The organism is Mesorhizobium sp. M0514 (assembly GCF_040321145.1).
GTDB lineage: Bacteria > Pseudomonadota > Alphaproteobacteria > Rhizobiales > Rhizobiaceae > Mesorhizobium.
On the sequence record NZ_JAMYQZ010000003.1, the window covers coordinates 1 to 57303 of the forward strand.

General features: G+C 63.5%; 51 protein-coding genes (1 of these 51 only partly in view). 29 read left to right on the top strand and 22 right to left on the bottom strand.

Annotated elements, in window-relative coordinates:
• Window positions 1-47: 47 nt before the first annotated feature.
• From NKI61_RS01780 to NKI61_RS01855, 16 genes are all read right to left on the bottom strand, one after another.
• Window positions 48-932, bottom strand: a complete 885-nt coding sequence (locus NKI61_RS01780) for a flagellin N-terminal helical domain-containing protein (protein ID WP_023683302.1) — start codon at window positions 930-932, stop codon at window positions 48-50.
• A 281-nt stretch (window positions 933-1213) separates the two neighbouring features.
• Window positions 1214-2098 carry a flagellin N-terminal helical domain-containing protein gene (locus NKI61_RS01785; protein ID WP_023683303.1) on the bottom strand — a complete coding sequence of 295 codons (885 nt, stop codon included), beginning with the start codon at window positions 2096-2098 and terminating at the stop codon, window positions 1214-1216.
• A 210-nt stretch (window positions 2099-2308) separates the two neighbouring features.
• Window positions 2309-3040: a flagellar type III secretion system pore protein FliP gene (gene fliP / locus NKI61_RS01790; RefSeq protein WP_023686348.1), complete on the bottom strand. Its 732-nt coding sequence runs from the start codon at window positions 3038-3040 to the stop codon at window positions 2309-2311.
• Window positions 3037-3537 (bottom strand): flagellar basal body-associated FliL family protein, encoded by a 501-nt coding sequence (locus NKI61_RS01795; protein WP_023673655.1) that lies wholly within the window; start codon window positions 3535-3537, stop codon window positions 3037-3039. Before NKI61_RS01795 ends, fliP begins: the two co-directional genes overlap by 4 nt.
• A gap of 17 nt (window positions 3538-3554) precedes the next feature.
• Entirely contained in the window at window positions 3555-4259 is a 705-nt protein-coding gene (gene flgH / locus NKI61_RS01800) for a flagellar basal body L-ring protein FlgH (protein WP_023673654.1), read from the bottom strand.
• The gene (locus NKI61_RS01805) at window positions 4256-4831 is read right to left on the bottom strand and encodes a MotE family protein (protein ID WP_023710974.1); all 576 of its coding nucleotides are present in this window, start codon (window positions 4829-4831) and stop codon (window positions 4256-4258) included. Before NKI61_RS01805 ends, flgH begins: the two co-directional genes overlap by 4 nt.
• Window positions 4832-4840: 9 nt before the next feature.
• Window positions 4841-6082: a flagellar basal body P-ring protein FlgI gene (locus NKI61_RS01810; RefSeq protein WP_352838742.1), complete on the bottom strand. Its 1242-nt coding sequence runs from the start codon at window positions 6080-6082 to the stop codon at window positions 4841-4843.
• Entirely contained in the window at window positions 6079-6606 is a 528-nt protein-coding gene (gene flgA / locus NKI61_RS01815) for a flagellar basal body P-ring formation chaperone FlgA (RefSeq protein WP_352838743.1), read from the bottom strand. The genes NKI61_RS01810 and flgA overlap by 4 nt, the downstream gene beginning before the upstream one ends.
• Window positions 6607-6612: 6 nt before the next feature.
• On the bottom strand, window positions 6613-7401 hold the full coding sequence (gene flgG / locus NKI61_RS01820; protein WP_023673650.1) for a flagellar basal-body rod protein FlgG: 789 nt from the start codon (window positions 7399-7401) through the stop codon (window positions 6613-6615).
• Window positions 7402-7413: 12 nt separating this feature from the next.
• Complete coding sequence (gene fliE, locus NKI61_RS01825; protein WP_023673649.1) at window positions 7414-7749, bottom strand: flagellar hook-basal body complex protein FliE; 336 nt, start codon at window positions 7747-7749, stop codon at window positions 7414-7416.
• A complete protein-coding gene (flgC, locus tag NKI61_RS01830; protein ID WP_023686341.1) occupies window positions 7749-8165 on the bottom strand; it encodes a flagellar basal body rod protein FlgC in 417 nt (138 codons plus the stop codon). Before flgC ends, fliE begins: the two co-directional genes overlap by 1 nt.
• A 2-nt stretch (window positions 8166-8167) precedes the next feature.
• Window positions 8168-8548, bottom strand: a complete 381-nt coding sequence (gene flgB / locus NKI61_RS01835) for a flagellar basal body rod protein FlgB (RefSeq protein ID WP_023683310.1) — start codon at window positions 8546-8548, stop codon at window positions 8168-8170.
• Between the two features lie 85 nt (window positions 8549-8633).
• Window positions 8634-9500: a hypothetical protein gene (locus tag NKI61_RS01840; RefSeq protein ID WP_031195436.1), complete on the bottom strand. Its 867-nt coding sequence runs from the start codon at window positions 9498-9500 to the stop codon at window positions 8634-8636.
• Window positions 9487-10908 carry a flagellar protein export ATPase FliI gene (gene fliI, locus NKI61_RS01845; RefSeq protein WP_352838744.1) on the bottom strand — a complete coding sequence of 474 codons (1422 nt, stop codon included), beginning with the start codon at window positions 10906-10908 and terminating at the stop codon, window positions 9487-9489. Before fliI ends, NKI61_RS01840 begins: the two co-directional genes overlap by 14 nt.
• 4 nt (window positions 10909-10912) lie before the next feature.
• Window positions 10913-11638 (bottom strand): flagellar basal-body rod protein FlgF, encoded by a 726-nt coding sequence (flgF, locus tag NKI61_RS01850; RefSeq protein ID WP_023671749.1) that lies wholly within the window; start codon window positions 11636-11638, stop codon window positions 10913-10915.
• Window positions 11639-11645: 7 nt separating this feature from the next.
• Window positions 11646-13457: a DUF1217 domain-containing protein gene (locus NKI61_RS01855; protein ID WP_352838745.1), complete on the bottom strand. Its 1812-nt coding sequence runs from the start codon at window positions 13455-13457 to the stop codon at window positions 11646-11648.
• Window positions 13458-13601: 144 nt separating this feature from the next.
• Between NKI61_RS01855 and motA the strand changes: the two genes are divergently transcribed.
• Genes motA through NKI61_RS01885 form a run of 6 tightly spaced genes read left to right on the top strand, consistent with a single transcriptional unit; the run spans window position 13602 to window position 18471 of the window.
• A complete protein-coding gene (gene motA, locus NKI61_RS01860; protein ID WP_023671751.1) occupies window positions 13602-14477 on the top strand; it encodes a flagellar motor stator protein MotA in 876 nt (291 codons plus the stop codon).
• 35 nt (window positions 14478-14512) lie between these two features.
• Window positions 14513-15445, top strand: coding sequence for a FliM/FliN family flagellar motor switch protein (locus NKI61_RS01865; RefSeq protein WP_352838746.1), 933 nt, complete (start codon window positions 14513-14515; stop codon window positions 15443-15445).
• A gap of 33 nt (window positions 15446-15478) precedes the next feature.
• Window positions 15479-15868: a flagellar motor switch protein FliN gene (gene fliN, locus NKI61_RS01870; protein ID WP_023671753.1), complete on the top strand. Its 390-nt coding sequence runs from the start codon at window positions 15479-15481 to the stop codon at window positions 15866-15868.
• Window positions 15869-15912: 44 nt separating this feature from the next.
• Window positions 15913-16929 (top strand): flagellar motor switch protein FliG, encoded by a 1017-nt coding sequence (locus NKI61_RS01875; RefSeq protein WP_023740996.1) that lies wholly within the window; start codon window positions 15913-15915, stop codon window positions 16927-16929.
• A 21-nt stretch (window positions 16930-16950) separates the two neighbouring features.
• Window positions 16951-18018 (top strand): flagellar biosynthesis protein FlhB, encoded by a 1068-nt coding sequence (gene flhB, locus NKI61_RS01880; RefSeq protein WP_031245956.1) that lies wholly within the window; start codon window positions 16951-16953, stop codon window positions 18016-18018.
• A 15-nt stretch (window positions 18019-18033) separates the two neighbouring features.
• Complete coding sequence (locus NKI61_RS01885) at window positions 18034-18471, top strand: BspJ family T4SS effector nucleomodulin (protein ID WP_023671756.1); 438 nt, start codon at window positions 18034-18036, stop codon at window positions 18469-18471.
• A gap of 37 nt (window positions 18472-18508) precedes the next feature.
• Here NKI61_RS01885 and NKI61_RS01890 read toward each other — a convergent pair whose 3' ends face one another.
• The gene (locus NKI61_RS01890) at window positions 18509-19279 is read right to left on the bottom strand and encodes a helix-turn-helix transcriptional regulator (protein ID WP_023740997.1); all 771 of its coding nucleotides are present in this window, start codon (window positions 19277-19279) and stop codon (window positions 18509-18511) included.
• Complete coding sequence (locus tag NKI61_RS01895; RefSeq protein ID WP_023671758.1) at window positions 19276-19986, bottom strand: helix-turn-helix transcriptional regulator; 711 nt, start codon at window positions 19984-19986, stop codon at window positions 19276-19278. The genes NKI61_RS01890 and NKI61_RS01895 overlap by 4 nt, the downstream gene beginning before the upstream one ends.
• A gap of 507 nt (window positions 19987-20493) precedes the next feature.
• Between NKI61_RS01895 and NKI61_RS01900 the strand changes: the two genes are divergently transcribed.
• Window positions 20494-23400, top strand: coding sequence for a M16 family metallopeptidase (locus NKI61_RS01900; RefSeq protein ID WP_352838747.1), 2907 nt, complete (start codon window positions 20494-20496; stop codon window positions 23398-23400).
• A gap of 64 nt (window positions 23401-23464) precedes the next feature.
• Entirely contained in the window at window positions 23465-24658 is a 1194-nt protein-coding gene (locus NKI61_RS01905) for a TMEM43 family protein (RefSeq protein ID WP_352838748.1), read from the top strand.
• Between the two features lie 86 nt (window positions 24659-24744).
• On the opposite strand, the gene NKI61_RS01910 is transcribed toward NKI61_RS01905, so the two are convergent.
• Window positions 24745-25776, bottom strand: a complete 1032-nt coding sequence (locus NKI61_RS01910; protein ID WP_023747172.1) for a histone deacetylase family protein — start codon at window positions 25774-25776, stop codon at window positions 24745-24747.
• A 24-nt stretch (window positions 25777-25800) separates the two neighbouring features.
• The gene (locus tag NKI61_RS01915) at window positions 25801-26454 is read right to left on the bottom strand and encodes a TetR/AcrR family transcriptional regulator (RefSeq protein WP_023686329.1); all 654 of its coding nucleotides are present in this window, start codon (window positions 26452-26454) and stop codon (window positions 25801-25803) included.
• Window positions 26455-26731: 277 nt separating this feature from the next.
• On the opposite strand from NKI61_RS01915, the gene NKI61_RS01920 reads away from it, so the two are divergent.
• The 9 genes from NKI61_RS01920 (at window position 26732) to NKI61_RS01960 (ending at window position 37600) form a co-directional block, all read left to right on the top strand.
• Window positions 26732-28411, top strand: a complete 1680-nt coding sequence (locus tag NKI61_RS01920) for an amidohydrolase (protein WP_023683468.1) — start codon at window positions 26732-26734, stop codon at window positions 28409-28411.
• A gap of 156 nt (window positions 28412-28567) precedes the next feature.
• Window positions 28568-29668, top strand: a complete 1101-nt coding sequence (locus NKI61_RS01925) for an ABC transporter ATP-binding protein (protein ID WP_023691713.1) — start codon at window positions 28568-28570, stop codon at window positions 29666-29668.
• 2 nt (window positions 29669-29670) lie between these two features.
• Complete coding sequence (locus tag NKI61_RS01930) at window positions 29671-30591, top strand: ABC transporter permease (protein ID WP_023828190.1); 921 nt, start codon at window positions 29671-29673, stop codon at window positions 30589-30591.
• Window positions 30584-31384, top strand: a complete 801-nt coding sequence (locus NKI61_RS01935; protein WP_023733423.1) for an ABC transporter permease — start codon at window positions 30584-30586, stop codon at window positions 31382-31384. The genes NKI61_RS01930 and NKI61_RS01935 overlap by 8 nt, the downstream gene beginning before the upstream one ends.
• 23 nt (window positions 31385-31407) lie before the next feature.
• The gene (locus NKI61_RS01940) at window positions 31408-32442 is read left to right on the top strand and encodes an ABC transporter substrate-binding protein (RefSeq protein WP_023733422.1); all 1035 of its coding nucleotides are present in this window, start codon (window positions 31408-31410) and stop codon (window positions 32440-32442) included.
• 62 nt (window positions 32443-32504) lie between these two features.
• A complete protein-coding gene (locus tag NKI61_RS01945) occupies window positions 32505-33701 on the top strand; it encodes a serine hydrolase domain-containing protein (RefSeq protein WP_023733421.1) in 1197 nt (398 codons plus the stop codon).
• Window positions 33702-33734: 33 nt separating this feature from the next.
• Window positions 33735-34916, top strand: a complete 1182-nt coding sequence (locus tag NKI61_RS01950) for a serine hydrolase domain-containing protein (protein ID WP_352838749.1) — start codon at window positions 33735-33737, stop codon at window positions 34914-34916.
• Between the two features lie 114 nt (window positions 34917-35030).
• Window positions 35031-37352, top strand: a complete 2322-nt coding sequence (locus NKI61_RS01955) for a Tex family protein (RefSeq protein ID WP_352838750.1) — start codon at window positions 35031-35033, stop codon at window positions 37350-37352.
• Between the two features lie 65 nt (window positions 37353-37417).
• Complete coding sequence (locus NKI61_RS01960; protein ID WP_023671771.1) at window positions 37418-37600, top strand: hypothetical protein; 183 nt, start codon at window positions 37418-37420, stop codon at window positions 37598-37600.
• An 11-nt stretch (window positions 37601-37611) separates the two neighbouring features.
• Here the strand turns inward: NKI61_RS01960 and NKI61_RS01965 are convergent, their stop codons facing one another.
• A complete protein-coding gene (locus tag NKI61_RS01965) occupies window positions 37612-38523 on the bottom strand; it encodes a LysR family transcriptional regulator (protein ID WP_023733418.1) in 912 nt (303 codons plus the stop codon).
• 106 nt (window positions 38524-38629) lie between these two features.
• On the opposite strand from NKI61_RS01965, the gene NKI61_RS01970 reads away from it, so the two are divergent.
• From NKI61_RS01970 to amaB, 8 genes are all read left to right on the top strand, one after another.
• The gene (locus tag NKI61_RS01970) at window positions 38630-39826 is read left to right on the top strand and encodes an acyl-CoA dehydrogenase (protein WP_023699743.1); all 1197 of its coding nucleotides are present in this window, start codon (window positions 38630-38632) and stop codon (window positions 39824-39826) included.
• A gap of 250 nt (window positions 39827-40076) precedes the next feature.
• Complete coding sequence (locus NKI61_RS01975) at window positions 40077-43436, top strand: transglutaminase family protein (RefSeq protein WP_352838751.1); 3360 nt, start codon at window positions 40077-40079, stop codon at window positions 43434-43436.
• A gap of 6 nt (window positions 43437-43442) precedes the next feature.
• Window positions 43443-45854, top strand: a complete 2412-nt coding sequence (locus NKI61_RS01980; protein ID WP_352838752.1) for a circularly permuted type 2 ATP-grasp protein — start codon at window positions 43443-43445, stop codon at window positions 45852-45854.
• Window position 45855: 1 nt separating this feature from the next.
• The gene (locus NKI61_RS01985; RefSeq protein ID WP_023683456.1) at window positions 45856-46740 is read left to right on the top strand and encodes a transglutaminase family protein; all 885 of its coding nucleotides are present in this window, start codon (window positions 45856-45858) and stop codon (window positions 46738-46740) included.
• A 58-nt stretch (window positions 46741-46798) separates the two neighbouring features.
• Window positions 46799-47899 carry a DNA topoisomerase IB gene (locus NKI61_RS01990; protein WP_023686314.1) on the top strand — a complete coding sequence of 367 codons (1101 nt, stop codon included), beginning with the start codon at window positions 46799-46801 and terminating at the stop codon, window positions 47897-47899.
• Between the two features lie 82 nt (window positions 47900-47981).
• The gene (locus tag NKI61_RS01995) at window positions 47982-48356 is read left to right on the top strand and encodes a YciI family protein (protein ID WP_023671781.1); all 375 of its coding nucleotides are present in this window, start codon (window positions 47982-47984) and stop codon (window positions 48354-48356) included.
• Window positions 48353-49627 (top strand): RNA polymerase sigma factor, encoded by a 1275-nt coding sequence (locus NKI61_RS02000; RefSeq protein ID WP_023707663.1) that lies wholly within the window; start codon window positions 48353-48355, stop codon window positions 49625-49627. The genes NKI61_RS01995 and NKI61_RS02000 overlap by 4 nt, the downstream gene beginning before the upstream one ends.
• A gap of 175 nt (window positions 49628-49802) precedes the next feature.
• Window positions 49803-51317, top strand: a complete 1515-nt coding sequence (gene amaB / locus NKI61_RS02005) for an L-piperidine-6-carboxylate dehydrogenase (RefSeq protein WP_352560397.1) — start codon at window positions 49803-49805, stop codon at window positions 51315-51317.
• Between the two features lie 207 nt (window positions 51318-51524).
• Here the strand turns inward: amaB and NKI61_RS02010 are convergent, their stop codons facing one another.
• Window positions 51525-52394, bottom strand: a complete 870-nt coding sequence (locus NKI61_RS02010; RefSeq protein ID WP_023737698.1) for a hypothetical protein — start codon at window positions 52392-52394, stop codon at window positions 51525-51527.
• A gap of 297 nt (window positions 52395-52691) precedes the next feature.
• On the opposite strand from NKI61_RS02010, the gene asnB reads away from it, so the two are divergent.
• The 4 genes in view from asnB to nadE are tightly spaced (at most 24 nt apart) and all read left to right on the top strand, a layout consistent with a single transcriptional unit that may run on beyond the window.
• Window positions 52692-54629, top strand: a complete 1938-nt coding sequence (gene asnB, locus NKI61_RS02015) for an asparagine synthase (glutamine-hydrolyzing) (RefSeq protein ID WP_023737699.1) — start codon at window positions 52692-52694, stop codon at window positions 54627-54629.
• Between the two features lie 24 nt (window positions 54630-54653).
• Window positions 54654-54914, top strand: coding sequence for an acyl carrier protein (locus NKI61_RS02020; RefSeq protein ID WP_023686311.1), 261 nt, complete (start codon window positions 54654-54656; stop codon window positions 54912-54914).
• Between the two features lie 23 nt (window positions 54915-54937).
• Window positions 54938-56485 carry a class I adenylate-forming enzyme family protein gene (locus NKI61_RS02025; protein WP_023686310.1) on the top strand — a complete coding sequence of 516 codons (1548 nt, stop codon included), beginning with the start codon at window positions 54938-54940 and terminating at the stop codon, window positions 56483-56485.
• Window positions 56482-57303 carry the 5' portion of an NAD(+) synthase gene (gene nadE, locus NKI61_RS02030; RefSeq protein ID WP_352560399.1) on the top strand. 183 nt of this gene lie beyond the right edge of the window, so 822 of the gene's 1005 nt are visible here — the first part of the coding sequence; the start codon lies at window positions 56482-56484; the stop codon falls past the right edge of the window. The genes NKI61_RS02025 and nadE overlap by 4 nt, the downstream gene beginning before the upstream one ends.

Here is a 57303-nt window from a genome sequence, read left to right on the forward strand (position 1 = left end):
CTGTCGGCGCGGCCCTTCAATTCAAGAAGGAGAAAGCCGGGTCAGGCTTACTGCTTGAACAGCGCCAGGATCGACTGCGAGTTGCCGTTGGCGATCGACAGCGACTGGATGCCGAGCTGCTGCTGGACCTGTAGGGCCTGCAGCCGCGTCGATTCCTTGTTCATGTCGGCGTCGACCAGCGCGCCGACGCCCTTGTCGATCGAGTCCGACAGGTTCGACAGGAAGCTCTTCTGGGTATCGATGCGCGACTTGGCGGCGCCGAGATAGGCAGCGCCCGTGGACAGCTTGGCAAGCGCCGTTTCAACGGCGCCAAGTGCGGTGTCGATGGCTGCCGGAAGGACCTGGGTTGTGCTGGGATCGAAGAAGGTCGTCGCCAGCAGAGCGCCGACGATGCCGCCGGTGCCGGGAAGATCGAGGACCTGCGTGTCGGCCGCCTTGACGTCGATGGTGTCGATGGCGACGGTCGTGCCGGTGCGGTTATAGGACGCGACGATCTTCAGGTCGGAGGTCGCGGCAGCGTCGTTCTGCAGCAGGTTCGAGCCGGCATAGGAGGCGTTGGTGACCGACGACTTGATCTGGTCCTGGATAGCCTTGATCTCAGTGGCGATCTTCTGCTGGTCGTCCTTGCTGGCGCTGCGTGCAGTGACCAGCTTGGCCTTGATCAGGTCGACCTGGTCCTTGATGTCGGTGATGGCGGTGTAGGCGGTGTCGACCTTGCCGGCGCCGAGGCCAAGCGCGTCCTGAACGGCCGAAAGCGCCTTGTTGTCGGACTTCATCGTGGTGGCGATCGACCAGTAGGCGGCGTTGTCGCTGGCGGTGGCGACGCGGTAGCCGGTCGAAATGCGCGACTGAGTGGTTTCAAGCTGCTTGTTGGTGTTGTTCAGGCTCTGCAGCGCGGTCAGAGCCGAAGCGTTCGTCATGATGCTAGCCAAGATATTTACCCCTTTTCAAACACTGGCGTGTCCCGCACACGCCGGATCAACTTCATCAAGGGGGTAGGCATAAGCCCATCGACCGTATGGTCTGCCCGCCATGGAATGGTTAACCATGACTACCGGGATATGGTTAATGGCCTGTTAAACCAAGCCATTCAGGGCGCTGGCCAGAAGCAAAAATCGGCCGCCATTTAGGAAGAAAATCAACAGCCGCAAAAAGAATCGGGCCGCGCTGTTGGCGCGGCCCGACGGATGGTGTCAGTCGTAAAGTCGAGAGATCAGCCGCGGAAGAGCGACAGGATCGACTGCGAGTTGCCGTTGGCGATCGACAGCGCCTGGATGCCGAGCTGCTGCTGGACCTGGAGGGCCTGCAGACGGGTCGATTCCTTGTTCATGTCTGCGTCGACCAGAGCGCCGACGCCCTTGTCGATCGAGTCCGACAGGTTCGACAGGAAGCTCTTCTGGGTGTCGATGCGCGACTTGGCAGCGCCGAGCGAGGCAGCGCCGGTGGACAGCTTGGCAAGCGCCGTTTCAACAGTGCCGAGCGCGGTGTCGATGGCGGCGGGGGTAACCGCCGTGGTGCTGGGGTCGAAGAAGGCCGCGGCGAGCAGGCCACCGACGATGCCGCCCGTGCCGGCGACATCGAGAACCTGCGTATCGGCAGCCTTGACGTCGATGGTGTCGATGGTGACGGTCGCGCCGGTACGGTTGTAAGCCGCAACGATCTTCAGGTCGGACGCGGCGGCAGCGTCGTTCTGCAGCAGGTTCGAGCCGGCGAAGTTGGCGTTGGCGACCGAGGACTTGATCTGCGCCTGGATGGCGTTGATTTCGGTCGCGATCTTCTGCTGGTCTTCCTTCGAGGCGCTACGGGCAGTGACCAGCTTGGTCTTGATCAGGTCGACCTGGTCCTTGACGTCGTTGATGGCGGTGTAGGCGGTGTCAACCTTGCCGGCGCCGAGGCCGAGGGCGTCCTGCACGGCCGAGTTGGCCTTGTTGTCGGACTTCATCGAGGTCGCGATCGACCAGTAAGCGGCGTTGTCGGAAGCGGTGGCAACGCGGTAGCCGGTCGAGATGCGGGCCTGCGTCTGCTCGAGGGATTTGTTGGTGTTGTTCAGGCTCTGCAGCGCGGTCAGCGCCGAGGCGTTCGTCATGATACTGGACATGGCTACTCGTACCTTGATTTTTACAGGGTGTTTTTGACATACCGGCTTTTCCGGTATGACGGAGCGGCATCATGCCAATGATCGTGAGACCCGATCACCCGCCATCTGCGAGCAATATGCGGGCAAGTCCCTACCAAAGGGCTAAACGGGACGGTTAACCGGAAATATATTGCATAAAACTTTAGCAAGGCGCCAACGGCGCGCGGACGGTCAGGTGAAGGAGCGCACCAGGCTGCCGACAAGCAGGTTCCAGCCGTCGATGAGGACGAAGAACAGGATCTTGAAGGGCAGCGAAACGACGGTCGGCGGCAGCATCATCATGCCCATGGCCATGGTGATGGTGGCGACGATCAGGTCGATGACGAGGAACGGCAGCACGATCAGGAAGCCGATCTCGAAGCCGCGGCGGATTTCGGAGATCATGAAGGCCGGCACCAGGATGCGCAGGTCGACGGTGTCCCTGGCAACGACCTGGCCGCGTTCGCGGGCGAGATCGGCGAACAGGTCGAAGTCCTTGTCGCGGACATTGTGCAGCATGAAGGTGCGGAACGGGTCCGAAATCTTTTCGAACGCCTCGGTCTGGCTGATCTGGTTGTCCATCAGCGGCTTGACGCCGGTGTTCCAGGCCTGGTCGAAGGTCGGCGCCATGACGTAGAAGGTCATGAACAGCGACAGCGAGATCAGGATCAGATTGGCCGGCGTCGACTGCAGGCCGATGCCGGCGCGCAGGATCGAGAAGGCGATGACGAAGCGGGTGAAGCTCGTCACCATGATCAACAGGCCCGGCGCCACCGACAGCACGGTGATCAGACCGAACATCTGGATGATATAGCCGACGGTGGCGCCGTCGGCCTTGCCGATGCCGCCGAGATCGAGCTGCTGGGCGGCGGCGACAGAGGTGGCGGCGACGACGATCGCGGCGGCGAGGACGAGTTTTCTCATTCGAGCAGCAATGTCCTGATCAGAACCTGTTTGGCATGGCCACCGCTGCGGATTGCGGCGCGCTCCTCGAGGTCGGCTTTCAAATGCTGGTAGCCGCTGGCGCCTTCGATCTGATGCATCTTCAGGGTGCGGACCATGGCAAGCAGGTCCTGGTGAATGCTTTCGGTAAGTTCCGGCGGCTGCGGCGCATCGTAGACCACCGACGCTTCCAGCCTTATCCAGGTGTCAGCAGGCGAAGCCAGATTGGTGGTGATCGGCGCCAGCTGGACAAGCGTCGGCCCGGTGCCGGGAGCATGTTCGGCCGCCTTGCTCGGTTGCTCGGCATTGGACTGGTTCTCCGGTGCGGCGGGCACAGGCACCGGTCCCCCGACGCCCTTCAGATAGCCGCCGGACATCCAGCCCATGCCGATCGCGGCGCCCGTCACCGCCAGCAGCATCGCAAGCTGGATGACAAGCGACGGGCCCTTTTTTTGCTGAACCTGTTCGACATTTGCCACGGCGCCGTTCTCCAGTCCTAAAAGGGGAGGACTTGGTCGAGGATCTGCTGACCGTAAGCGGGCTGCTGGATTTCGCTGACGCGGCCGCGGCCGCCATAGGAGATGCGCGCCTCGGCGATGCGTTCATAAGAGATGGTGTTTTCAGCGCCGATATCGGATGGACGCACCATGCCGGCGATGGTCAGCACTCTGAGCTCGTAATTGACGCGCACCTCCTGTGAGCCCCGGATCATCAGATTGCCGTTGGGCAGGACTTCGGTGACGACGGCGGCGACGTTGAGCTCGAGGTTCTCCGAGCGCTTGATTTCGCCGTCCGCATTGGTTTCGGTGGTGGAGCTCAGCCCCGCGTCGCCCTTGCCGCTGGTGGTGGCACCTTCCCATCCGAGGTTGACGTCATAGCCGAGCTTGCGCCCGGCGGTGCGGCTGCGGTCGTTCTGGTTCTTGAAGTTGGCCTTGTCGTTGAGCTTGATCCTGACGGTGAGGATGTCGCCGTCGCGCAGCGCGCGTGGGTCGGTGAACAACCGGCTCTGGCGATCATCCCACAGCGAGAATTTCTTCACTGGCGCGGGTGGCGTTTCGGGATAGGAGTAGGGCGCATTGACGCTGCCGGTAATGCCGGTGCCAACCGGCGACAGCGCCGGCTCCCTGCCGATCTCCCTGGGGTCGGAGGCGCAGCCGGCAAGTGAAGCGGTGGCGACCAGGGCGAGTATATGCGACTTCATGACGGGTCTACCCTTCGCGCCGCGCTGGCCATAATGCCGGTGAGCGTGGCTGCCGCCTTCTGGTCCATTTCGTTGAGAATGACGCCGGCCTTGCGCGAATCGAGTTTCATCAGGATGGCGGCGGCGAGATCGGTGTTGACCATGGCCAGGCGCTCGGCCGCGGCATCCGGTTTCATGCCGGCATAGATCTTGACGACGCCATCCTCGGCGCGGGCCAGGAAAACTTCACGCCGCTTCAGCCATTGCTCGTATTCGGCGCGCTTGTCGTCCAGCGCCTTCATGCGCTGGTCGATGCCAGCCTGCAACTGCTTCAACTCGTCGGCCTGCAGCGCGTAACGGCGGTCGCGGGCGGCGTCGGCGATGTTGGAGCAGAAGCGCTGGATCTCGCTTTCATCGGGCACCTTCTCGCGGACCAGCTGCTGCACTGCCGCCGGCTGTTGCCCGCCAGGAAGAACCTGCCGCACCGCTTCTTCCGCGCGAACAGTGCCGCCGGCAAGGACGGTGGCGGCGATGACGCAAGCCGCCAAGGCTGCGCTTCGGCGGTGCTGCTTTTGGGAAAAGAAATCGATCATCGGTATGGCCTATTGGAGAACCAGATCGGCCTGCAAAGCGCCGGCCGACTTGATGCCTTGCAAAATGGCAATGATGCCGTCCGGCTTGACGCCGAGACGGTTGAGGCCCGACACCAGCGTTTCGAGGTTCGGTCCGTCGAGCACATTGACGCGGGCGTCAGGCCGCGTGGCATCGATGGTGGTGAAGGGTTCCTCCGCTGTCACGCCCTTGGAGAACGGTTCCGGCTGGACGATCTTCGGCTGTTCGGTGATGCGCACGGTGAGCGTGCCGTGGCTGATCGCCACCCGCGAGATCTTGACCTCGTTGCCGATGACGATGGTGCCGGTGCGTTCGTCGATGACGACGCGTGCCGGCGTGTCGGTCTCGACCACCAAATTCTCGATCTCGGCGTAGAAGCGCGCCGCCGAAATATTCTTCGGCCGCCTGATCTGCACGGTACGTGCATCGCGCTCCGCCGCCACGCGCATGCCGAAGCGTTGCGAGGTGTAGCCGTTGATGGCGTCGGCGATGCGAACGGCAGTGGAGAAATCGGGGTTGCGCAATTGCAAGGTGAGCAGCGCCTGGTCCTCGAATTCGGCGCGCACCGTGCGCTCGACGATGGCGCCGTTGGGCACGCGGCCGGCCGTCGGCACGCCCTGCGTCAGCTTTTCGGCATCGCCTTGGGCAGTGAAGCCGGAAACGATGACCGAGCCTTGCCCGACAGCATAGATCTCGCCATCGGCCGCCTTCAGTGGCGTCATTATCAGCGTGCCGCCGGCAAGCGATGTGGCGTCGCCCATGGAGGAGACGTCGATGTCGATGCGGGCGCCCGACTGCACGTAAGGCGGCATGTTGGCGGTGACGATGACGGCGGCGACGTTCTTGGCCCGCGCGCTGCCACCTTCGGTGGCGATGCCGAGATTTTCGAGCATGGCGCGGATCGACTGTTCGGTGAAGGGCGAATTGCGCAGGCTGTCGCCCGATCCGGCGAGGCCGATGACGAGGCCGTAGCCGACGAGCTGGTTGTCGCGCGAAGCCTGCAGCTGCGCAATGTCCTTGATGCGCGATGCGACCTGGCCGGGTGGCAGAGAGCTTGGGCCGTTGGAGACCCTGAACATGCGGTTGGTGGTGGCCGGATCGTATTCGGGATCGACAAAGGCGCCGCCATTCTGGCCGGCAAGATCGCGCTTTTGCTTCGGCGTAAGACCGTCGGCCAGCGCCGGCCGCAGGCCGACAACGGCCGCGAGCAGAAGGGCAGCTCCGCGTCTCATGACGCGCTGACCCGGATGGTGCCGTCAGCCATCACCGTGCCGGAAAAGATCTTGCCGCTGTCTGTGTTGCGGACCTTTATCAAATCGCCGGCGGCACCCGGCTGCAGCGACACCGCCGTGGCCGAAATGGTGAGGTCGCCGGCGATGAAATAGACCTGCACGTCGGCGCCCTGTTCGACCAGCCAGGCGTCGCGGATGGCGGCGACCGGGATATAGCGGCCGGGCAGCAGCGTGCGCTTGGCGACCTTGCCCTGGAGTTCCATGGCCCGCGTGGCGACCGCATCTGGCCTGTGCTTGCCGGGGAGCAGCGTCACCGGTTTCAGCACGCCGATGTCGATCATCTCGCCGGGATAAATGACCCGGTTGGGGATCAGAACGATCTCGCCGGTTGCCTGACTGCTCGCGACCTGAGTGGTGGTCTGCTGGTCTGCGCTCTCCTGGGCAAACGCCGGCACACCGCCGGCCACCAGCGCCAGGATCAGCGCGGTGCGGCAAAGCGCGGAGCGGAAGGCCGGAGAGACCATCAAATCTTACCTGATGTTCTTGGACACGACGGAGGCCATGTCGTCGGCGGCCTGGATGACCTTGGAGTTCATCTCATAGGCGCGCTGCGCCGAGATCAGCTCGGTGATTTCCTTGACCGGATCGACGTTGGAGGCCTCGAGATAACCCTGCTCGACCGAGGCGAAGCCGGGATCGCCGGGCACGCCGACATTGGCCGGGCCGGAGGCCGGCGTCTCCTGGAACAGATTGTCGCCGAGCGGCGCGAGGCCTGCTTCATTGGCGAAGTTGGCGAGCTGCAGCTGGCCCAGCAGCTGGAGGTCGGTCTGGCCGTCGATGCGGGCAAAGACCTGGCCGGTCTTGTTGACGACAACTTCGATGGCATCGGTCGGCACGGTGATGGCCGGGATGACATTGGCGCCGTCGACGGTCACCAGCTGGCCGGTGGCGTTGGTGTTGAAGGCGCCGGCGCGGCTGTAGAGCGTGCCGCCGTCGCCGCCCTCGATCTGGAACCAGCCGCGGCCCGTCAGCGCCATGTCGAAACTGTTGCCGGTCGAGGTCAGTTCGCCCTGCGTATGGACGTTGCGCACCGCCGTCGTCTTGACGCCGAGGCCGATCGACACGCCTTCCGGCACAAGCGATGAATTGGAGCGGTTGGGCACGCCCTGCGTGCGGTCGACCTGGTAGAGCAGGTCGGAGAATTCGGCGCGCGCGCGCTTGTAGCCGGTGGTGTTGATGTTGGCGATGTTGTTGGCGATGACTTCCAGATTTGTCTGCTGGGCATTCATGCCGGTCGCTGCGATGGCGAGTGCTTTCACGGCAAGTTCTCCTCAGATGCCCATACGGCTGATTTCGAGATAGGCGGAGACGACCTTGTCGCGAATGGCGATCGTGGTCTGCAGGGCCTGCTGGGCGCTCATGACGGCGTCGACGACCTGGCGGGTGTCGGCGTCGCCCCTCAGCGCCTGGATCGACACCTGCTCGGCATTCTGCAAGGTGTTGACGGTCTTTGAAGCAGCCTGGCTCAGCGCTTCGGCGAAGGTGGTGCCGATTTCGCTGCCGGCCATCGGCGCCCTGGTGCCCTGGAACAGGTCGGTCGTGGTATCGGCGCCGCCGATCTCCGGCTTGAGGGGAAGCGATCCGATACCGCCAATGCCGCTGATCATTACTGGTTCCTCATCAGGTCGATGGTCATGGAGATCAGATCACGCGCCTGCTTGATGACCTGAAGGTTGGCTTCGTAGGAGCGGTTGGCTTCGCTCATGTCGGCCATCTCGACCAGCACGTTGACATTGGGCATCTTGACGTAGCCCTTGTCGTCGGCGGCCTCGTTGCCGGGCTGGAATTCGACGGGAAAGTCGCTGGGGTCGCGGTCGATGGAGTTGACCTCAACCGTCGTGCCACCCGAGGCACGATCGAGTTCCGAGACGAAACTGATGGTCTTGCGGCGATAGGGGTCGGCGCCCGGGGTGTTGCCGGTCGACTGCGCGTTGGCAAGGTTTTCCGAAACGACGCGCAAACGGTCAGACTGGGCGCTGAGGCCGGACGCGGCGATCTTGAGGGCTGAGGTCAAAGCGTCCATGGTCAGCTCTTCACCGCCATCATCATCATCGAATGGAAGGCCTTGACGATCGCGGTGTTGAGTTCAAACGAGCGGCGGACCTCGCCGGCCTTCATCAGTTCGTTCTCGACCACGACCGTGTTCTTCGAGGGCATGATGGCGCCGGTCGTCTCTTCTGGCTTGACCGTGAAGCCGGCATTGGTGGCGGCAGTGCCGAGGTGGCCTGCCTGGGTGGCGGTCAGCGACACTGCCGTGCGGTCGAGCACCTTCTCAAACGGCTCGACATCGCCGGCGGTGTAGCCCGGCGTGTTGACGTTGGCGATGTTGCCGGCAATGGCCGACTGGCGCACCGACAGCCATTGCGACTGCTTGGCGGCGAGATCGAAAAGATTGACGGGCTCCATGGGGATCTCCGGGCTGGTACGTACAAGACTAGGCTGCCAGTCTTGCGCGGACCTTGCGCGGCTCGGGGGTAAATCCGGTGTGCCGCTATTTGGAGAGTTCGATCACCTGGTCGGTGCTGGTGACCATGACCCACTTGCCGCCCCGTTGCTCGATCGACGAGACGACGCTGGTATCGGGCAGCTTCGAGCCGCGCTGGACGATCCACAGGCCGGCATCGTCCTCGATCATGGCGCGGCCATTGGCGACATGAACCATGCGAAATTTGGCGCCCGCCGGGAAGGGCTGCTCGTCGACGCCGGGAGGCTGGGTCTTGTCCTCGGGGTCCTGCAGCGTGCCGGTGGCGAACAGGTCGACATCGGGAACATCGTTTGCCGTCAGCGGCTGACCGCTGTTCTCCATCTGCGAGCCGCCGCTGACCCGCCCTGCATTGGTGCCGCTGCCGCCGAACTTGATCGCCTGCACGCCGAACTGGTCCTGATTGAAGAAGATATACCAGGGAAACAGCGCGCAGATCAGGCCAAGCGTGATGCCGAGCGCGGCAAAGACGATATCGCTGCGGCGGTCGGATTTCTTGTCGAGCCTGGGATATTGCGGCCTTGGCGGCTGCGGCCATTCGGTGACCGGGAACAGCCCGTCGAGAAGCGAGTCACGACTGGTCTCGATCGCTTCTTTGGGGCCGGCGCGAGGGGTCCTTGGCAATTCAGGCTTGACGACGCTGGGCAAGGCAGGCTCGGCCAAGCGAGGCACAGTGGACTCGACTACGCTGGCTACCCTGGGCAAGAATGGCCTGGCGGCCCTGGCCAGAATGGCCTCAGCCTTGGCGGCCTTGTCGAGATCGGCCTTTGCCCTGACAGCTCTCGCTTCGTTGGCCCGGGCTTCCTCGGCGGCACTGGCCTCTGCGATCATCTCGCGCAAAAGCCGCTCGGTGTACTGAAGCTCAGTCTCCTGCATCGACACTTTGCTTGCCTTTCAGATGACGGGCGAGGTCGGAGAATGCGTCGCTCGAGGCGCGATCCCTGGGCGACTGCGTCAGCGCCTCGTAGATCAGCGGCACCTGGCGCACGGCAATATCGAGCTCGGCATCGGCGCCGCCCTGATAGGCACCGAGCAGGCGGATGTCGCGGGTGTCCTCGAAGCGCGAGATCATCGATTTCAGCCTGGTCACCAGCATGCGTTGCTCGGGGCTCCATGCCTTGTCGGCGAGGCGCGAGATCGACGACAGCGGATTGACCGGGGGGTAGCGGCCCTGTTCGGCAATGGCGCGGTCGAGCACGACATGGCCGTCGAGGATGCCGCGTACCGAATCGGCGACCGGGTCGTTGTGGTCATCGCCGTCGACCAGCACCGAGATGATGGCAGTGATCGATCCCTGTCCTTTGATACCGGGGCCTTCAGCGCCAGGTCCGGCGCGTTCGAGCAGCTTCGGCAGGTCGGTGAAAACCGAAGCGGGATAGCCCCGGGCGACCGGCGGCTCGCCGGTGCCGGTCGCCACCTCGCGCAGCGCATGGGCAAAGCGGGTAATCGAATCCAGCACCAGCAGCACGCGATGGCCCTGGTCGCGAAAATGTTCGGCAACGCGCATGGCGGTATCCGGCGCGCGCCGGCGCATCATGGCGCTCTCGTCGCTGGTGGCGACGACGGCGACCGTCTTGGCCATGCTCTCTGCGCCGATCGTGTCTTCGAGGAATTCGCGTACCTCGCGGCCGCGCTCGCCGATCAGCGCCACGACCACGGTGTCGAAGGCGTCGGCGCCGGCCAGCATGGCGAGCAGCGTCGACTTGCCGACGCCGGAACCGGCAAAAATGCCGAGGCGCTGGCCGAGGCAGAGCGGCGTGAAGATGTCGATGACCTTGACCCCGGTCGTGAAGGCGGTGCCGACGCGCTGCCGCGCCATGGCGCCGGGCGTGGTGCCGTCGCCGCTCGCAGCCTCGCCGATCCTGATCAGCGGCGGGCCGCCATCGATGACGCGGGTCAGCGCGTCGATGGCGCGCCCGCGCCACGAGGCAAGCGGCGTTACCGTCAGCGGGCCGCGGCGAAACACGGCGTCGCCGATGCCGGCGTCGGCGCTGCGTTCGAAGGGGGCGATGACGACTTCGTCGCGGCCGATCCTGACGATCTCGCCGCGGCGCGTGCCGGCATTGCCGCGCTGTTCGACGAGGTCGCCAAGCCTGGCGACTTCAGACAGGCCGCGCACCTTGTAATGCGTTGGCGAAACCTCCGAAACACGGCCGCCGCGCCGCAGCAACGTCTCGGTGTCATCGAAGCGGCGCCAGATCCGCTCCAGCGCATCCAGCCGGTTTTCCGGTGCTGTCTCCGGTTGCCGTTCAAGCGCGCGTATCGATGATTTGCTGCTCGACATGCTGCTACGACTTGGAGCCGAGCGTCTTGATGGCGTCGTCGGTCGAGGCATCTGTCTGGCGCATCAGCGCCGCCGTGTTCTCGAAGGCGCGCTGGACCATGATCAGGCGCGTCATCTCCAGCACCGGATTGACGTTGGATTCCTCGACATAGCCCTGCGCGACGCCGAGATCGGAACGGTCGGTGACCGGCTCCGGCGCACGCGCGGGCACGATGCCAGAATTGCCGTAGCGGACGAAATTCGGGCCGGGATCGAAATTGAACAGGCCGATGGCGCCGACGAGCTTGTCGCCCTGGCGCAGCGAGCCGTCGGCGCCCGCCTTGGGTGGGCCGTCGCGCGGGTCGAGCTGGATCGGCGCACCGCCGGCGTCGAGCACCGGATGGCCTTCGAGCGACATCAACTCGCCGTTCTCGTTCATCGAAAAACGTCCGTCGCGCGTCATCACGGTGCCGGCCGGGGTGTCGATGCCGAACCAGGCATCGCCCTGGACGGCGAAGTCGAACGGGTTGCCGGTCTGCGTCATCGCGCCATGCGCGCCGGACAAATAGGTCTTGCCGGAGGAGGCGAAGGACACCGATTTGGGGCCGCTGCCGGAGACGACATCCTCGAACTTCACGCCGGTGGCGCGAAAGCCGATGGTCGAGGCGTTGGCGACATTATCGGCGATGGTGTCGAGACGGCGCTCAAGCGCGATCTGCGAGGAAAGGGCGACGTAAAGGCTGTCCTGCATGGTGTTCTCAGAATCTCAGTTTCTGCATGGCCATCATCAGATCGGTCGAGATGCCGACGGTGGTCGGCTGCGCAAACAGCACACCGATCGATGTCTGGGCGGTCGAGGTCGGATGATTGATTTCCCAAAGGCTGGTGAAGCGGGTGAGGAATTTCTCGAGCTTGGCCGGGTCGGTGAAATCGGTGAGGTCGAGCTTTGCCTCGAAGGCCTGCGCCTGCTTGTCGATATCTGCGGCAGCGAAGGAATCGGGCAGGCCGATGGCGGTGCGTACCACGCTGGCCAGGGCCGTGTCGGCCAGCACGTCGTACCAGTTGGTGATGGTCGAGGCCTTGCGCTCGAAATAGAGCGCCAGCCGCACGCCGTCATTGGTCTTGCCGGCGTCTTCTTCCAGGGTCTGGCGCATATATTTGTCGACCACCGGCTGCTGCGACGGGCTGCGGGTCGTTGCCGCTTCGCCGTAGGCTTCGAAATTCAACGAGGTGGCGAGCCTGGCATAGGCCTTGTTGGAGAGCTTGTTGGCGACACTGGCGGGATCACGGACACCACCCTCCAGGACATCGCGCACGAGATCCTTGTTGGTGGTCGCAGGATCGAGCCCGCTGGCGAACAGGGCATAGTTATAAAGGCGGCTGTCGGCCATCAGATCGTCGACGGATTTCACCTTGGTGATGTTGGCGAGGTAGTAGCTGGTCTCGGCCTGGACAGCGTCCGCATTCGGCTTGATGAGTCCAAGGCTGGACTCGGTCGTGTACAGCTTCGGCGTCGTCTTCAGCACGGCGTCGCGCGTGGTTGCCTGGTCGCCGTACTGGGCAAAGTCGAAGGCGGTGACGAAGTTGGCGTAGCTCTTGTCGGCCAAGAGGTTGGCGGGGCTCAACGGATCGGTGACGCCGCCATTGACCATGGTGCGGATCTGCTTCGTCGTCTGGGTCGATGCATCAAGCCCATAGGCAGCCATGGCGAAGGTCAGCAGGCGCTTGTCCTTCAGCAGGTCTTCGATGGACTTCACCTTGGAGATGTTGGCTGCGTAGTAGTCGGCCTCGCCCTTGATGTATTGCGCGGTCGGCTTGACGAGCAACAGTCCGGTTCCGCCGATCACAGCCTTCGGCACCGCCTGCTGGACGGCGTCGCCCGCCGTAGCCTGGTCGCCATATTGGGCAAAGTCGAAAGCCGCGACGAAAGCCGCATAGCCCTTGTTTGTCGACGTGTTTGCGGGGCTGTTCGGGTCGGTGACGCCGCCTTCCAGCATGGCCCGCACGGTCGCAGCCGGCTCGGCGTCGGCGTCCAGGCCGAACGCGGCCATCGCATAGGTGAGCAGGCGATCGTTGCCCATCAGGTCGTCGATCGATTTTACGTTGGAAATGTTGCTCAGGTAGTACGAGGTTTCGCCCTTGTAGTAGGTGAAGCCGTTCTGCGAAGGGCCGACCGAGACCTGGAGGCCGTAATTGTTGGTCACGCCCTGCTGTGCCGAATTGTAGCTCGTGGCATTAGCGCCAAGTGCGGCGAAATTGAAGGCCGACACGAACTCGGCATAACGCTTGTCGCTCAGTTTGTTGGCGAAGCTGTCGGAATCCGACACCCCTTCCTTCAGCGCTTTGACCATGAAGGCCTTGGCGTAAGCCATGTCGCCGAGACCGAAGGCTTTCATGGCATATTTGAACAGCCGGTCGTTCTTGACGAAATCGTCGATCGATTTCACGCTGCCGATGTTGGCGAGATAGTAGTCGGTGTCGCGCTTGGTGATCGGCTCCGCCTCGATGCGGTCGATCGCCTTGGGGATGTCCCTGGCGATGAGCTGGTAGCTGGTAAAAGTGCTCAACACGACATGCCTCCGGTCGCAGCTTCAAAAGCAAGACTATGCGGACTTGCTTGCGCGAGGCTGAATCGCTTCACCTTGCATGATTCAAGCCTCACACAAGGCACGGGGGCTATCGGTTAGGCCTGACGTGATGCGGAAGGATCTGGCGTGGGCATTCTGATCGGACTTGTGGTGACGCTCGGCTGTGTTCTCGGCGGCTTCATGGCGATGGGCGGCCATCTGCATGTGCTGATGCAGCCTTGGGAAGCGGTGGTCATCTGTGGCGCCGCACTTGGAACCTTTCTCGTCGCCAACCCGATGAAGACGGTCAAGGACACCGGCAGGGGTATCCTCGAAGCGTTCAAGCAGGCGGTGCCGAAGGAGCGCGACTATCTGGAGACGCTGGGCGTGCTGCACAGCCTGATGCGCGAACTGCGCTCGAAGTCGCGCAGCGAGGTCGAGGCACATATCGACAATCCGGAGGAATCGGCGATCTTCCAGGCATTCCCGACCGTGCTGAAGAATCACGACCTGACGAATTTCATCTGCGACTACTGCCGCATCATCATCATCGGCAATGCCCGCTCGCATGAGATCGAGGCGCTGATGGACGAGGAAATCCAGACCATCAAGTCCGACAAGATGAAGGCTTACCATGCGCTGGTGGCGGTGGGCGATGGTCTGCCGGCGCTCGGCATCGTCGCCGCCGTGCTCGGCGTGGTCAAGGCGATGGGCGCGCTCGACCAGTCGCCCGAAATCCTCGGCGGCCTGATCGGCGCTGCCCTTGTCGGAACCTTCCTCGGCATCTTCCTGTCCTATGCGGTGGTCGGGCCGGTCGCCACCAAGATCAAGACGGTGCGCGAGAAGAAGAACCGCCTCTATATCATCGTCAAGCAGACGCTGCTTGCCTACATGAACGGCGCCCTGCCGCAGGTGGCCATCGAGTTCGGTCGCAAGACCATCTCGTCCTATGAGCGGCCGACGATCGATGCCGTCGAGCAAAGCACGATGAACACAGCTTCCGCCGAGAAGAAAGCGGCTTGAGCCATGCATGACGACAGACAGGACCGCACGCCGTCATGACAAGTCCTGGCAGCCCCTCGCAAGCCCGCTCGCTGATCATTGAGCGTCTGGTCGGTGACAGCGGTGAGGCCGCTCATGTCATCGGCACCGGGCGCTCGATGGGCGAGCGCGCCCTGCCGCTGCTGCAGAAGAGCCTGGCCGGCGAACTCGGCGCACCGGTCACCGTCGACCTGCGCGCGGTCGAGATCAGCCGTGTTCCCGATGCCCGCACGAATGCCGGCGATGCCTTTGCCATGACCATCATAGCATCGCCGACGTCTTCGGATGCGATGACGCTGGTGGCTGATGCGCCGGCCATCGCCGTGATGGTGTGCGCGCTGTTCGGCGGCGATCCGGATCAGCCGGTTTCGCCGATCGAGCGCGCTCTGTCGCAGATCGAGACCGATGTCGCGACCACGGTCTTCCAGGAAGTTGCGCAGGCGTTGAACGGATCGGGCCGGCGCTCGCTCGAGCTGCGGCTGCCGGTGCCGCGGGCGCTTTCGGGCAGCGAAGCCAAGCGCCGCGTGCTGCGCGATGGCGCGGCGGTGCGCATCGTCTTCGGCATCTCGACGCCGACCGACAGCGGAACGGTCACGGTGATGATCCCGCAGCGCATCCTGCTGGCCACACGCGGTATCGCCGATGTCCACGACAGCGAAGGCACGACCTCCGACTGGCGGGCACGTTTTTCCGAAGAGGTGATGCGCTCGACGGTGACGCTCGAAGCGACCATGCCGTTGGCACGCCTGACGCTCGGCGACCTCGCCGGCTTCGAGCCGGGCCAGATCATCGAGTTCGAGGAAACCGCGCAGTCGCAGGCCAAGCTGAGCGCGCGCGACAAGACGCTGTTTGTCTGCGAATTCGGTAAACTCGGGCAGAACTACACCGTCCGGATCAGGCATCCTTACGATGCCGGTCAGGATTTTATCGATGGGCTCATGCCGGGCTGACGCCGGGCAAGCCCAAGCATTTGGAGACGACTGATGGCCAAGACCAAGGTGGAAGCCAATATCGACCAGCCGGACGAACAGCTCGACCGCGCCATCGAGGAATTGCGCGGTGTCCTCCAGGAGGAGGAAAAGCGCCCCGACGCCGCCTTGCGGGCTGCCACGTCCGGCGCCAATTCGAACATCATCATGAGCATTCCGGTCGATGTGCAGATCATCCTCGGCAGTACGGAAATGCCGGTGTCGGACCTGATGGCGCTGCAGAAGGGCTCGACGGTGGCGCTCAACCGGCGCATCGGCGAACCGGTCGATGTCGTGGTCAACGGCCGCAAGATCGCGCGCGGCGAGATCACCGTGCTGGAAAGCGATCCGTCGCGCTTCGGCATCAGGCTGACCGAAATTATCGCTGCCGCCAAGAGCGCCTGAGGATTAGACGACATGCGGTCTCAGCAGCGATCGGAGCTTATGCCATGACGACGCCGGTGACGCTCACGCGCCCGCAAAAGGCCGCCGCCATCCTGGTGGCGATGGGCAAGCCTTCGGCCAGCCGGCTGCTGAAATTCTTCAAACAGGAAGAACTGAAGGCGCTGATCGAAGGGGCGCGGCTGCTGCGCACCATTCCGCAAAGCGACCTCGAACGCATCGTCGCCGAATTCGAGGCCGAGTTCACCGAAGGCGCGGGCCTGCTCGATTCCGCCGACCGGATGGACACGATCCTCAATGAATCGCTGTCGCCCGAAGAGATGAGCGCCATCATGGGCGACAAGCGCTTCGAGGTTGCGCCGGAAGGACCACCGCCGATCTGGCCGGAGCTGGAAAAGCTCGAGCCGACGCGTCTGGGCACGTTCCTTGCCGCCGAGCATCCCCAGACCGCGGCCATGGTGCTGTCGAAGCTTGCGCCGCAGGCCGCCGCCAACATTTTGCTGACCATGGAAAAGCCGATGCGCAGCCAGATCATCAAGCGCATGGTGACGATGGCGACCATTCCGGACGCGGCGACCAGGATCATCGAGAACCAGCTGCGCGCCAGCGTGCTGGCGCAGACTGCGACCAAGGACATCTCGGCGGGACAGGCGCGCGTCGCCAGTATGCTCAACGAGATGGACAAGCCTCAGTTGGAAGAGGTCATGCAGGATCTGGAAGAGGCCGGCACGCCGGACCTCGGCGGTGTCCGCTCCAGGTTGTTTGCCTTCGACGATCTGCCGCTTTTGACGCAGAAGGCGAGGGTACTTCTGTTCGACGGGCTGTCGACCGAACTGATCACGCTGGCGCTGCGCGGTGCGGCGCCCGCATTGACGGAGTCGGTGCTGTCGGCGATCGGCGCCCGGTCGCGGCGCATGATCGAGTCCGAGCTCGGCCAAGGCTCGGAAGGTATCCAGCTTGCCGACATCATGACGGCGCGCAAGACCGTTGCCGTGGCTACAATCCGGCTGTCGCGAGAGGGGGCATTTGAACTCCCTTCATCGCAGCAGAGCGAAGCGGCCTGACGCTGAGCAACAGACCCCACAATGGCTGAAGCGGCGGACAAAGACTCCAAAACCGAAGACGCGACCGAAAAGAAGATCCGCGACACCATCGAACAGGGCAAGCTGCCCCATTCCAGGGAGGCCGCACTTCTGGCGTCCTTCATCGCTATACTGGTGTTCACCGTCTTCTACGCCAAGGACGCGGTCGTCAATCTCGGCATGTTCCTGTCGATGTTCCTGGAGAAGCCCGAGGCGTGGCCGATGGACACCGAGACCGACGTCATCGCGCTCTACAAGACCGTGATGATGGAGATCGGCCATGCCGTTGTCAGCCTGCTGGCGCTGCTGGTGGTGGCCGGCATCGGCGCCTCGGTGCTGCAGAACATGCCGCAAGTCGTCGGCGAGCGGATCCGGCCGCAACTGTCGCGCATCTCGATAGCCAAAGGCTGGACCAGGATGTTCGGCATTCAGGGCTGGGTCGAGTTCCTGAAGTCGCTGGGCAAGCTCGGCTTCGCCAGCATCGTGCTCTACTTCACGCTATCGCAGGACTACCGCCAGCTCCTGGCCGGCATGATCACCAACCCCGTCGCTTTCGGCCTCGTCATCAAAAGCATCACCGTCGACATATTGGTGGCGATCGTCTTCGTCATGGGGCTGATCGCGGCGGTCGACGTCGTCTGGTCGCGCTTCCACTGGAAGCAGGATCTGCGGATGACCAAGCAGGAGGTCAAGGACGAGTTCAAGCAGTCCGAGGGCGACCCGATCATCAAGTCGCGGCTGCGCTCGCTGGCGCGCGACCGGGCGCGCAAGCGGATGATGACGGCCGTGCCGCGCGCGACGCTGATCATCGCCAATCCGACGCACTTTTCCATCGCGCTCAGATATGTCCGCGACGAGGATTCAGCACCCCTGGTGCTGGCCAAGGGCCAGGACTTGGTGGCGCTCAAGATTCGCGAGATTGCCAAGGAGCACAACATCCCGATCTTCGAGGACGTGGCGCTTGCCCGCTCCATGTACAAGCAAGTTTCGGTTGATAGCGTGATCCCGTCGCAATTCTACCAGGCCGTCGCCGAACTGGTGCGGATCGTCTACTCCAAAAAAAAAGGCTGAGCGGAGACAAATTTCATGAACCGCCAACCGCACGCAAAATCCCGCGAACTCATTGTCGCCAAGGCCATCGAGCAGGTGGTCGACGAGTTGCGGCTGATCGACGTCGCCGACTACATCGCCTTCATCCGGCTCGAGCATTTCGCTTGCCTGTCGGATCTGGTGGATTCGGCTGTGGAGCTTTTTTTCCTGCCGGGCACGCTCAGGCTCGGCCATGGCGGAGAGGCACATGTCGACTGGAGCGGCAGCCCGCGCATCGTGCTCGATCTCGAGCTTCGGCCGCCGGGCGTCACCGTCTATTTCCAGCTGACGCTGAGCGAGGAGAGGTCTTCGGTCGCGGTCAACTATGTGTCGTTCGAGAAGCCCGGCGAAGACCCCGAGCACAACACCGCCTTGCTGGAGACGGTCATCGAAGAGGCGCGCATTCGCCGGACCGAGCCGCTCGCCTATCGCTGATCTTTTGTCTTATCCCAATCGCCGGACGCGGCTTTGATCACTCGATCAGACCCAGGCGCAGCGCCTTGGCCACCGCCTGGTTGCGGTTGACGGCGTTGAGCTTCTGCGTCGACTGGGTGAGATACTGGTTGGCGGTGTGGACCGACAGCTTCAGCAGCCTGGCGATCTCTTCGCTGGTGTTGCCGTTGGCGGTCAGCTTCAGGCACTCCAGTTCACGCTTGGAGATCGACCGCATCCGGCCGGCATCGTTCGGACGAATGCGGGCGACGGCGGCGAACAGCGAAAAACAGCGGGCGTGGATTTCGTAGAGCGTGTCCTCCGGCAGAGCGATCGTCGAGCCGAGGAACACCACCAGCCCGCAATGGCCGCGATCGGCATGGACGGGAAAGGCAATGCCGTTGGTGCCCGGCGCCAGCGGCGCCGTCCGCTCCGCCCAGGCGAGGTTCTTGAAGACGGCGTCCGAGCCGGCGATGCCGTCATCGGCCCACCAGCGCGGCGCTGTCGAGGCGCCGCTGTGGCGAACCATCTCCTCGCCATTGGCGCCGGCGATGAATTTGGTCGCAACAGCAGTGGCTGGATAGTCGGAATCGAAGCTCGGCACCAGGCGCGCCCGTTCCGGGGAGGGGCTGACGAAATAGAGGCCAAACGCCGACGCGTTGATGTCGACGGCGATCCAGCGGCAGCGGCGCACCGCGTCCGGGATGGTAACGGCATGGTGCGTCTCGGAACCGATGGAGAAGGCGCCGAACGGATTGCGCTGCTCGTTGAAAAGGGCTTCGGCCGCCGCCTTGATGTCAGCGTGTTTCAAATGATGCCGCTCCTGATCGCCGTGGCGATGGCCATCGCGCGGTTCGAGGCCGCGAATTTCTGGATGGCGTGGGTGATGTAGCTGTTGACGGTGTTGGACGAGACCCCGAGGATCACCGCGACCTCATCGGTGGTCTTGCCTTCAGACACCCAGAACAGGCATTCGCGCTCACGGTCGGACAGCGGGTCCTGCATGGCGGCGGCGGCGATCAATTGCGGGATGGCGGACAGCGCGTAACAGCACTTCAACTGAGCCTTCATCAGCGCCGGCTGGTCGATACTGCCGGCCTCGGCCGCCGAGAAAAGCGCAAACAGCCGCTGGCGACCGACATTGAGCCGCAGTGAATAGACTTCGGCATGGCCAAGCACGTCGAGCAGGCGCGCCTCTTCGCCGGTGAGCAGTCCGCCGGCGTCGGGCGCCGCGGCGGCGACCAGCGGCCTCGGGCGGATGCCAGGTGCAACGGTCAGCGGTCCCTGGGCAAGGCCGGCGATCAGCCGCTTGCCGATCAGTTCAATGGCGTCGAAGATCCAGTTGGATGAGACGATGCGGGCGTCGTTGCGATCCTGGTCGTGGACGATGGCGACGAGCATGTAGCTGTCGGCGCCGATCTCGGCGGCAAGCTGCATGAAAAAGGAGGTGAGATCGCCGCGCGATTCAAGGCGCGAGCCTAACGTATCGGATTGGAGAAGCGCGGCGGAACTGCTCATTGGATGCTTTGGTTGTATGTCATGGCCGGAGTCTTTTCTTGAGCCCGGACGCTGGGGTTGGCAGCGGCCGAACTTGAAGACGCATCACGTTTACGAAGCACTCACACGGCGCGGCGGTCGCGCTGATCGCCGAATCCATTCAGGGAACGCGAAGCCGTCCGCGTCTGGTGCCGGTCATTGGCCGGAACTTGAGACTTTGGGTGGTTGCCGCGCCCCCCAAGGACCGGCTGATTCGGGTCTAATCTACCCGCAGATGAATCCGACATCAAACGCGATTTGACAAAATCAATATTATTGGACTCAAGCGACTCAGGGGCGGCTTTCGCGGCCTTTTCCGCCGCAAAAGGCCTGAAACGCCGACACGAAAAAGCCAGAGGGTGTTGCGATACTGCCGTATCGAGGGCCGATCGATTCCGATAGGGTCTCGGCAGCCGGGAGGGGTGGGCATCCCTTCGGTCATACGGCGGATTTGGCGGCGCTTGCTCGCGGCCATCAGCATCGGGGGTCATGATGAAGCAGGTTTTCCTGGCGTTCACGGTGGTGCTTGCGGTTCTTGCCGGCATGGCAGCGCCCGCCAAGGCTGAGCCGACCGTTACCTATGCGCTCGACAACGGGCTGCAGGTGGTGCTGGTGCCCGACCATCGCGTGCCGAAGGTGGTGATGAACCTGCGCTACCGCGTCGGGTCGATGAATGAACCCGCGGGACGCTCGGGCTTTGCGCATCTGTTCGAACATCTGATGTTTTCCGGCACGCCGGCCTGGCCGAACGTGTTCGGCGCGCACGCCGCACTCGGCAACGAGATCAATGCCTGGACCACCGAGGACGGCACGGTTTATTATGTCGACGGGCTGTCGTCGTCACTGCCGATGATCTTGTCGCTTGAGGCAGACCGCATGGCCAATCTCGGCCGCTCGGTGACTCAGGCCAAGCTCGATCTGCAGCGCTCGGTGGTCAAGAACGAGATGCGCCAGAACGTGCTCGACAAGGCCGGCGCATCCGGCTGGGAAGCTTTCTGGTCCGGCTTGTTCCCGAAGCCGCATCCCTATAGCCGCATGGTCATCGGCTCGGTCGCCGATCTCGATGCGGCGACGCTCGACGATGTCAGGGGTTTCTTCAACAGCTACTATCTGCCCAACAATGCGGTGCTGGTGCTGGTCGGTGACTTGGAGATCGACGACACCAAGGCGCTGATTGCCGACACGTTCGGCCGCGTGGCGCGCGGCGCCGATGTGGCGCGGCCCGCGGTGCCGGCACCGACGCAGGCCCGGCTCAAGCTGGTGCTCGAGGATCGTGTGCCAAGCCCCATCGTCGTGGTCGGCTTCAGTGGCCCGGTGGCGCAGTCGCCCGACAATGGTGCGCTCAGCATTGCCGCCGAACTGCTCGGCAACGGCGAATATGGGTTTTTGCGCAACCGGCTGGTTTCGCAGTTGGGCATTGCCACCTATGCCAGCGCGAGCTGGACCGGCGGTCTGCTCGGTGGCCGCTTTACGTTCGAGGCGGGTGCCGCCGAAGGTGTGGCGCCGGAAGCGCTGGAAAGCGCGATGAAAACGGCGTTTGCGGATTTCCTGAAGACCCCGCTCGATCCGGTCGATGTCGAGCGTGCGCGCACGGGCATCTTGCAGGCAGCGCGGCTCGGCAGCGAAGCACTGAAGGATCGCGCCGGCGTCGTCTCCTACAATGCCGACGTGCTCGGCGATGCGCAGAGCGCGCTGGTCGACGACCCGCGGGTGAAGGACGCCAGCGTGGCGGATGTCGAGGCAACGATGAAGCGGCTGTTGAAACCGGAAGACGCCAGCATACTGGTGCTGAAGCCCGGCCCGCGCGGCGGCTATCCCGATGCACTGATCGGGTCGTCCGGCACACCGCAGCCGTTCACCGCGCCGGAGCGAGCGGCGATCGACATTCCGAAGCATGCGGCCGAGCAAGCGCCTTCGGCAACACTGCCCGCCATGGAAACGGCGACGCTCTCGAATGGCATCAAACTCGTCCACTACACAATGCCGGAAGCGCCGATGGTGTATGTCGCGGCCAGTGCCGCCGGCGGCTGGAACAGCGTGCCGGAAGGCAAGGAGGGATTGCTGGAGCTTGCAGCAAGCATGGCGACACGCGGGGCCGCCGATCGCGGCTCGGCTGATTTCGCCAAGGCGGCCAGCGACATCGGCGCCGGCGTCGGCCACCAGGCCGGAACGCTGACCACGATGATGACGCTTGGCGTGCCGCCGGAAAAGCTCGACCAGGGTATTGGCCTGCTCGCCGACGCGGTGCTGAAGCCTCGTTTCGACAAGACCGAATGGACGGTGCTGATGGCGCAGACAGTCGACTGGCTAAACGGCCGCGAGGCGGATCTGCCCGGCGTTGCCGGCCGCATGGCAAAGGCGACGCTGATCCCGCAGGTGCCGGGCAAGGCAGCGGTGGACTGGTCGGCAAAGGCGCTGGCCTCGATCTCGCTCGACGAGGCGAGGGACGCATTCAAGGCGGAGTTCACGCCGAAGGCGGTGACCTTCTACAGCGTCGGCCCGATGCCGGTCGCGACCGTCGCCGCCAGCCTTGAAAAAGCATTCGGCGCGTGGACAAGCGACACCGCCGGCTATGCCGTCGAGCCGTCGCCGGCGGCGCATTTCAACGGGGGACAGAAAGTGCTGCTGGTGCCCGAACCCGGCGCCAGCCAGTCGGCGCTGTTCGTGGCGCGGCCGGCGCCCGGCACCGACGAGAGCGAGCGCGCTGAATCGACCGCGGTCTCCAACCTGCTTGGCGCCGATTTCTCCAGCCGGCTGAATTCGGTGATCCGCGAGGAGAAGGGCTACTCCTATGGCGTGTCGAGCTATCTGATGAGCCCGATGAAGGCCGGCTCGGGATTGGTCGTGGCAACCACCGTCGAGCGCGCCAACACCGGGCCGGCGATTACCGAAATCCTGAAAGGATTTGCCGGCCTGACCACCTTGCCGGTGGCGCAGGACGAAGTCGACCGCACGGTGACTGTCTATCGCCGGGCGCTGGCTGGATCGGCCGAGACGTCGGCTGGTCTGTTCTCCTCGCTGATTGGCGCGGTCGGCAGCGGATCGACGCTGGAGGACCAGCAAACCCGCATGGCGGCGCGCACAAAGCTGACGCTCGATGCGGTTCAGAAACAGGCGCTGGCCCTGGCGTCGCTCGATCCGTCGCTGATCGTGGTGGCGGGCGACCCCGATGTGGTGATGCCGCAGCTTGCCGCGATCGGCCTCAAGGACGTCGAGATCGTCAAGCGTGACGAGGCTGGTGAAGAGACGGCGATGCGGGCGCTCGATCTTCTCGGGGGCAATCGCCAGGCGCCGCTGTCTGCCTCGCCGTGGCGGGTTGGCGATGGCGGCACGACGCGCGCGGTGCACGCCTGCGCCGGCGAAAGGGATTGCGGCGCGCAGATCCACGCCGATTGACGGGCTAAACGCGCAGCCGCCGGCCGCGTTGTAATTTTGGGATAACTTTGTTTCGGGGGAAACGATGAGCGATTCATTTCGGGAAGTCACATCCGTCTCGTGGTTCGGGCGGATCAAGCGCGCGGTCGGCGGGGTCATCTTCGGCCTTATCCTGATCGTGCTGATGGTGATCGGGCTGTTCTGGAACGAAGGCCGCGCCGTGCAGACGGCGCGCTCGCTGGCCGAAGGTTCTGGAGCGGTGGTTTCGGTCGGCGCCGACAGCGTCGATACCGCCAATGACGGCAAGCTGGTTCATGTCAGCGGACTGGTGACGGCGGACAGCGGCCTGGCGGATCCGGATTTCGGCATCGCCACGCAAGGGCTGCGGCTGTCGCGCAGTGTCGAGATGTATCAGTGGAAGGAAGAGTCCAAGTCGGAGACGACCAAGAAGCTCGGCGGTGGCGAAGAGACGGTGACCACCTACAGCTATTCCAAGGTGTGGGACGACAGCCAGATCGACTCGTCGGACTTCAAGAAGCCGGACGGCCACCAGAATCCGCCGATGGAAATCCACGGCCGGACCTTCCAGATTCCCGAGGGCAAGCTTGTCGCCTTCGATCTCGATACGCCAGTGCTGGACCGTATCGAGGGTGACAAGGACTATTCGCTCTCAGCCGACCAGTCGGCGGCGATAAAGGCTGCCTATATCGGAACGAAACCGCTCAGCATCGTCGATGGCAAGATTTTTCTCGGCAATGACAACACGACGCCCGCTTTGGGTGACTATCGAATCGGCTACGAACTGGCGCCGCTGGGCGTGGTTAGTATCATCGCGCGCCAGGCCGGCAGCCGCTTCGAGCCCTACCAGACGCAAGCCGGCGATGCGCTGCTGATGGTCGACACCGGCAACGTCCCGGCCGAAAAGATGTTCGCCGAGGCGGTCAGCGCCAACACGCTGATCACCTGGCTGCTGCGCGGCGCCGGCTTGCTGTTGCTGACCATAGGCTTTGCGCTGTTCCTCAGCCCGATCGGGGTGATCCTAGACGTCATACCCTTCCTCGGCAGCATGGCGCGGATGGGTACCGGCATTATCGCCTTCGTCCTGGCGATCCTGGTCGGCACGGTGACGATCGCGATTGCCTGGTTCTGGTACCGGCCGTTGCTGGCGGTGGCCATCCTGGCGGCAGGCGTGATTGCGGCGGTGATTGTCTACCGCATCGGCCGGTCGCGAAAGGCAGCCGTTCCGGTGGTTGCACCTAACCCGGCTGCGGCCGCCTAGATGGTCGGGGCGGCCGGAGCCGCCCCATATCTCTTTGGCGCAATCCGGCCGGAAAACCGCCTCACACTTATCCTGGAATTGCTTTCCTATTTGTCCTCGAAGCCGGTGAGCACGCCGACGGCGTTGATGCCGATCTCCTCGACGGCGTAGCCGCCTTCCATCACGAACAGCGTCGGCAGGCCGAGCTTGGCCATGCGCCGGCCGATCTTCGGATAGTCCGGGCTTTTCAGCTTGAACTGGCTGATCGGGTCCTTCTCGAAGGTGTCGACGCCAAGGGAGACGATGACGATATCGGGGGCGTAGGCGGCGAGCTTGACGCAGGCATCCTCCAGTGAGGCGTTCCAGGCGTCCCAATTGGTGCCGAAGGGCATGGGATAGTTGACGTTGAAACCTTCGCCGGCGCCGGCGCCGCGTTCATCGGCATGGCCGAGGAAGAACGGATACTCGACCATGGGATCGCCATGCAGGTTGAGAACCTGCACGTCGGCGCGTTCATAGAAGATCTCCTGCGTGCCATTGCCGTGGTGGTAGTCGACGTCGAGGATCGAGACGCGTTCGGCGCCCTGGTCGAGGAACCACTGCGCGGCGACCGCAGCATTGTTGATGTAGCAGTAGCCGCCCATGAACCCGGCACCTGCGTGATGGCCGGGCGGGCGGCAAAGCGCGAAGGCCGACCGCTCGCCACCCTTGACCAAGGCCGCCGCCGTCAGCGCCACGTCATAGGACGATTTGATGGCGGTCCATGTGCCTTCGACGAAGGTGGCGCCGGCGTCGAAGGAGTAATAGCCGAGCAAGGCGTCGACGCGCTTGGGTGGCACGTCGCCGCGCAGGCCGCGCGTCGGCCAGGTGAAGGGCATCGCCGTGCCATCGAGGCCGGCGGCCTTCCACGCTGGCCAGACGGTTGGCAGGAAGTCGATATAGTCGGCCTTGTGGATGCGCTTGGCGGCTGTGAGATCGTGCTCGACCGGTCCGATGATCGGCCCCAGCTTCTCGCTCTCGACCCGCGCCTTGATGAACTCGGCCCGCGATGGCTTTTCGAAACCCGGCACGATTGCCGACGTGACCAGTTCCATCTGGCCGGCATGGCCGGCATGAAGCGGCGAATAGACAGTCTTCATGAATTTCCTCTCGAAATTGCGAAATCAGTCAAGGTTGAGATAGGGGGTGACCAAAGCGAGCCACATTCTTTCCACATCGTCCTCGATGAGGTCGTATGTCTTGCGATCCCGCTTCAACCCCACAAGCCGGCAGGCGTGCCCGACATCCATCATCAGCACGCCGAGCCGGCTGGCGATCTTGTCTTCAAGGGCCGGGTTCACATGCTGCAGCCACGCGGCGTAAAGCGCGATGATCTGCTCGTCATATTCGTCCTGGATCGGCCTGAGGTCGGCATTGCCGGATATCGCCTCGATCACCGGCATCAGGGTGGCGTTTTCGAGATATATTCTGGAGGTATCGATGAAGAGCTTGCGCACCTCCTGCCGAAACTCGTCGCGGTTGGTGGGTGGGGTGACCTCGATGCGCCTGGCGATCACCTCGGGAAACGACGACAGCCAGCGCCGGGCGAGGTCTAGGAGAATGGCTTCCTTGTTGGGAAAGTACTGGTAGACCGAACCGACCGACAGGCCCGCGCGCCGGGCAATGGCGAGCGTCGTCGGCGTCTTGGTTCCTTGCTCCCGCGTCAGGATCAGCGCAGCGTCGAGTATCCTGTCGACCACCTTGCTCGACCGTTCCTGCCGCGGCTGCTTGCGCGGTTCGAGCGCCATCCTGGTTTCGCGGCTGAGACTGCGCTTCACGGATTGATGCCTTCGTTCCCTGCCGGTTTCAACACAGGTCCCGGTCTCAACATTGGCGTGGTGTGTCGTCCACAATACATTCGAAATTCGGCACGTTGACAAACGCGAATAATTAGTCGCATTCTTTTATCCACGCTGTTTTGAGAGATCACAAGGGGAATTTCGAAACAGCGCACTGGCATCAGTTTTCGTCCGATAACGCCGCTCCAGCGGAGTGGCAGCTTGTCGGACAAGAGGGTTGTCGGTCTCAGCCAGTCGTCAAAAGCGCGGAGTCGCGATGTCTGTCACGGGTGCGGGTCAAAATGCTGATCTGATCGTCATCAATGGTCGCGTGCGGACCATGGACGATGACAATCCCGCCGCCGAGGCGATTGCCGTCAAGGACGGCGCCATCATCGCCATAGGCAACCACGCCGCCATCGAAAAACTCAAGGGAACGACCACAGAGGTGATCGACGCCAAGGGCGGTTCGGTCCTGCCCGGTTTCATCGAAGCCCACATGCATCTGTTCTCGGGAGGGGCCGAGCTCGCGCATCTTCAACTCGGCGGTATCCATGGCTTCGAGGCGCTTCAAAGCGCCATCCGCGACTACGCAACGACGCGGCCCGAGGCGAAAATGCTTGTGGGCCAGGGCGTCGACTACACCGTGCTCGGCGACGAGCGGGTGACACGCCATCATCTCGACGCCATCCTGCCCGACCGCCCCTTCTGCATGGCAGCGCCCGACCACCATACGATGTGGGCCAACACCAAGGCGTTGGAGATAGCCGGCATCCTGAAGGGACGCACGCTCGGTCCGGGCAACGAGATCGTGATGGGTGGCGACGGCCTGGCCGCGGGCGAATTGCGCGAGGGCGAGGCCTTCGGTCCGGTGCTCGACCTTGCCGGCGAAAGCCGGGTGCGGCTGGGGCTGTCGACCGGCGGTGAGCCCGACCCAATGCCGTCGGCCGCCGAGCGGGCCGCTGACCGTGACATCATGCGGCGCGGGCTTGCATGGTGCGCGCGCCACGGCATCACCTCGATCCAGAACATGGACGGCAATCTCTACCAGCTCGAACTGCTTTCCGAGATCGAGGCCGAGGAGGGATTGCCCTGCCGCGTCAAGATCCCGTTCCACTACAAGAATTTCATGACGCTCGACATGCTCGAGAAGGCGTCCGTCATGGCCGAGCGCTACCACAGTGAGTGGCTGTCATCGGGCATGGTCAAGGTGTTCTATGACGGCGTGCTCGATTCCTGGACCGCTGTTATGGTCGAACCCTATGCGGATCGTCCCGACTGGGTCGGCGAGCCGCTGTTCACGCCGCAGCAATTTATCGATCTCGCCGTGGCTATCGACAAACGCGGGCTGCAGATCGCGGTGCACTCGATCGGTGACGGCGCGGTGCGCGCAGTGCTCGACGGTTACGAGGCGGCGCAGAAGCTCAATGGCAAGCGCGACAGCCGGCACAGGGTTGAGCACATCGAGGTCACCACAGCAGCCGACGTGCCGCGTTTTGCCGAACTCGGCGTCATCGCCTCGATGCAGCCGTCGCATCCGCCCGGCGCCATGGATTTTCCACTGGAGCCGACGGTGTCACGCATCGGACCGGCCCGCTGGCCGCTGAGCTATGCCTGGCGCACCCTGAAAAGCGCCGGCGCCCATGTCGTGTTCGCCTCGGACTGGCCGGTGGCAGCGATCGACCCGATCCTGAGCATTCAGGCGGCAGTGCAGCGCAAACCATGGGCAGAAGGCGATCCTGACCAGAGTTTCTCGCTGCAGGAAGCGATTGCCGCCTACACGGTCGAGGGCGCCTATGCCGAATTCGCTGAGCATCGCAAAGGCGTTCTGAAACCCGGCTACATGGCGGATCTGGTGGTTTTGTCGGCCGATATCGAGAAGACGGCGCCGGCCGATCTGCACAAGCTGCGACCGGTGACGACGGTCTGCGGTGGCAAGGTCACCTACCAGGCCTGACAATGGCATGCGGCTTGCACAGCTTGCCGCTTGCAAGACGAAATGACCGACTGAACTGTGATTCAATGCCGGACTTGCCAACCTACCGGCCGTGTGGTCACATCGAACAGGGGAAAAACTCCGCCAGCAAGAGCGGGGTCAACAGTGAGGCGTATCGTGCCGGAAAAACCGGATCGGAATGCAATTGAAGTCGTAAACGTCAGTAAAATTTTCGGATCGGGTGAGGGGCAGGTCGCTGCCCTCGATACGGTCTCGGTATCCATCCGGGAGAATGAGTTTTTTACACTGCTGGGACCATCCGGCTGCGGCAAGACCACGTTGCTGCGGCTGATTGCCGGCTTCGACTTTCCAACCGCCGGCGAAATCCTCCTCTACGGCCAGGACATCGCGCCGTTGCCGCCCTTCAAGCGACCGGTCAACACCGTCTTCCAATCCTACGCGCTGTTCCCGCATATGACGGTCGCCGACAATATCGGCTTTGGCCTGGAAATGCTGGGCAAGCCGAAGGCCGAGATCAAGGCGCGCGTCGCCGAGATGCTGAAACTGGTGAAGATGGAGGCGCTGGCGGGCCGCCGCACCAGCCAGATCTCCGGCGGCCAGCAGCAGCGCGTGGCGCTCGCCCGGGCGCTGGCGCCGCAGCCCAAGGTGCTCCTGCTCGACGAACCGCTCTCGGCCCTGGACTACAAGCTGCGCAAGGAAATGCAGATCGAATTGAAGCGGCTGCAGCACGAGACGGGCATCACCTTCATCTTCGTCACCCACGACCAGGAGGAAGCGCTGACCATGTCGGATCGCATCGCGGTGATGTCGTCGGGCAAAATCCTGCAGGTCGGCTCGCCGCGCGACATCTACGACCGGCCGGCCGAGCGTTTCGTCGCCGACTTCATCGGCGAGTCGAACTTCCTCAAGGCGGATGTGGTTAGCGCGACTGGTGGCCGGGCGACGGTGAAGCTGCCGTCTGGTGTGGAAATCCCAGCCTCGCTGCCGGAAGGCTTCAGCCCCAGCGGCAAGGTCACCATCGTCGTGCGTCCAGAGCATGCGCAGTTGGGCACGGCCAGCCCGAGCGCTTCGCTGTCCGGTACCGTCGAAAACATCGTCTATCTCGGCACCGACACGCACTTCCATCTGCGCCTTGCCGGTGGCGAGCCGTTCATCGTGCGGCGTCAAAACAGCCGCGGCGCCGGTGACGGTTTCGTGCAGGGCGGCCAGATCGGCATCATGATCGGCAACGACGCCGCGCAAGTGCTGAAGGACTGATCATGGCGACCGCGGAACAAGTCGCCAAGGCAGCGCAGCGACGCGATGTGCGCGACCGGTGGCTGCTGTCAGCGCCAGCCTTGCTGGTGATCTTCCTCGCCGCGACCGGCCCCTTGCTGATCGTGCTGATCTACTCGTTCCTGACGCCTGGCCCCTATGGAGATGTGAAGTGGCAGTTCTCGCCCGATGCCTGGCTGTCGGTGTTCATGGAACGCGACATTTTCGACGATACGCTTTCGCTTGCGGCAGCGCATGTCACCATCTTCTGGCGCTCGATCAAGCTGGCGGTGATAACGACGATCGCCACTTTGGCATTGGGGTTTCCAACCGCCTATTTCATGGCGACGCGCAGCGAGAAAACCAGGGATCTCTGGCTGTTCCTGATCACCATTCCGTTCTGGACCAACCTTCTGATCCGCACCTTCGCCGTGCTGCAGATCATCCGCAACGAAGGCATCATCAACACCATCCTTATTAAGCTTGGTATCGTCTCAGCGCCGGTCCAGATTCTCTTCACCGACACGGCGATCCTGATCGGCATGGCGTATGTCTACCTGCCGCTGATGGTGCTGCCGATCTATGCCAGCATGGAGAAGCTTGATTTTCGCCTCGTCGAGGCGGGCTACGACCTCTACGCGACCCGTTTCAAGGTATTGCGGAAGATCATTTTCCCGCTGGTCAAACCCGGCGTCATTGCCGGCTCCATCCTGGTCTTCATTCCAGCCCTTGGCGCCTATGTGACGCCGAGCGTGCTTGGCGGCGGCAAGAATATGATGCTGTCCAACCTGATCGAATTGCAGTTCGGCCAAGGCCGCAACTGGCCGCTCGGCTCGGCGCTGTCGATCACGGTGATGATCATCGTCATGGTGGCGCTGCTTGCCTATGTGCGCAATGCCGGCAAGTCGGGGGTGCGGCATGGCTAAGAACTTTTCCATCAAGCACCAGACCGGCTTCACGGTGGTCGCTGCGACCTGTTTTATCGTGCTCTATCTGCCGATCATCGTGCTGGTCGCCTATGCCTTCAACGCGGCGAACTCGACCTCCGAATGGGGCGGCTTTTCGATGCGCTGGTTCCAGTCGGCTTGGCAGAACGTGCAAGTTATCGACGCGACGCTACGCTCGTTCCAGATCGGCGCCGTCGCTGCGGTGCTGTCGACAATCTTTGCCACCATGGCCGCGCTCGCCACCACGCGCACCGCGTCCTATCCGGGCCTCACCTTCAAATATGCGGCGATCAACCAGCCGCTGATGGTGCCCGAGATCGTCACCGGCGTGGCGCTGCTGATCTTCTTCTCGCGCATCAAGATCTTCACCGGCTATTCCGGCATCGGCTATCTGATCGCCGCGCACACGGCGTTCTGCATCCCGTTCGCCTATCTGCCGATCCGGGCGCGGCTGGAAAACATGGACCTGACGCTGGAGCGCGCGGCCGCCGATCTGTATGCGACGCCGTGGAAGACCTTCCGCCGCATCACGCTGCCGCTTTTGTGGCCCGGCATACTGGCCGGACTGATGCTGGCCTTCGTCATCTCGCTCGATGACGTCGTCATCACCGAGTTTGTCAAATCGGGCGGCCAGGATACGCTGCCCACCTACATGCTCGGCCAGATCCGCCGCGGCATCACGCCTGAGATCAACGCGATATCGACCGCCTTCCTGCTGCTTTCGGTCGCGATCGTCACGTTGTTTTTCTTCGTCAGCAGGAAAAGAGACTGAACCGACAAATGGGAGCTAAAACCATGAACTGGAAAACAACGACAGCCGCCATCGGGTTGGCGCTGCTCGCAACGACGAGCCTGGCCAGCGCCGATGGCGAGCTGAACATCTACAATTGGGGCAACTATACCAGCCCCGACGTGATCAAGAAATTCGAAGCCAAATACAACGTCAAGGTGACCATCACCGATTACGATTCCAACGATACGGCGCTCGCCAAGGTACGCCAGGGCGGCACCGGCTTCGACATTGCCGTTCCGTCGCAAACTTACGTGCCGATCTGGATCAAGGAGGGTCTCGTCCAGGAGACCGATCCGGGCAAGATGGAGAACTTCAAGAACGTGGCGCCGGAATGGGCCAACCCAGACTTCGACCCCGGCCGCAAATATTCCGTGCCGTGGGCGCTGGGCACCGTCGGCGTCGTCGTCAACACCGATGCCTACAAGGGACCAGCCGACAGTTGGGGCATCATCTTCAACACGCCCGACGAGTTGAAGGGGAAGGTCAACGTCGTCCCGGAGATGGGCGACGTTATCTTCGCGGCGATCAAATATGTCGGCGGGCAGCAGTGCACCGACGACAAGACGGTGCTGAAGAAGGTGCGCGACACGCTTGTCGCGGCCAAGCCAAACTGGATCGCCATGGAATACAACACCATCGAAAAGATGGGCGCCGGCGACTTCAAGGCGACCAGCGACTGGAACGGCTCGGCGCTGCGCCAGCGGTTGGCCAATCCGGCCATCCACTACAATTATCCGAAGGAAGGCTACGGCCTGTGGAGCGATAACGTCGTCGTTCTCAAGGAAGCCAAAAATGTCGAGAACGCCAAGCTGTTCCAGAACTTCATCATGGATCCGGAAAACGCGGCCGGCCTCTCGGCCTTCCATCGCTACGCAAACGCCATTACCGGCTCGGACAAGTACATGCCGGCCGATATGAAGGATGCCCCGGAAGTCGTCATTCCGGAGGCTGCGAAGGCACAAGGCGAATTCCAGAAGATGTGCGCGCCTGAGATCCAGGACATCTACACCAAGATCTGGACCGAACTGCAGAAATAACCGCAGTCTGACAGACCCAGCGGCATGCGCCGCCGGGTCTTTTCTTTTCCGGAATGGCTTTCATGGACTCCTATCGCAACAGCGATCCGCGGCCGTCGATCATGCAGGGCTCGCCGCCTCAAATGGTGCTGCCGAAGCTCGACTGGGATCGGCCGCCATGGAATCGCTGGGCCTTCCAACACATCCGCGAATTCCTGCCGACCATCGAGGTCTGGCGCGGTAATGGCCATCGCCATCGTCTTGAGCGCGCAGAGACCGATCTCGACGCGCTGCCGGTGGAAGACAGCAAGGGCCGTCCGACGACGCTCGTTGGCCTGCTCGACGAGACCTACACGGACGGCTTCCTGGTGCTCAAAGACGGCAAGGTCGCCTATGAGCGCTATTTCAACGGCATGGCCGAGCGCACGCTGCATCTGTCGCAGTCGATGGCGAAGTCGGTAACAGGCACCGTGTTCGGTATTCTGGTTGGGCGCGGCTTGATCGACCCGGCCAAACCGGTGACCGCCTATCTGCAGGAGCTCGGCGCGACCGGCTGGGACGGCGCCAGCGTGCAGCATGTGCTTGACATGACGACGGGTGTTCGCTTTTCCGAGGAATACACCGATCGCTATTCCGATATCGGCCAGGTCGATGTCGCCACCGGCTGGAAGCCGGTGCCGCCGGACAGCGATCCGGATTTCCAATGGCCGCCGCATCTGTTCGAGTTGATCCTGCAGCTGAAGGACAAGGTGCGGCCGCATGGCGCCGCGTTCGAGTACCGCTCGATCGAGACCGACGTGCTTGCCTTCATCATGGAGCGGGTCACCGGTAAACGGCTGGCGCAGTTGGTGTCCGAGGAGCTGTGGCAAAAGCTCGGCGCCGACGAGAGCGCCTGCTTCACGGTTGACAGCGCCGGCTATGCGCTGGCCGATGGCGGCTTCAACGCGACGCTGCGAGACTACGCCCGCTTCGGCCAGTTGATCCTCGACAATGGCCGCGGCATCGTGCCGGCCGACTGGATCGAGGCGACGCGCAACGGCAGGCATGCGCCGGATTTCAATCCGAGCCTGCCGGAGGGCAGCTACCGCAACCAGTTCTGGATCGAAAACCCGCGCTCACGCGCACTGATGTGCCGGGGCGTGTTCGGGCAGATGATCCATATCGACTGGGACACCGGCATGGTCGTGGTCAAGCTTTCAAGCTATCCGGATTTCAGCAATGTCGCCTATTCGGTGGCAACGCTGAAGGCGGTGCACGCCATCGCCAAGAAGCTTGGTTGACCCACAACAAATCATCCCTCCGAGGAAACGTTCATGACTGGCAAGACTGCGTTCGAGATCCGCTACGGCTTTGCCCGTAATGAGGTGCTGCTCTCCAACTGGCGCGAAAACCCCTTCAACCGCTGGTCATTCCAGAACCTTGGCGAACTGGTGCCGACCGCTCCCGTGGCGGCGACGCCGGGAAGCGTCGAAGCGCCGGTGCGGGACCTGAGCGGCCTGCTCGGCGAAAAGGTTTCGATCGCCAGCGCCCCGGAAACGGTGGCCGAATTCCTCACACGTTCGAGCAGCGACGCGCTGACGGTGCTGAAGGCTGGCAAGGTCATCGGCGACTGGTTTGCGCCCATTATGGATTTCGGCGCCCGTCACATCGTCTTTTCGATCAGCAAATCGGTCACCGCCATCATCGCCGGCATATTGGAAGGCGAGGGCGTGTTCGACCCGGAAGCGCCAGTGACGGCCTACATTCCGGAAGCCGCCGGCTCGGCCTATGCCGATGCAAGCTGCCGGCATGTGCTCGACATGAGCGTCAGCCTCGATTTCGAGGAGGCCTATCTCGATCCCGAAAGCGCCTTTGCCCGTTACCGCCGCGCGACGCTGTGGAATCCGGGCGGCGGCACTGAAAGCTTGCGCGAATTCATTCTGACCTTGCAGCGGCTCGAAGAACCGCATGGCAAAACCTTCCGCTACCGTTCGCCCAATTCCGATCTGCTCGGCCTGCTGCTCGAACGAGCTTCCGGCCAGCGCTTCCCCGACCTGATGCGCGAGAAACTGTGGCTGCCGCTGGGTGCTGTCAGCGAGGCTTCGATCGGCGTCGACATGGAAGGTACGGCGCGCACCGCCGGCGGCATTTCGGTGACGCCGCGCGACCTGGCGCGTATCGGCGAGATGATGCGGCAGGGCGGCACGGCCAATGGCCGGCGCATCGTGCCGGAAGGCTGGGTGCGCGATACGACCGTTGCCGGCGGCAGCGCGGAGGTCTGGCAGCGCGGCACGATGGTGCATCTGTTCCCGAAGGGCCGCTATCGCAACAAGTGGTACCAAACGGGTGCGGCAAACGGTGCTTTCTGCGGCATCGGCATCCATGGCCAATGGCTCTACGTCGATCCGAAGACGGAAGTGGTGATTGCAAAAATGGGGTCGCAGCCGGTGCCTGAAGATTATCCGCTCGAACGCGAGATCGTTGCCTTTTTCGAGGCGCTGAGCGGGATGGTCTGAGGACGAGCCAAGGCAAGGCGCTTTCCTGTGGACCTCTTTGACGCTTGAGAACACTGCGGTTGGCGTGACGGACATCAGCGCCTATGGTCGCCGCTCTTTGCGACAGGGACCAGCATGGCAGCAGACAGCAAACGCATCGCATCCATCATCGCGGCAGAGATCGGGGCGCGGCCGGAGCAAGCATCAGCAGCTATAGGGTTGCTCGATGAGGGCGCGACGGTGCCGTTTGTGGCGCGCTACCGCAAGGAGGTCACCGGCGGGCTCGACGACACCCAATTGCGCGACCTTGCCGAGCGATTGGCCTATCTGCGCGAACTCGATGCGCGCCGCGATACCATTCTCGGTTCGATCCGCGAGCAGGGCAAGCTGACCGAGGAACTTGAGGCCAAAATTGTGGCTGCCGCCACCAAGGCTGAACTGGAAGACATCTACCTGCCCTACAAGCCCAAGCGCCGCACCAAGGCCGAGATCGCCCGGGAGCGCGGGCTGGGGCCATTGGCGGAGGCTATTTTGGCCAACCGGTCGTTGGTGCCCGCCGAGGCGGCGCTGGCTTATGTGACCGAGGATTTGACCGACGCCAAGGCCGCACTGGAAGGCGCACGCGACATCCTGTCGGAACAGTTCGCGGAAAATGCCGATCTGGTCGGCAAGCTTCGCACCTACATGAAGGAGCGCGCTTTCATGCGTGCCCGTGTCGTCGACGGTAAGCAGGAGGCCGGGGCGAAATTCTCCGACTATTTCGAGCATGTCGAGCGTTGGGCAAATGTTCCGAGCCACCGCGCGCTGGCCATGCTGCGCGGCCGCAACGAAGAGGTGTTGTCGCTCGACATCGAGGTCGATGCCGACGATGCCTCGCCGGTGAAGCCGGTCGAGCGGATGATCGCCAATGCCTACGCCATCGGCGGCAGCCTGCCGGGCGACCGCTGGCTGATGGAAGTCGCCGGCTGGACCTGGCGGATCAAGCTTTCGCTGCACCTGACGCTCGATTTGATGCGCGACCTGCGCGAGCGGGCGGAGGAAGAGGCGATCCATGTCTTTGCACGCAACCTCAAGGATTTGCTTCTGGCGGCACCCGCCGGCTCGCGGCCGACCATGGGGCTCGATCCCGGCATCCGCACCGGCGTCAAGGTCGCGGTGGTAGATGGCACCGGCAAGGTGCTGGCGACGACGACCGTCTATCCATTTCCGCCGCGGAACGATGTGCGCGGCACACAGGCCCAGCTCGCAGCACTCATCCGCCAGCATAAGGTCGAGCTGATCTCGATCGGCAACGGCACCGGCAGCCGCGAGACTGAAAAGCTGGTCGCCGACATGCTGTCCGACATGCCTTCGGATGGTAGGCCAAAGCCGCTCAAGGTGATCGTCAGCGAGGCCGGCGCCTCGGTCTATTCGGCCTCGGCGACAGCGGCGGCTGAGTTTCCCGGGCTCGACGTGTCGCTGCGCGGTGCGGTGTCGATCGCCAGGCGCCTGCAGGACCCGCTCGCCGAACTGGTCAAGATCGAGCCGAAATCCATAGGCGTCGGCCAGTACCAGCATGACGTCGACCAGTACCGGCTTGGCCGCTCGCTGGAGGCGGTGGTGGAGGACGCGGTGAATGCTGTCGGCGTCGATCTCAACACCGCCTCGGCGCCGCTTTTGGCCCGCGTGTCAGGCCTAGGCGCGTCGCTTGCCGATGCCATTGTCGCGCATCGCGATGCGACCGGGCCGTTCGCCAGCCGCAAGGAACTGCTCAAGGTGGCGCGGCTTGGACCGCGCGCGTTCGAACAGTCCGCAGGCTTCCTCCGCATTGCCAATGGCAGCGAGCCGCTCGACGCCTCGTCGGTCCATCCGGAAGCCTATGGCGTGGCCAAGAAGATCGTCGCTGCCTGCGGCCGCGATGTGCGCTCGCTGATGGGAGACAGTGCCGCGCTCAAGGCGCTCGATCCGCGCGTCTTCGTTGACGAACGGTTCGGCCTGCCGACGGTGCGCGACATCATTGCCGAGCTGGAAAAGCCCGGCCGCGATCCGCGCCCCGGCTTCAAGACCGCAACCTTTGCCGATGGCATCGACGATATCAAGGATCTGAAGCCCGGCATGCTTCTCGAAGGCACCGTTACCAATGTCGCGGCCTTCGGCGCCTTCGTCGATATAGGCGTGCATCAGGACGGGCTGGTGCATGTCTCGCAACTGGCTGATCGTTTCATCAAGGACGCGCATGAGGTGGTGAAGGCCGGCGACGTGGTGAAGGTGCGGGTCGTCGATGTCGACATCAAGCGCAAGCGCATCGCGCTGTCCATGCGCAAGGACGGCGGCGAGGGCGGGACGCCGAAGGGGCCGCGCGACAATGGCGGCGGAAAGCCGGCGCAACCTTCGCCGATGCCGCAGCGTCAGCCGGAACGACCGGCACAGCAAGGCGCGTTTGGCGCAGCACTGGCCGATGCCTTGAAGCGGAAGTAGCCTCGAATGGTTCCTTGCAATCGCTAGAGCGTTATCTACCATCCTTGTGTGGAGATACGCGCGATATGGCAAGTTTCGAGAAAGTGAGTGTCCAAGAGTTGGGGCGTCTTTGGGACGAGGGCATGGCGAGTGGCAGTTCGGTCGATGGAGACCAGGCTTTCGCCCGGATCAAAAGCAAGCTCGATGCGAAAGTTGCCGAACGCAAGTCGCAAAAACGCTGCGCTTCCAGCCGGAAACCGAGCCGATGAAGCGGAAGTAGCTACCAGGCCAGAACGGCCGGTTCCTTCTCAACCTGGCCCAGCAGCCAGTCGCGAAAGCTGGCGACCGGCGGGTGGCCGCGCTTGTCGTTCGGGACGACGAGGTAGTAGGCGCTGCGGCTTTGCATCGGCTGTCCCGGCGCCTGCACGAGCTGACCGCGCTGCAATTCGCCGGCGATAAGAACTTGCGGCAGGAGCGCGACGCCAAGCCCCGCCATGCAGGCTTGGGCAACGGTGCCGAATTGCTCGAACTGCATGCCGGGTCCGATCGGTGCGCTCAAGCCCTGTTCCTCGAACCATTCGCCCCAGGCGCCAGGGCGCGTCGCCATGTGCAGCAGCGGCAGGCGGCTGATGTCGGCCGCCGTGGTGATATCGCGGCTGGCAAGGAAGTCGGGCGAAACCACCGGCATCACGGTTTCGCGCATCAACAATGTGGAATCGGCGTCCGGCCAGTCCGGCTGGCCATGATGGATAGCGGCGTCGAGGCGTTCGCGGGCGAAGTCGAAGCGGCCGATGCGGGTGACGAAGTTGATGGTGATGTCAGGGTTTTCTGCGACGAAATCCGGGATCAGCGGCATCAGCCAGCGCGTGCCGAAGGTCGGCAGTATGGCGAGGTTCAGCATGCCGCTATGCCGATTGCTCATCAATCCGAGCGCGGCGTCGCGCAATTGCCCGAGTGCCGCCCGCACGGCTTCGGCATAGATTTCGCCCGCCGTGGACAGCCGAACATTGCGGCTGTCGCGCTCGAACAGCCGGCGGCCGAACTGTTCCTCCAGAAGTGCTATCTGGCGGCTGACGGCCCCTTGGGTCAAATCGAGTTCCTGGGCGGCAGCGGTGAAGGAGCCAAGGCGGGCCACGGCCTCGAAGGCGGCAAGGGCGCTGGTGCTGGGTAAAAGCCGGCGTTGGACGTTCATGATCCATTACTAAACCTCATTGATCTGTGATGCAATTTTGTTTGATTTTTCCGAAGCGGAGGTGGATAAGCCCGAGCACTTCAAGATTTTGGGAGAGAGCGAAGCCATGGCCGCCGACAAGAACGCGTTCGTCTGGGAAGACCCCTTCCTGATCGAGAACCAGCTTTCCGAGGATGAGCGCATGGTGCGCGATGGCGCGGCCGCCTTTGCCGCCGACAAGCTCGCGCCGCGCATCGAGGAGGCCTATCTCGAGGAAAAGACCGACGCCGGCATTTTTCGTGAGATGGGCGAGGCCGGCCTGCTCGGCATCACCATCCCTGAGGAATATGGCGGTCTCGGCGCCAATTACGTCACCTACGGGTTGGTGGCGCGCGAGGTCGAGCGGGTCGATTCCGGCTACCGCTCGATGATGTCGGTGCAATCGTCGCTGGTGATGTACCCCATCCATGCCTATGGCTCGGAAGAACAGCGCAAGAGATACCTGCCGAAGCTGGCTTCGGGCGAATGGATCGGCTGTTTCGGCCTGACCGAGCCGGATGCCGGTTCCGATCCGGGCGGCATGAAGACGCGGGCCGAGAAGACGGCGAACGGCTACAAGATTTCCGGCTCGAAAATGTGGATATCCAACGCGCCGATCGCCGACGTGTTCGTGGTCTGGGCGAAGCTGAAGGGCGACAACGGCAAGGACGAAATCCGCGGTTTCGTACTGGAGAAGGGCATGAAGGGGCTGTCGGCGCCGAAGATCGGCGGCAAGCTCAGCCTTAGGGCCTCGATCACCGGCGAGGTGGTGATGGAAGGCGTCGAAGTCGGCGAAGACGCGCTGCTGCCCAACGCCAGGGGCCTCGGCGGCCCATTCGGCTGCCTCAACCGGGCCCGCTACGGCATTTCCTGGGGCGCGATGGGCGCCGCCGAGGATTGCTGGCACCGGGCCCGGCAGTATGGGCTCGACCGCAAGCAGTTCGGCAAGCCGCTCGCCGGCACGCAGCTGTTCCAGAAAAAGCTCGCCGACATGCAGACCGAGATTGCGCTCGGCTTGCAGGGCTCGCTGCGCGTCGGGCGGCTGATGGATGAAGGGAAGATGGCACCGGAGATGATCTCGATCGTCAAGCGCAACAATTGCGGCAAGGCGCTCGACATCGCCCGCCAGGCCCGCGACATGCATGGCGGCAACGGCATCCAGATCGGCTACCACGTCATGCGCCACGCGCAGAACCTGGAGACGGTCAACACCTATGAAGGTACGCATGACGTGCATGCGCTGATCCTTGGCAGGGCTCAGACGGGGATACAGGCGTTTTTCTAAAGCTGTGCCGATGTTCAGGTGAGGCCGGCCTGCAAATGGCCGATGCCTGCGCTTCCGGTGCTCGCGTACGAAAAGTACGCTCTGCTCCGGTTCTCGGTATCAGCCATTTTCGACTCGGCCTGACCTGAATCTCGACACAGCGTAGCCGGCTTCGGCTGCTTAATTTAGGTGCAGCGCAACATCTCTGCTTGGAGAATGGCCAATAGATGTGTCAGGGTTCGGCTGAAGAAACGCCGATCTCCGGGGCCCCATGGCAATACTGGCAGCCGTCTACCACCTGACCCATTACAAGTATGACCGGCCGGTGGTTCTCGGGCCCCAGGTCATCAGGCTGCAGCCGGCACCGCATTCCCGCACCAAGGTGCTCAGCCATTCGCTGAAGGTCGGGCCGGCGAACCACTTCGTCAATCTGCAGCAGGACCCCTACGGCAATTTCCTGGCCCGCTTCGTCTTCCCGGAACCAGTGACGGAATTGAAGATCGAGGTCGACCTCGTCGCCGACATGACGGTCTACAATCCGTTCGATTTCTTCGTCGAGCCATCGGCCGAGACCTTCCCGTTCGAGTACCCCGAAGACATCAGGGACGATCTCGCCATCTACCGCACGCCGGAGCCGGCGGGGCCGCTGCTGTCGGCTTTCCTCGCAACCATCGACCGTAGCGCCACCAACACCGTCAATTTCGTCGTCGACCTCAATGCGCGGCTGCAGCGGGAGATCGCCTATATCGTGCGGATGGAAGCCGGCGTGTTCTCGCCGGAGGAAACGCTGGCCGCGAAAAAGGGATCGTGCCGGGATTCGAGCTGGCTGCTGGTGCAAATTCTCAGGAATCTCGGCCTCGCCGCGCGTTTCGTCTCAGGCTATCTGATCCAGCTGAAGCCCGATCTGGTCGCGCTCGATGGCCCAGCCGGAACCGCCGTCGACTTCACCGACCTGCACGCGTGGTGCGAGGTCTATCTGCCGGGCGCCGGCTGGATCGGCTTCGATCCGACGTCCGGCCTGCTCACCGGCGAAAGCCATGTGCCGCTGGCGGCCACGCCGCATTTCCGCAACGCCGCGCCGATCTCCGGCATGGCGAGCTTCGCCAATGTCGAGTTCGGCTTCGACATGCGGGTCGACCGCATCGCCGAACATCCGCGCATCACCAAGCCGTTCTCGGACGAAAGCTGGCAGGCGCTGGATGCGCTGGGCAACAAGGTCGACGCCGCACTTCAAGCGGGGGATGTCAGGCTGACCATGGGCGGCGAGCCGACCTTTGTGTCGATCGACGATTTCGAGTCCGCCGAGTGGAACACCGCCGCCGTCGGCCCGACCAAGCGCGAAAAGGCCGATGCGTTGATCCGGAAATTGCGCGAACGCTTCGCGCCGGGCGGCTTCCTCCATTACGGCCAGGGCAAATGGTATCCGGGCGAGAGCCTGCCGCGTTGGACCTTCTCGCTGTATTGGCGCACCGACGGCCAGCCGGTGTGGAGCGATCCGTCGCTGATCGCACACGAAAAGAGCGATGCGAAGGTCGGGCCGCAGCAAGCCGAAAGCTTGCTGACGGCAATCGCCGGCGAACTCGGCATCGACAAGGCGATGGTCAGCGAGGCCTATGAGGACCCGGCCGAATGGCTGCTGAAGGAAGGCAAGCTGCCCGACAATGTCGATCCGTCCAACTCCAAACTGGAAGACCCGGAAGAGCGCAGCCGCATGGCGAAAGTGTTCGAGCGCGGGCTGACCAAGCCATCCGGCTATGTGCTGCCGGTCCAGCGCTGGAACAGCCAGGCATCGGACCCGCACTGGCGCTCGGAGAAATGGAAGACGCGGCGCGGGCGGCTGTTCCTGGTGCCGGGCGATTCCCCGGTCGGCTACCGCCTGCCGCTGGGCACGCTGCCTTATGTGCCGCCGGCACAGTTCCCCTATATCGTGCCGGTCGATCCGTCGCTGCCGCGTGGACCGCTGCCGGCGCGGGAAGCCATACTGCCAGAACCGGCTCCGGCCGAACTGGAAGGCGCCGACGAGATGGCGCGGCGCCAGCAGGCGGTATCGTTCACTGCGACGACCGGCCAGCAAGACCGGGTGGAGCAGGAGATCACCGAGATCGGCGGCGCGGTGCGTACAGCACTTTCGGTCGAGCCGCGCGATGGCAGGCTGTGCGTCTTCATGCCGCCGGTCGAGGCGCTGGAAGACTATCTCGAGCTCGCCGCAGCCGCAGAAAACGCGGCCAAGGCGATCGGCCTTCCCGTGCATATCGAAGGCTATGGACCGCCGCACGATCCGCGCCTCAACGTCATCAGGGTGGCACCCGATCCCGGCGTCATCGAGGTCAACATCCATCCGGCCGCCAACTGGCAGGACTGCGTGGCGACGACGACGGCGATCTACGAGGAAGCACGGCAGACACGGCTTGGTGCCGACAAGTTCATGATCGATGGCCGCCATACCGGTACCGGCGGGGGCAACCATGTCGTCGTCGGCGGCGCAACGCCCAATGACAGCCCGTTCCTGCGCCGGCCCGATCTGTTGAAGAGCCTGGTGCTGCAATGGCAGCGGCGCCCGTCGCTATCCTATTTATTCTCCGGCCTGTTCATCGGCCCGACCAGCCAGGCGCCTCGCTTCGACGAGGCGCGGCACGACTCACTTTACGAACTCGAGATCGCGATGGCGCAGGTGCCGCACCCGGGCCAGGGCAACCCACCGCTGCCTTGGCTGGTCGACCGACTGTTTCGCAACCTGTTGACCGATGTCACCGGCAATACGCACCGCTCGGAAATCTGCATCGACAAGCTGTTTTCGCCCGATGGCCCGACCGGCCGGCTTGGGCTTGTCGAGTTCCGCGGTTTCGAGATGCCGCCCAATGCGCGCATGTCGCTGGCGCAGCAATTGCTGGTGCGCGCCATCATCGCCAGTGCGTGGAAGAACCCGCTTGATGGCCGCTTCGTGCGCTGGGGCACCTCGCTCCATGACCGTTTCATGCTGCCGCATTATGTCTGGGCGGATTTCCTCGACGTGCTCGACGACCTCAAGCCCAACGGTTTCGAATTCCGGCCGGAATGGTTCGATGCCCAGCTGGAGTTCCGCTTTCCGTTCTGCGGCGAAGTCCAGCATGCCGGCATCAAGCTGGAACTGCGGCAGGCGCTGGAGCCGTGGCATGTGATGGGTGAGCAAGGCGCCATCGGCGGCACTGTGCGTTTCGTCGACTCCTCGGTCGAACGGCTGCAGGTCAGGACCGAAGGCCTCAACCCGGAACGTCATGCCATTGTCTGCAATGGCCGCATCGTGCCGATGAAGGTCACCGACAATCGCGAGGTCGCGGTGGCCGGTGTGCGCTTCAAGGCCTGGCAGCCTTCGTCGGGCCTGCATCCGGCGCTGCCGGTCAACACGCCGCTCGTCTTCGACATCTACGACCGTTGGTCGGGGCGGGCGGTGGGCGGCTGCGTCTACCATGTCGCGCATCCCGGCGGGCGCAGCTACGACACCTTCCCGGTCAACGGCAATGAGGCCGAGGCGCGCCGTCTCGCCCGCTTCGAGCCGCGGGGCCACACGCCGTCGGCCTATGTGCTGCGCAATGAAGAAGCCTCTGAAGACTTCCCCATGACCCTTGACCTCAGGCGGCCAGCAAGACTCTGATCAGCGATGGCAAAGGGGAATCAGAAAAAGGTCCGCGGCAAGCCGCTGAGGCACAGTCTGCTGGAGCACTACCAGCCGATTGACGGCGTCGTCGACGAGATGGTCGATGCTTCGGGCCGTCCGCGTCCGGCCTGGGCGCCCTTCATCGAGGCGTTGGAGGAACTAGGCCCGGAAAAGCTCGGCCAGCGCTTTGCCCGCGCCGACCAGTATCTGCGCGACGCCGGGGTTTATTACCGCGTCTATGACAAGGCCGGCGCCAATGAGCGCGAATGGCCGCTGGCGCATATCCCGCTGCTGATCGAAGACAAGGAATGGGCCGGGATCAGCGCCGGTCTCGTCCAGCGCGCCCACCTTTTCGAGGAGATAGTCGCTGATATCTATGGCCCGAACCGGCTGATCGAGAAGGGAATCCTGCCGGCAGGCCTGATTGCGGCGAGCCCCGAATTTTTGCGCCCCGTCGTCGGCACCATGCCGGCCAGCGGTCATTTCCTGCATTTTTGCGCCTTCGAGCTCGGCCGTGGGCCGGATGGAAGCTGGTGGGTGCTGGGCGACCGCACGCAGGCGCCATCGGGCGCCGGCTTTGCGCTAGAAAACCGCGTCGCCACGACGCGGGCTTTGTCCGACGTCTATGGCGAGATGCATGTGCATCGCCTGGCCGGTTTCTTCCGTCGCTTTCGCGATGCTCTGATCGGCATGGCGAAGGAGAATGACGGCCGCGTCGCCATTCTGACGCCGGGGCCGCTCAACGAGACGTATTACGAGCACACCTATATCGCCCGCTATCTCGGCATCATGCTGCTCGAGGGCGAGGATCTGACCGTCGCCGGCGGAAAGCTGATGGTGCGCACGGTTTCGGGGCTGATGCCGATCAGCGTGCTGTGGCGGCGGCTCGACGCCGCCTTTGCCGATCCGCTGGAGCTGAGGTCGGACTCGCATATCGGCACGCCGGGGCTGGTCGAGGCGATCCGCCGCGGCACCGTGTCTACGGTCAATGCGCTGGGGTCGGGCTTGATGGAAACCCGGGCGCTGCTCGCCTTCCTGCCGAAGATTTCGCGCGCATTGCGCGGCGAAGAACTTCTGTTGCCAAGCGTCGCCACCTGGTGGTGCGGGCAAGCAACCGAACGGGCCCATGTGCTTGCCAATATCGATCGCATGGTGATCGGTCCGGCGCTGTCGACGCGGCTGGCCTTCGAGGATGACGGCCAGACCAGGCTCGGTTCGGCACTGACGCCGGAGGAACGCATCGCGCTGATCGCGCGCATCGAGAGCGATGGCAGCGGTTTCGTCGGCCAGGAAGCGGTGACGCTGTCGACGACGCCGGTCTATGTCGGCGGCTGGCTGGAACCGCGACCGGCAAGCCTGCGCGTTTATCTGGCGCGCACGCCCGATGGCTGGACGGTAATGCCGGGCGGTTTCGCCCGTGTCGGCCTTTCGCTCGACCCGACGGCCATCGCCATGCAGCGCGGCGGCCAGGCGGCCGACGTCTGGGTGGTCAGCGACCGGTCGGTCGAGCGCGAGACGCTGCTGCCGCAGGAGCATGACAGCTTCGTCCGCACCATGCCGGGCAGCCTGCCCAGCCGCGCGGCGGAAAACCTGACCTGGCTCGGCCGCTATATCGAGCGCTCGGAGGATACGGTTCGCATCCTGCGCGCCTATCATGTGCGGCTGGCCGAGACGTCCGATCCTGACATGCTGCTGCTCGCCGATATCAGGGACTATCTCGAACCCTTCGGCGTCGATCTCGAAGCGGCCATTCCGCCCGGATTGATCGGCACGCTGGACAACGCCGTCTACAGCGCCGGACAGATCCGCGACCGCTTTTCGCCCGATGGCTGGCTGGCGCTGAAGGACCTGTCGAAGACCATTCATCAGTTCGCCACCACGGTGGCGCCGGGTGACGACGCGACACGGGCGATGACGGTCATGCTGCGCAAGCTCGCCGGTTTCTCCGGCCTGTTGCACGAGAATATGTACCGTTTCACCGGCTGGCGTTTCCTCGAGATCGGCCGGCGGATCGAGCGCGGCATCCAGATCGCCCGTACGCTAGCCCGACTGACAAGGTCCGGTGCGCCGGACGGCTCGCTCGACATGATGCTGGAGATCGGCGACAGCGTCATGACCCACCGCCGGCAATATCCGGTGCGGGCCGGACGGCGCACGGTGATCGACCTCTTGGCGCTCGACCCACTCAACCCGCGCTCGATCCTGTTCCAACTCGAACGGCTGAAGGCGGAGATCGGCCTGTTGCCATCGGTTGGCCCGGAGGGGCATATGTCGGTCGCGGCCAAGGAAATCCTGCAGCTCAACACGGCAATTGCCGTCATGGAGCCATCGGAGATGTCGGCGGAGGTGCTGGACGATCTAGCAACTGAGATCGGCAACCTCTACAGCAGCCTGGCTAAAGCGTATTTCGGTTAGCATGCTGTACGATATCAGGCTTCATCTCAGCTACGATTATGACGCCGCGGCCGGTGGCAGCCGGCATCAGGTGCGTGTATTGCCGCCGACCATTGCCGGCGTGCAGCGCGTGATCGCGGCCTCGCTTTCGTTTGTGCCGACCCCATCGGAGCGCACGGATTTTGCCGATTTCTTCGGCAATAATGTCACCGCGATCGCGTTTCGCGACGTCCATGACGGGCTCGACATCAGAATGAGCGCGCGCGTGTCGGTGTCACGGCCGGAGCCTGGGCTCGACGTGTCGCCCGATCTACAGCGCCTGCGGGAAGAACTCGGCGCCGTACGGTCACTGGCGCCGGATGCACCGCATCACTTTCTCGCCGCCAGCGATCATGCCGGCATCGATGCGGCGATCACCGCCTATGCCCGCGACAGCGCCGGCGGCTCGACGGTCGGCATGGCCATCGATCTGTGCAACCGCATCCACCGCGACTTCACCTATGACGGGGAAGCGACCACGGTGCGTACCGGGGCCAGCGATGCCTTCCGTTTGAAGCGGGGCGTGTGCCAGGACTTCTCCCACATCATGATCGCCGGCCTGCGCGGGCTAGGTATTCCTGCGGGTTATGTCAGCGGCTTCCTGCGCACCATTCCACCGAAAGGGAAGCCGCGGCTCGAAGGCGCCGATGCCATGCATGCCTGGGTCAAGGTGTGGTGTGGGCGCGATGCCGGCTGGCAGGAATTCGACCCGACCAATGGCATGCGGGCCAGCAACGACCACATCACCGTTGGCTATGGCCGCGACTATTCCGACGTGGCTCCGATCGTCGGCGTGCTGAAAACCACCGGCGGCCAGGTCGGCGACCAGGCCGTCGACGTCATCCCGGTCGCGCTGGAAAAAGCTTGAGCGCGGAACCAGCAGTCGGCTTGGCGCTTATCTACGAGAAAAATCTCGTGGAGCGGGCATGCTGGACAAATCTGGGACGCCATCCGGCCGGTCGGCGGCCGGACAGGGGGACGATGGGGCGCCGAAGAACGGCGCGCAGACCGCTGCCGAACAGGCCTCGCTCACCTATATCAGCGACAGCGAGCCGGGGATCCGGCGCCTGAAGGCGGGCGAAGGCTTTTCCTACAAGGGCGCGAAAGGACAGGCCGTCGGCGCGGCAGCCATTGCCCGCATCAAGGCGCTGGCCATTCCGCCGGCATGGACGGATGTGTGGATCTCGCCCGATCCCGCCGGCCACATCCAGGCGACCGGCCGCGACCAGCGCGGGCGCAAACAGTACCGCTACCATCCGCTGTGGGCCGCCGAGCGCGACGGCGCCAAATACTCCAGCCTTGTCGCCTTTGCCGAAAGCCTGCCGGAGCTGCGCCGCCGGATCGATGCCGATCTGCGCCGCCGTGGCCTGCCGGCCGAGCGCGTCGTGGCGGCAATTGTCTGGCTGCTCGACAACACGATGATCCGGGTCGGCAATGCCGCCTATGCCCGCGACAACAAGAGCTTTGGGCTGACGACGCTGCGCGACCGCCACGTCGACATCAAGGGATCGAGCCTGCGCTTTGCCTTCAAGGGCAAGTCCGGCAAGGAATGGAAATTGAAGCTGGTCGACCGCCGCATCGCCCGGGTCGTGCGCGGCGCGCAGGATATTCCGGGGCAGCAACTGTTCCAATATCTCGACGAGGACGGCGAGAGGCATGGAGTGCGCTCCGACGATGTCAACCGCTATATCCGCGACGCGATCGGCGCCAATTTCAGCTCCAAGCATTTCCGCACCTGGGGCGGCACCATCCATGCCGCGTCGCTGTTTGCGCGGACGGAGCTTCCCGAAAGCCAGGCGCAGACCAAGCGTGTGATGAACGCGGTCATCGACAAGGTGGCCGAGCGGCTCGGCAACACACGCGCCGTCTGCCGCAAATGCTACATCCATCCACAGGTTTTCGAAGCCTGGGTGGAAGGGCGGCTGCTTAGCGAAATGACCGAGGCCAACAAGCGCAAGCGAGCGATCGACGGTCTCGATGATGAAGAGGCTCTTGTGCTGAGATGGTTGAAGGCAAGCGAAGGCTGACAAAAATGGCGTAACTTTTTTGTCGACGCCATGTCGGCACAGGCCCTACTGTTTCGTCCTTTGAGACAGAAAAGGACGTCCCATGCTCTACGCTATCCTCTGCTATGCCTCCGAAGATGTCGTCTCCTCCTGGAGCAAGGCACAGGATGACGAGGTCATGGCAAAGCTCATGCATGTGCAGGAAAAATATGCTCAAGCCGGCCGGCTTGGGCCGGTGGCGCGGCTTTTGCCCACCACCGCCGCGACGACGCTGCGCAAGGTCAAGGGCGAATCGGTCGTCATCGACGGCCCGTTTGCCGAGACCAAGGAACAGTTCCTCGGCTTCTACACGCTGGAATGCGCCGATCTCGACGAAGCCGTCGACTTCGCGCGCGAGCTTTCCGAGGTCAATCCCAGCGGCGGATCCTATGAGATCCGACCGGTTTCCGTCTTCAACCCAACCAGAGTAGCCACATGACAGACCTCGCCTGGATAAGCTCGGCGATCAGCGCTGCCCGCCCGCAGGCTATGGGTGCGCTGCTGCGCTATTTCCGCAATCTCGATACGGCGGAGGAAGCTTTCCAGGACGCGTGCCTGAGGGCACTCAAGAACTGGCCGCAGAACGGGCCGCCGCGCGATCCTGCGGCCTGGCTAATCTTTGTCGGCCGCAACACCGGCATCGACGCGGTGCGCAAGCGCGCCAAGCAGGCGCCGATGCCGGAAGAGGACCAGATCTCGGACCTGGAAGATGCCGAGAGCGATATCGCCGAACGGCTGGACGGCGCGCACTACCGCGATGACATATTGCGGCTCTTGTTCATCTGCTGCCATCCGGATCTGCCGCCTACGCAGCAGATCGCGGTGGCGCTGCGCATCGTCTCCGGTCTCACCGTCAAGCAGATCGCGCGTGCGTTCCTGGTCGGCGAAAGCGCCATGGAACAGCGCATCACGCGCGCCAAGGCGCGCATTGCAGATGCCGGCGTGCCGTTCGAGACGCCCGGCGCGGTCGAGCGCTCGGAGCGGCTCGCCGCCGTCGCCGCCATGGTCTATCTGATCTTCAACGAAGGTTATTCCACCAACAGCGGCGAGGCGCCGGCGCGTGCGCCGCTTTGCGAGGAAGCGATCCGGCTGGCTCGCCTGTTGCTGCGGCTGTTCCAGACCGAGCCGGAGATCATGGGCCTGACGGCATTGCTTTTGCTGCAGCATGCGCGCGCGCCGGCCCGCTTCGACGAGAATGGCGAGATCGTGCTGCTCGACGACCAGGACCGCTCGCTGTGGAGCCGCAAGATGATCGACGAAGGCCTGGCGCTGGTCGACAAGGCCCTGCGCCACCAGAAGCCCGGACCCTACCAGGTGCAGGCGGCGATCGCCGCCCTTCATGCGCGGGCGGCAACCCCCGAGGAGACCGACTGGACAGAGATCGACCTGCTCTACAGCCTGCTGGAGGCGATGCAACCTTCGCCGGTGGTGACGCTGAACCGTGCCGTTGCGGTCGCCAAGGTGCGCGGGCCGGAAGCTGCCCTTGCCATGATCGAGCCGCTAGGCGAGAGGCTGTCCGGCTATTTCCACTTCTTCGGCCTCAAGGGCGGTCTGTTGATGCAGCTCGGCCGTGGCGAAGAGGCGCGTGTCGCCTTCGATCGCGCCATTGCGTTGGCCAACACGGCAGCGGAAGCCGCCCATATCCGCATGCATATCGACCGGCTGATGCGAGACGGAGCCGTGAAGGCGCCGGCGAAGACAGCGCACTAAGCCTGTTCCTCCTCTGGCTCAATCGTGCAATCCCGGCTTGGACCATGCCGGGGTGGCGATTTTCCCCTGAAACGAGTAATGGCACGCCATGACAGCGCCTGCGGCATGCGGGCGATAATGGCGCCAAGGCTCGACCGCCGCCCTATGATGGCGAGCGGATCTGAAAGGGACAAAAATGACGATAGCGAAGGAAACGGCCGAACTTCTGGCGAAACTGGGTGTGGCCAAGGACGCGCTGACCGGCGGCGACCTCGTCGTGCGCAGCCCGGTGACGGGTGAACAGATCGCGGCGCTGAAGACGATTTCGCCGGCCGATGCGGCCAAGACCATCGATGCCGCGCACACGGCGTTCCAGGTTTGGCGGATGGTGCCGGGTCCCCGGCGCGGCGAACTGGTGCGGCTGCTCGGCGAGGAGTTGCGCGCGCACAAAACCGAGCTTGGCCGGCTGGTGTCGATCGAGGTCGGCAAGATCCCGTCGGAAGGCCTCGGCGAAGTCCAGGAAATGATCGACATCTGCGATTTCGCCGTCGGCCTTTCCCGCCAGCTCTACGGTCTGACCATCGCCACCGAGCGTCCGGGACATCGCATGATGGAGACCTGGCATCCGCTCGGCGTCGTCGGCGTCATTTCGGCCTTCAACTTCCCGGTCGCGGTGTGGTCGTGGAACGCGGCGCTCGCGCTGGTCTGCGGCGACGCCGTGGTGTGGAAGCCCTCGGAAAAGACGCCGCTGACGGCGCTCGCCTGCGAGGCGATTTTTGCCGCCGCGGTCAAGCGCTTCGGCGCAGATGCGCCGCAGGGCCTGGCACCGGTGCTGATTGGCGACCGCTCCGTCGGCGAGATCCTGGTCGACCACCCGAAAGTGGCGCTGGTTTCGGCCACCGGCTCGACCCGCATGGGCCGGGATGTCGGCCCGCGTCTGGCCAAGCGCTTTGCCCGCGCCGTGCTCGAACTCGGCGGCAACAATGCCGGCATCGTCTGCCCGACCGCCGATCTCGACATGGCGCTGCGCGCCATCGCCTTTGGCGCCATGGGCACCGCCGGCCAGCGCTGCACGACGCTGCGGCGCCTGTTCGTGCATGACAGCGTCTATGACGCGCTGCTGCCGCGGCTGAAGAAGGCCTATGAGAGCGTCTCGGTCGGCAATCCGCTGGAGACGTCTTCGCTCGTCGGGCCGCTGATCGACAAGGCGGCCTTCGACGCCATGCAGAAGGCGCTCAAGGAAGCCACCGCTCACGGCGGCAAGCTGACCGGCGGTTCGCGGGTCGAGAATGGCCATCCCGATGCCTATTACGTGCATCCGGCGCTGGTCGAAATGCCGAAGCAGGTGGCTCCTGTCACCGAAGAAACCTTCGCGCCGATCCTCTACGTGATGAAATATTCCGATTTCGATGCCGTGCTCGACGAGCACAATGCGGTCGGCGCCGGACTGTCGTCGTCGATCTTCACCCGCGACCTGCAGGAATCCGAGCACTTCCTCGGCGTCGATGGTTCGGATTGCGGCATCGCCAACGTCAACATCGGCACGTCGGGCGCCGAGATCGGCGGCGCCTTCGGCGGCGAGAAGGAAACCGGCGGCGGCCGCGAGAGCGGCTCCGATGCCTGGAAGGCCTATATGCGCCGCGCCACCAACACGGTGAACTATTCCAAGGCGCTGCCGCTGGCGCAGGGCGTGTCATTCGACATCGATTGAGATGCTGCGCCCGGCTTTTGACCAGTTGATCCACCCGAACCCGTCGGGCGGATCGCTGCCGCTCGCGCGGATCGTTCCGCTTTCAGGCTTCGCCCCCGCTGTCCAGATGTCCGTATCCCGACGGCGGAAAGGCCACCTCGGCCATGCGCCCGGACGGGTCCTCGCGGTCGGCACGATCGGCTGCGCAACAGCGTCTGCGCCGAACGTTCAGCCAGCGTGCGGCGACGCCGGTCGGCAGGCTTCGAACGCGGCATCGATAACGGCAAGCTTGGCGGCCTGGACGGTCATGTATTCCTGGTAGAAGCTGTTCGACACCCACATCACCGAATGCCCGCGCTGGCCTAGCCAGCCGACGCTGCCGAGCTTTTCGGCGTCGCGCAATTTGCGCGCAAGATGGGTGCGCGAGAGTTTTAGCCAACTGGCGAATTCGCCGATCGAAACCACGCTGGTCGGGATCCGGTCGAGGCCGGCATTGTCGGGATCGATGCCAGACATCAGCCAATCCATGACGATGCCGCCATTGTTGAGCCAGATGAACAGCGAAAACGTCTGCTTGGGCTCACGCACAGGGTTGGAGGAGAGCAGGCCTTCCGCCACCAGCGGCTGCAGCCTGGCAATCATGCCGTGCTGCTCGAGAAAGGCGGCGAGGCGGTCGCCGCCGTCGAGACCGTCGAGCGTGCGCAGATGCGCAACCACCCAGCCATCGAATTCCTTCAGCGTCGCTGCCGTCACCTGAAAGGGATGGGCTCGTCCATCACCGGTGTGCGGCAGGTATTCGATGATGTGATAGTACAGCATCTCCTTGATGAAGGCTTCGGCCGTGTTGCGGCTGGCGACGGAATAGTGAAGCACGGCATCGATGAAGCGGGCCAGTGTCAGTTCCGTGCGGGGATCGCGCGGGTCGCGGGCGAAATGCAGGGCTAGGCCGGTGTGAGCCAGCAACCAGCGCTGTTGCGTGGCGAACACGGCGGCCAGGCGTGGGCTCGTTTCATAGATATGCAGCAGCGCCTTCGACTGCGCCTCGACATGACGGTGCAGCGCCGGATGGCCGGCAATATATTCGAAATTCAGCGCCACCTCCTCGTCCTCCGGCCAGCCCCCCGGCAGCGAAGACGTGCAATCACATTTCCAGCCTTAGCTGCCCGTGTCCAGCCATGCCAACCCGGAAAAAAGGCCTAGAGCGAGCCTGGGCTATCGTTCCGGCTATTACGGCCGCAACCGCGAGGTGAAGGAGAGCCATCGCGTCCTAGCCACGAAGACCACATCGTGGCAAACTTCTTGTTAACCACATGCTCGGTGAAAATATCGGATTAACCTCAGATGCCACTATCGAGGTTATGTTCCGTTCCTTAGCGTTCAATATGAGTTCAAGGGATGTGTGGATTCGGGGGTTATTTCGGGTCAATCCGGGATGCGGAAGCTTTGCTCACGCACATGGTAGCCGCAATTGCCCATCGTGGGCCGGATGAGCAAGGGAAATTCGTAGCACCCGATGCCGGGCTCGGGCATGCGCGGCTGTCGGTGATCGGCATCGGCGATGGCCAGCAACCGATGTCCGACGAGGCCGGCAATTTGACGATTGCGTTCAACGGTGAGATTTTCAACTACATAGAACTGCGCGAAGGGCTGATCGCCAAGGGCCGACACTTTCGGACGTCGAGCGACACAGAGGTCATCCTTCAGCTCTATGAGGAGATGGGCGAAGACTGCTTGTCTCTCCTGAACGGTGATTTCGCCTTGGCGATATGGGACAATCGGCAGCGACGAATGGTGCTTGCACGAGACCGGATGGGTGTCCGGCCGCTCTTCTACACAAGTAATGACGGGGTGCTTTACTTTGCCTCGGAGATCAAAGCCCTGTTGAAGGTCCCGGGCGTCTCCGCTGAAATTGATCCGATTGCGCTGGATCAGATCTTTACGCTGTGGGCGCCGATCGCTCCGCGCACGGCGTTCCGCAATATCCACGAGTTGGAACCGGCAAGTGTGATGATCGCGACGCAGGGGCAGGTCACGGTCAGACGATACTGGCACCTGGACTATCCGCATCGTGATGAGCCGTCGAAGATCACGAACGAGGACCACGCGGCAGAGGAGTTGCAAGCCCTTCTGACCGATGCGGTGAGGCTTCGCATGCGGGCCGACGTGCCGGTCGGTTCCTATCTTTCCGGAGGGCTCGATTCGTCGCTCGTTTCGGCGCTTGCCGCCGGCATGACTCCTCGGAGACTGGAGACATTTTCCGTAACCTTCGACAGCGCCGAGCATGACGAAAGCGCCTTTCAGACCGAAATGGCCTCGGCGCTCGGCACGCGCCACCACGCCATAGAATGCGGCGCCCGCGATATCGCCAGCGTCTTTCCTGAGGTCATCCGCTTTGCCGAGCGGCCGATCATCCGCACGGCGCCAGCGCCACTCTACAAATTGTCCGCCCTGGTTCGCCAGGCCGGCCTGAAGGTGGTGCTGACGGGTGAAGGCGCCGACGAGGTCTTCGCCGGTTACGACGTCTTCAAGGAGGCGCGTGTCCGCCGGTTCTGCGGGCGGCAGCCCACATCGCGCATGAGGCCGCAGCTGTTCCGCCGGCTTTACCCGTATCTGCCGGGCCTGCAACAGCAATCGGTGGAGTATCTGGCTGCCTTCTTCGGCACCAGCAACGCTGCCCTCGACGATCCGCTGTTCTCGCATCGGCCACGCTTCAAGACCACGGCGGCGGCGAAAATCTTCTTTTCCGGCGACCTGCGCGCGACGTTGAAGGGTTATGACGCAGCTGAAGAGCTGACCAGCCGCCTACCCGAGGCGTTTTCCCTATGGCATCCGCTGCATCAGGCGCAATATCTCGAAACCCGCTTCCTCCTGCCCGGCTACATCCTCTCCAGCCAAGGCGATCGGATGGCCATGGCGCACGGCATCGAAGGGCGGTTTCCTTTCCTGGATCATCGCGTGGTAGAGTTCGCGGCAAGACTTCCGCCGGAGATGAAACTGAAAGGCTTGATGGAGAAGCACATATTGCGCAAGGTGGCCAGGCACCACCTTCCGGCGGCGATCGGTAAACGCACCAAGCAACCTTACCGCGCCCCGGAGGCCCGCTCCTTCGTCGGGGCGGAGGAACTAGACTATGTTCGTGACTGCCTGGGCGAGGCGAGCATTACCGCCGGCGGCCTGTTCAACGCCAAGGCGGTGGCCAAGCTCCACGAGAAATGCCGCATGGAGACCGCGACCGGATTTCGCGACAACGCCGCCTTCGTCGGCATTCTGTCGACGCAGCTGTGGCAGAAGAATTTCGCCGGCCAAGCGGTCGGCGCGGCAAGAGCGGCCTGAGACGGCGAGGAAAGGAAAGACACGATGACGGCAATCAAGGACAGGGTCAGAAGCTTTATCGTCGACAACTTCCTGTTCGGCGACACCTCCTACAAACTGTCGGATTCAGCCTCGCTGATCGAGAACGACATTATCGACTCGACTGCGGTGCTTGAGCTGGTGGCCTTCATCGAGGACAATTTCGGCATCGCGATGGTGGATGCCGACATCGTTCCGACCAACCTGGACTCGCTTGACCGCATCTCGTCCTTCATCGAGGCGAGAGCACAAACGCTGGCAGCGTAAGCGCCAACGGCGAGGAACGTCCCGTGCGGATCGAGCATTTTCTGGTGGCGAAGGCTGCTGCCCACCCGGCCAAGACGGCATTGGTCACCAGGGGCAAAAGGCTGAGCTACGAAGAACTCGACGACCTTTCGAGCCGGCTGGCCACCGCTCTCTTCATGAATGGGATCAGGCGCGACGACCGCGTTCTGATCTTCATGGACAATTGCTGGGAGGCCGCCGTATCGATCTTTGCCGCACTCAAGGCAGGTGCGACCTTCAGTCCGATCAACCCCTCCACAAAGGCCGACAAGCTCGGTTACGTCATCGCCGATTGCGACGCCAGGGCGGTCCTGACGCAGGCGAAGCTGGTGCCCGTGGTCACCGAAGCCTGCGCATCGCAAGGCAAGACCGGCATCTTCGTGGCTTCCACCCCTGGGGCCGATGGGCAATGCCCGGCAGGGGCCGCGTCCCTGACTGACTGCCTGACGTTCGATGGCGCGGAGGTGAACCATCGCGGCATCGACGTCGACCTTGCGATGCTGATCTACACGTCAGGTTCGACCGGCCGGCCCAAGGGTGTGATGATGACGCATCGCAATTGCGACGCTGCCGCGGGGTCGATCGCCACCTATCTGCGCAACGCGCCGGACGACATCATCCTGAACGTCCTCCCGCTTGCCTTCGACTATGGCCTCTATCAGTTGCTGATGGCAGTCAGGCTCGGGGCCACGCTGGTGCTCGAGAAGTCCTTCGCCTTCCCGCACGAGATCTTCGAACGCATCCGCAAAGAGGGCGTCACCGGCCTTCCGCTGGTGCCTACCATGGCGGCGATGATCCTGCAGATGCGTGATCTGGCGCCGGGTTTCCTGCCCAGCCTCCGCTATATTTCCAACACCGCGGCCGCCTTGCCGCCAGCCCACATAGAACGCCTGCGCTCGCTGCTGCCCGGCGTCCGGATCTATTCGATGTATGGGCTGACCGAATGCAAGCGCTGCACCTATTTGCCACCCGAGGAACTTGACCGCCGGCCAGGGTCGGTCGGCATAGCCATCCCCAACACGGAAGCCTTTGTCGTCGACGACCTTGGACAACGCGTGCCGGCGGGCGTGGCAGGTGAGCTCGTTATCCGCGGTCCGCACGTCATGCAGGGCTATTGGCGCAACCAGGCCGCGACGGAACGAGCGCTCCGGCCGGGGCCTAACCCTTGGGAAAAGGTGCTCTATACGGGCGACCTGTTCCAGACCGACGAGGACGGCTTTCTCTATTTTGTCGGGCGTAAGGACGACATCATCAAGACGCGTGGCGAGAAGGTCGCCCCCAAGGAAGTGGAGGCCGTGCTCCACGCCCATCCAGGTATCGCGGAAGCGGTGGTCGTCGGCGTGCCGGATCCGGTGCTGGGGCATGCGATCGGCGCGCTCGTCGTGCGGTCCGACCCGGCGCTTGGCGGAAAGGACATCATTCGTCACTGCGCGCGCCACCTGGAGGATTTCATGGTCCCCAAAATCATAGAGTTCCGCAGCGAATTGCCGAAGACGGAGTCGGGCAAGGTCAGCCGCCGGCTCGCGGCTGAGATGATGGAGGCCGAGCAATGAACATCGGCTCAACCCAGGATGCGCCGGCCTTCACGCAAGCCCTCGCCATCGATCCCGCCGCCGAAACGGACAGGATCGTGGCGGCCCTGCGCGAGCAGTTGCGCGGCATTCGCAAACGCGGCCTCGTGCTCGGTCTTTCGGGCGGTATAGATTCCAGCGTTTCGGCTGCATTGGCCGCGCGGGCCGTCGGCCACCAGAATGTGCTGTGCGTCCTCATGCCGGAAAGCGATTCCGACCCCGAAAGCCTGCGGCTCGGCCATCTGGTCGCCGACACTTTCGGCGTCGAGGCCGTTGTGGAGGATATCGGGCCGACCCTGCGGGCAATGGGCTGCTATGAACGCCGCGACGCCTTCATCCGCGAATTGGTCCCGGACTACGGCGAGGGCTGGGCCTCGAAGATCGTGATCGCGAACGTGCTCGAAGGCGAGGGCTACAACATCTCGTCGCTGGTGGTGCAGGACCCGCAAGGCAAGCAGACGAAACTGCGGATGCCGGTGGCTGTCTACCTCGGCATCGTTGCCGCCACCAACATGAAGCAGCGCACCCGCAAGCAGCTCGAATATTATCATGCCGACCGGCTGAACTTCGCCGTGCTCGGCACACCGAACCGGCTGGAATACGACCAGGGGTTCTTCGTCAAGAACGGCGACGGCGCCGCCGACGTCAAGCCGATCGCGCATCTCTACAAGACGCAGGTCTATGCGCTAGCCGCCTATCTCGGCATTCCGGAAGAGATCCGCAACCGGCCGCCGACCACCGACACCTACTCGCTGGCGCAGACGCAGGAAGAATTCTACTTCTCCCTGCCTTACGATCGG

Bases quoted from the DNA above. Each gene is read 5' to 3' on its own strand.
- NKI61_RS01865 (WP_352838746.1), top strand. From the start codon at position 14,513: ATGACAAGTCCTGGCAGCCCCTCGCAAGCCCGCTCGCTGATCATTGAG.
- NKI61_RS01910 (WP_023747172.1), bottom strand. From the start codon at position 25,776: ATGAAGACTGTCTATTCGCCGCTTCATGCCGGCCATGCCGGCCAGATG.
- NKI61_RS01885 (WP_023671756.1), top strand. From the start codon at position 18,034: ATGAACCGCCAACCGCACGCAAAATCCCGCGAACTCATTGTCGCCAAG.
- amaB (WP_352560397.1), top strand. From the start codon at position 49,803: ATGACGATAGCGAAGGAAACGGCCGAACTTCTGGCGAAACTGGGTGTG.
- NKI61_RS01950 (WP_352838749.1), top strand. From the start codon at position 33,735: ATGACTGGCAAGACTGCGTTCGAGATCCGCTACGGCTTTGCCCGTAAT.
- NKI61_RS01985 (WP_023683456.1), top strand. From the start codon at position 45,856: ATGCTGTACGATATCAGGCTTCATCTCAGCTACGATTATGACGCCGCG.
- flgA (WP_352838743.1), bottom strand. From the start codon at position 6,606: ATGGTCTCTCCGGCCTTCCGCTCCGCGCTTTGCCGCACCGCGCTGATC.
- NKI61_RS02020 (WP_023686311.1), top strand. From the start codon at position 54,654: ATGACGGCAATCAAGGACAGGGTCAGAAGCTTTATCGTCGACAACTTC.
- flgF (WP_023671749.1), bottom strand. From the start codon at position 11,638: ATGCAGGACAGCCTTTACGTCGCCCTTTCCTCGCAGATCGCGCTTGAG.
- NKI61_RS01995 (WP_023671781.1), top strand. From the start codon at position 47,982: ATGCTCTACGCTATCCTCTGCTATGCCTCCGAAGATGTCGTCTCCTCC.
- NKI61_RS01930 (WP_023828190.1), top strand. From the start codon at position 29,671: ATGGCGACCGCGGAACAAGTCGCCAAGGCAGCGCAGCGACGCGATGTG.
- asnB (WP_023737699.1), top strand. From the start codon at position 52,692: ATGTGTGGATTCGGGGGTTATTTCGGGTCAATCCGGGATGCGGAAGCT.
- NKI61_RS01990 (WP_023686314.1), top strand. From the start codon at position 46,799: ATGCTGGACAAATCTGGGACGCCATCCGGCCGGTCGGCGGCCGGACAG.
- NKI61_RS01905 (WP_352838748.1), top strand. From the start codon at position 23,465: ATGAGCGATTCATTTCGGGAAGTCACATCCGTCTCGTGGTTCGGGCGG.
- NKI61_RS01940 (WP_023733422.1), top strand. From the start codon at position 31,408: ATGAACTGGAAAACAACGACAGCCGCCATCGGGTTGGCGCTGCTCGCA.
- NKI61_RS01980 (WP_352838752.1), top strand. From the start codon at position 43,443: ATGGCAAAGGGGAATCAGAAAAAGGTCCGCGGCAAGCCGCTGAGGCAC.
- NKI61_RS01975 (WP_352838751.1), top strand. From the start codon at position 40,077: ATGGCAATACTGGCAGCCGTCTACCACCTGACCCATTACAAGTATGAC.
- flhB (WP_031245956.1), top strand. From the start codon at position 16,951: ATGGCTGAAGCGGCGGACAAAGACTCCAAAACCGAAGACGCGACCGAA.
- NKI61_RS01895 (WP_023671758.1), bottom strand. From the start codon at position 19,986: ATGAGCAGTTCCGCCGCGCTTCTCCAATCCGATACGTTAGGCTCGCGC.
- NKI61_RS01920 (WP_023683468.1), top strand. From the start codon at position 26,732: ATGTCTGTCACGGGTGCGGGTCAAAATGCTGATCTGATCGTCATCAAT.
- flgB (WP_023683310.1), bottom strand. From the start codon at position 8,548: ATGGAGCCCGTCAATCTTTTCGATCTCGCCGCCAAGCAGTCGCAATGG.
- NKI61_RS01785 (WP_023683303.1), bottom strand. From the start codon at position 2,098: ATGTCCAGTATCATGACGAACGCCTCGGCGCTGACCGCGCTGCAGAGC.
- NKI61_RS02000 (WP_023707663.1), top strand. From the start codon at position 48,353: ATGACAGACCTCGCCTGGATAAGCTCGGCGATCAGCGCTGCCCGCCCG.
- NKI61_RS01935 (WP_023733423.1), top strand. From the start codon at position 30,584: ATGGCTAAGAACTTTTCCATCAAGCACCAGACCGGCTTCACGGTGGTC.
- fliN (WP_023671753.1), top strand. From the start codon at position 15,479: ATGGCCAAGACCAAGGTGGAAGCCAATATCGACCAGCCGGACGAACAG.
- NKI61_RS01955 (WP_352838750.1), top strand. From the start codon at position 35,031: ATGGCAGCAGACAGCAAACGCATCGCATCCATCATCGCGGCAGAGATC.
- NKI61_RS01960 (WP_023671771.1), top strand. From the start codon at position 37,418: ATGGCAAGTTTCGAGAAAGTGAGTGTCCAAGAGTTGGGGCGTCTTTGG.
- NKI61_RS01970 (WP_023699743.1), top strand. From the start codon at position 38,630: ATGGCCGCCGACAAGAACGCGTTCGTCTGGGAAGACCCCTTCCTGATC.
- flgH (WP_023673654.1), bottom strand. From the start codon at position 4,259: ATGAAGTCGCATATACTCGCCCTGGTCGCCACCGCTTCACTTGCCGGC.
- NKI61_RS01945 (WP_023733421.1), top strand. From the start codon at position 32,505: ATGGACTCCTATCGCAACAGCGATCCGCGGCCGTCGATCATGCAGGGC.
- NKI61_RS01900 (WP_352838747.1), top strand. From the start codon at position 20,494: ATGATGAAGCAGGTTTTCCTGGCGTTCACGGTGGTGCTTGCGGTTCTT.
- fliI (WP_352838744.1), bottom strand. From the start codon at position 10,908: ATGTCGAGCAGCAAATCATCGATACGCGCGCTTGAACGGCAACCGGAG.
- NKI61_RS01840 (WP_031195436.1), bottom strand. From the start codon at position 9,500: ATGCAGGAGACTGAGCTTCAGTACACCGAGCGGCTTTTGCGCGAGATG.
- fliE (WP_023673649.1), bottom strand. From the start codon at position 7,749: ATGATCAGCGGCATTGGCGGTATCGGATCGCTTCCCCTCAAGCCGGAG.
- NKI61_RS01875 (WP_023740996.1), top strand. From the start codon at position 15,913: ATGACGACGCCGGTGACGCTCACGCGCCCGCAAAAGGCCGCCGCCATC.
- NKI61_RS01805 (WP_023710974.1), bottom strand. From the start codon at position 4,831: ATGATCGATTTCTTTTCCCAAAAGCAGCACCGCCGAAGCGCAGCCTTG.
- NKI61_RS01810 (WP_352838742.1), bottom strand. From the start codon at position 6,082: ATGAGACGCGGAGCTGCCCTTCTGCTCGCGGCCGTTGTCGGCCTGCGG.
- flgC (WP_023686341.1), bottom strand. From the start codon at position 8,165: ATGGACGCTTTGACCTCAGCCCTCAAGATCGCCGCGTCCGGCCTCAGC.
- fliP (WP_023686348.1), bottom strand. From the start codon at position 3,040: ATGAGAAAACTCGTCCTCGCCGCCGCGATCGTCGTCGCCGCCACCTCT.
- NKI61_RS01965 (WP_023733418.1), bottom strand. From the start codon at position 38,523: ATGAACGTCCAACGCCGGCTTTTACCCAGCACCAGCGCCCTTGCCGCC.